Source organism: Mammaliicoccus lentus (assembly GCF_002902755.1).
GTDB lineage: Bacteria > Bacillota > Bacilli > Staphylococcales > Staphylococcaceae > Mammaliicoccus > Mammaliicoccus lentus.
Genome location: NZ_PPRS01000025.1, coordinates 1 through 44196 on the forward strand (window position 1 = coordinate 1; position 44196 = coordinate 44196).

36 protein-coding genes are annotated in these 44196 nt (G+C 32.5%); 27 read left to right on the forward strand and 9 right to left on the reverse strand.

Going from position 1 to position 44196, the window contains the following annotated elements; all coding sequences use genetic code 11:
- Positions 1–270: 270 nt before the first annotated feature.
- A complete protein-coding gene (gene fni, locus CD135_RS08055; protein ID WP_103269194.1) occupies positions 271–1326 on the reverse strand; it encodes a type 2 isopentenyl-diphosphate Delta-isomerase in 1056 nt (351 codons plus the stop codon).
- 229 nt (positions 1327–1555) lie between these two features.
- Here fni and CD135_RS08060 point away from each other — a divergent pair, with 229 nt between their 5' ends.
- A complete protein-coding gene (locus CD135_RS08060; RefSeq protein ID WP_103269195.1) occupies positions 1556–2440 on the forward strand; it encodes an osmoprotectant ABC transporter substrate-binding protein in 885 nt (294 codons plus the stop codon).
- Positions 2441–2711: 271 nt separating this feature from the next.
- Here CD135_RS08060 and CD135_RS08065 read toward each other — a convergent pair whose 3' ends face one another.
- The gene (locus CD135_RS08065) at positions 2712–3956 is read right to left on the reverse strand and encodes a Glu/Leu/Phe/Val family dehydrogenase (protein ID WP_016999719.1); all 1245 of its coding nucleotides are present in this window, start codon (positions 3954–3956) and stop codon (positions 2712–2714) included.
- Positions 3957–4403: 447 nt separating this feature from the next.
- Here CD135_RS08065 and CD135_RS08070 point away from each other — a divergent pair, with 447 nt between their 5' ends.
- From CD135_RS08070 to CD135_RS08080, 3 genes are all read left to right on the forward strand, one after another.
- Positions 4404–5138 carry a CPBP family glutamic-type intramembrane protease gene (locus tag CD135_RS08070; protein ID WP_103269196.1) on the forward strand — a complete coding sequence of 245 codons (735 nt, stop codon included), beginning with the start codon at positions 4404–4406 and terminating at the stop codon, positions 5136–5138.
- Between the two features lie 94 nt (positions 5139–5232).
- Entirely contained in the window at positions 5233–6156 is a 924-nt protein-coding gene (locus tag CD135_RS08075; protein WP_016999717.1) for an AEC family transporter, read from the forward strand.
- A gap of 156 nt (positions 6157–6312) precedes the next feature.
- Complete coding sequence (locus tag CD135_RS08080; RefSeq protein ID WP_103269197.1) at positions 6313–6975, forward strand: FAD/NAD(P)-binding protein; 663 nt, start codon at positions 6313–6315, stop codon at positions 6973–6975.
- 183 nt (positions 6976–7158) lie between these two features.
- Here CD135_RS08080 and CD135_RS08085 read toward each other — a convergent pair whose 3' ends face one another.
- Positions 7159–9108, reverse strand: a complete 1950-nt coding sequence (locus tag CD135_RS08085; protein WP_103269198.1) for a PTS fructose transporter subunit IIABC — start codon at positions 9106–9108, stop codon at positions 7159–7161.
- Between the two features lie 278 nt (positions 9109–9386).
- On the opposite strand from CD135_RS08085, the gene CD135_RS08090 reads away from it, so the two are divergent.
- The 3 genes from CD135_RS08090 (at position 9387) to CD135_RS08100 (ending at position 11436) form a co-directional block, all read left to right on the forward strand.
- Positions 9387–9683 (forward strand): DUF3219 family protein, encoded by a 297-nt coding sequence (locus CD135_RS08090; RefSeq protein ID WP_064204418.1) that lies wholly within the window; start codon positions 9387–9389, stop codon positions 9681–9683.
- A gap of 4 nt (positions 9684–9687) precedes the next feature.
- Positions 9688–10683, forward strand: a complete 996-nt coding sequence (locus CD135_RS08095; RefSeq protein WP_103269199.1) for an LLM class flavin-dependent oxidoreductase — start codon at positions 9688–9690, stop codon at positions 10681–10683.
- 231 nt (positions 10684–10914) lie between these two features.
- The gene (locus CD135_RS08100) at positions 10915–11436 is read left to right on the forward strand and encodes a VOC family protein (protein ID WP_103269200.1); all 522 of its coding nucleotides are present in this window, start codon (positions 10915–10917) and stop codon (positions 11434–11436) included.
- Between the two features lie 190 nt (positions 11437–11626).
- Here CD135_RS08100 and CD135_RS08105 read toward each other — a convergent pair whose 3' ends face one another.
- Positions 11627–13447, reverse strand: a complete 1821-nt coding sequence (locus CD135_RS08105; RefSeq protein WP_103269201.1) for an acyltransferase family protein — start codon at positions 13445–13447, stop codon at positions 11627–11629.
- Positions 13448–13599: 152 nt separating this feature from the next.
- Positions 13600–13902, reverse strand: a complete 303-nt coding sequence (locus tag CD135_RS08110; RefSeq protein ID WP_017000990.1) for a hypothetical protein — start codon at positions 13900–13902, stop codon at positions 13600–13602.
- Between the two features lie 435 nt (positions 13903–14337).
- Here CD135_RS08110 and mqo point away from each other — a divergent pair, with 435 nt between their 5' ends.
- The 6 genes from mqo to CD135_RS08140 all read left to right on the forward strand — a co-directional run bounded on the left by mqo (position 14338) and on the right by CD135_RS08140 (position 24305).
- A complete protein-coding gene (mqo, locus tag CD135_RS08115) occupies positions 14338–15822 on the forward strand; it encodes a malate dehydrogenase (quinone) (protein ID WP_070045041.1) in 1485 nt (494 codons plus the stop codon).
- A 578-nt stretch (positions 15823–16400) separates the two neighbouring features.
- Complete coding sequence (gene fadX / locus CD135_RS08120; RefSeq protein WP_103269202.1) at positions 16401–17978, forward strand: fatty acid degradation protein FadX; 1578 nt, start codon at positions 16401–16403, stop codon at positions 17976–17978.
- A gap of 14 nt (positions 17979–17992) precedes the next feature.
- Positions 17993–19516 carry a long-chain-fatty-acid--CoA ligase FadD gene (gene fadD, locus CD135_RS08125; RefSeq protein WP_103269203.1) on the forward strand — a complete coding sequence of 508 codons (1524 nt, stop codon included), beginning with the start codon at positions 17993–17995 and terminating at the stop codon, positions 19514–19516.
- A 60-nt stretch (positions 19517–19576) separates the two neighbouring features.
- The gene (fadE, locus tag CD135_RS08130; protein WP_017000995.1) at positions 19577–20782 is read left to right on the forward strand and encodes an acyl-CoA dehydrogenase FadE; all 1206 of its coding nucleotides are present in this window, start codon (positions 19577–19579) and stop codon (positions 20780–20782) included.
- A gap of 45 nt (positions 20783–20827) precedes the next feature.
- On the forward strand, positions 20828–23086 hold the full coding sequence (gene fadB / locus CD135_RS08135; RefSeq protein WP_103269204.1) for a 3-hydroxyacyl-CoA dehydrogenase/crotonase FadB: 2259 nt from the start codon (positions 20828–20830) through the stop codon (positions 23084–23086).
- Positions 23087–23117: 31 nt separating this feature from the next.
- Positions 23118–24305, forward strand: a complete 1188-nt coding sequence (locus CD135_RS08140; protein WP_103269205.1) for a thiolase family protein — start codon at positions 23118–23120, stop codon at positions 24303–24305.
- A 98-nt stretch (positions 24306–24403) separates the two neighbouring features.
- Here the strand turns inward: CD135_RS08140 and mbcS are convergent, their stop codons facing one another.
- Complete coding sequence (mbcS, locus tag CD135_RS08145) at positions 24404–25984, reverse strand: acyl-CoA synthetase MbcS (RefSeq protein WP_103269206.1); 1581 nt, start codon at positions 25982–25984, stop codon at positions 24404–24406.
- A gap of 408 nt (positions 25985–26392) precedes the next feature.
- Here mbcS and CD135_RS08150 point away from each other — a divergent pair, with 408 nt between their 5' ends.
- The 9 genes from CD135_RS08150 to CD135_RS08190 all read left to right on the forward strand — a co-directional run bounded on the left by CD135_RS08150 (position 26393) and on the right by CD135_RS08190 (position 37384).
- Complete coding sequence (locus CD135_RS08150) at positions 26393–27913, forward strand: NADH dehydrogenase subunit 5 (RefSeq protein WP_103269207.1); 1521 nt, start codon at positions 26393–26395, stop codon at positions 27911–27913.
- A complete protein-coding gene (locus tag CD135_RS08155) occupies positions 27906–30482 on the forward strand; it encodes a DUF2309 domain-containing protein (protein WP_103269208.1) in 2577 nt (858 codons plus the stop codon). The genes CD135_RS08150 and CD135_RS08155 overlap by 8 nt, the downstream gene beginning before the upstream one ends.
- A gap of 37 nt (positions 30483–30519) precedes the next feature.
- The gene (locus CD135_RS08160; RefSeq protein ID WP_103269209.1) at positions 30520–31011 is read left to right on the forward strand and encodes a carbonic anhydrase; all 492 of its coding nucleotides are present in this window, start codon (positions 30520–30522) and stop codon (positions 31009–31011) included.
- Between the two features lie 34 nt (positions 31012–31045).
- The gene (locus CD135_RS08165) at positions 31046–31414 is read left to right on the forward strand and encodes a Na-translocating system protein MpsC family protein (protein WP_017001006.1); all 369 of its coding nucleotides are present in this window, start codon (positions 31046–31048) and stop codon (positions 31412–31414) included.
- 158 nt (positions 31415–31572) lie between these two features.
- The gene (locus CD135_RS08170) at positions 31573–33225 is read left to right on the forward strand and encodes a Na/Pi cotransporter family protein (protein ID WP_103269210.1); all 1653 of its coding nucleotides are present in this window, start codon (positions 31573–31575) and stop codon (positions 33223–33225) included.
- Positions 33226–33524: 299 nt separating this feature from the next.
- On the forward strand, positions 33525–34601 hold the full coding sequence (locus CD135_RS08175; protein ID WP_017001008.1) for a Gfo/Idh/MocA family protein: 1077 nt from the start codon (positions 33525–33527) through the stop codon (positions 34599–34601).
- Between the two features lie 20 nt (positions 34602–34621).
- Entirely contained in the window at positions 34622–35338 is a 717-nt protein-coding gene (locus tag CD135_RS08180; protein WP_017001009.1) for a ThuA domain-containing protein, read from the forward strand.
- Positions 35339–35349: 11 nt separating this feature from the next.
- Positions 35350–36390, forward strand: coding sequence for a Gfo/Idh/MocA family protein (locus tag CD135_RS08185; protein ID WP_103269211.1), 1041 nt, complete (start codon positions 35350–35352; stop codon positions 36388–36390).
- A gap of 25 nt (positions 36391–36415) precedes the next feature.
- Positions 36416–37384 carry a sugar phosphate isomerase/epimerase family protein gene (locus CD135_RS08190; RefSeq protein ID WP_103269212.1) on the forward strand — a complete coding sequence of 323 codons (969 nt, stop codon included), beginning with the start codon at positions 36416–36418 and terminating at the stop codon, positions 37382–37384.
- A gap of 164 nt (positions 37385–37548) precedes the next feature.
- Here CD135_RS08190 and CD135_RS08195 read toward each other — a convergent pair whose 3' ends face one another.
- A complete protein-coding gene (locus tag CD135_RS08195; protein WP_338133590.1) occupies positions 37549–38337 on the reverse strand; it encodes a nuclease-related domain-containing protein in 789 nt (262 codons plus the stop codon).
- Positions 38338–38471: 134 nt separating this feature from the next.
- Positions 38472–38738: a type II toxin-antitoxin system Phd/YefM family antitoxin gene (locus CD135_RS08200; RefSeq protein ID WP_103269213.1), complete on the reverse strand. Its 267-nt coding sequence runs from the start codon at positions 38736–38738 to the stop codon at positions 38472–38474.
- A 224-nt stretch (positions 38739–38962) separates the two neighbouring features.
- On the opposite strand from CD135_RS08200, the gene CD135_RS08205 reads away from it, so the two are divergent.
- Both CD135_RS08205 and cidR read left to right on the forward strand, forming a co-directional pair.
- Positions 38963–40297, forward strand: coding sequence for a sodium-dependent transporter (locus tag CD135_RS08205; protein WP_103269214.1), 1335 nt, complete (start codon positions 38963–38965; stop codon positions 40295–40297).
- Positions 40298–40332: 35 nt separating this feature from the next.
- On the forward strand, positions 40333–41208 hold the full coding sequence (gene cidR, locus CD135_RS08210; protein WP_017000885.1) for a cidABC operon transcriptional activator CidR: 876 nt from the start codon (positions 40333–40335) through the stop codon (positions 41206–41208).
- A 349-nt stretch (positions 41209–41557) separates the two neighbouring features.
- Here the strand turns inward: cidR and CD135_RS08215 are convergent, their stop codons facing one another.
- Positions 41558–41962, reverse strand: coding sequence for a DDE-type integrase/transposase/recombinase (locus tag CD135_RS08215; RefSeq protein WP_420920313.1), 405 nt, complete (start codon positions 41960–41962; stop codon positions 41558–41560).
- A gap of 333 nt (positions 41963–42295) precedes the next feature.
- Between CD135_RS08215 and CD135_RS08220 the strand changes: the two genes are divergently transcribed.
- From CD135_RS08220 to budA, 3 genes are read left to right on the forward strand one after another with little or no spacing between them, the layout of a single operon-like run.
- A complete protein-coding gene (locus CD135_RS08220; protein WP_017000076.1) occupies positions 42296–42676 on the forward strand; it encodes a CidA/LrgA family protein in 381 nt (126 codons plus the stop codon).
- Positions 42676–43365 (forward strand): LrgB family protein, encoded by a 690-nt coding sequence (locus CD135_RS08225; protein WP_064205068.1) that lies wholly within the window; start codon positions 42676–42678, stop codon positions 43363–43365. The genes CD135_RS08220 and CD135_RS08225 overlap by 1 nt, the downstream gene beginning before the upstream one ends.
- A gap of 28 nt (positions 43366–43393) precedes the next feature.
- Positions 43394–44095 carry an acetolactate decarboxylase gene (gene budA / locus CD135_RS08230; protein ID WP_103269215.1) on the forward strand — a complete coding sequence of 234 codons (702 nt, stop codon included), beginning with the start codon at positions 43394–43396 and terminating at the stop codon, positions 44093–44095.
- Positions 44096–44196 lie beyond the last annotated feature (101 nt).

The window sequence follows — 44196 nt, forward strand, 5'->3', positions numbered from 1 at the left end:
AGATGTGTATAAGAGACAGCTTCTATATATGCCTTTTATATTATCACTTAATATCATATATTAAAAATTAAAAAATATGTTGAAATATTACTTATAAACAATATGTATACATAGGTAATATATAAAGGTTTAGAAAACAAAATTTAAAGATAAATGTTTATATATATAAGAAAAAACTCCTAAAGTTATTTGATGTCGAACTTTAGGAGTGTACTTCATAGTTTGGTTTATATAACAAAGGAACAACTCATAATTATGTCCCTGATATGTTTATTTTAACTTATCATTAATGGACTTTGTACGTTGATCAACGTAACTTTGTAAATCTGGAGAAAATACGTAGTCTATTGCTTTTAATTCAGATATTTTCGAGGCATTTAGTAAATTCGCAATGATATACATTTGTTCTATAAATTGCTTCATGTTATCAATTGTATGTTCTAATCCAAATTCATCTAGTTGTTTAAGGACGTAGCCTGATAATCCGACCGCTTCTGCTCCTAATACTAAACACTTTATAGCATCGAGAGGATTTTTAACGCCACCGCTAGCTAATACATGAATGTCTGTCGCCAATAATTTTGCTTCTATTAGACTTTGTACGGTACTTTGCCCCCACATATTTAAAAATGCCATGTCTTTTAAAGGACGTCTTTGATTCTCGATATCTGCAAAGTTTGTTCCACCTCTACCACTCACATCAACATATTGGATACCGATATTTTTAACTTTTTGAATAGTTTCAGCGCTCATACCAAAACCAACCTCTTTAATGATAACGGGTACGCTTATATGTTCTTTAATCTCTTTTATATTTGTTAACCAGTGTTCAAATTCAGTATCACCTTCAGGCATAATAAGCTCTTGAGGTGCATTAACATGAATTTGTAATGCATCAGCTTGTAAGAGGTCGATAGACTTTTGCGCATTTTTATAGCCAATATCGGCACCAACGTTACTAAAAATAATACCGTCTGGATTTTCTTCTCTTACAACTGTAAAGCTATATTCGGCATTTGGGTCTTTCAACGCTGAATGAGTAGAACCAACAGCCATAGGAATTTGACAAGCCTTCGCAATTTGAGCGAGTTGTTTGTTGATGAGTGCAGCACGCTCGCTACCGCCAGTCATCGCATTTATATAAACAGGATGTTTAAAAGTAAAATGAGAGAGCTTAACAGATAAATCTATTTGATTTTTGTTAATTGAAGGAATGGATTGATGAATTAGCTGAACCTTATCAAAATCAGTTCCCGTTGCTTGATAAGTATCTAAAGCTAATTGTATATGTTCATTCTTTCTAATGCTTCTTAATGAGTCGTCCATTCATTTATCCTCCATGCATCTATATGTTAAATGTTTTATTTTTATCTCATTCATATTATATCAGTTGTCATATTGAATATAAACTAAACAATATAATAATGGGCAGTCTTTAACCGGTCCACTATGTAGGCTATAAAACAAAATTAATTATTTGTGATAATATAATATTATATAAATATAAAACTTATGGAGGAGAAAAGTTATTAAACTAAGAAAATTTACTTTAATTATGATTTGTACACTATTATTAAGCGGTTGTACATTGCCTGGTATAGGTGGTGCTTCACCTCAAACTGTGAAAATTACAGCACTTGCGACAAGTGAGTCTCAAATTATGGCACATATGATTCGACTGCAAATTGAGCATGATACTGATGGGGAAGTTAAACCTGTTATTGTAAATAACCTCGGGTCTGCTGTTATTGAGCATAATGCAATCATGAATGATGACGCTCAAATTTCTGCTACAAGATATACGGGTACAGATTTAGTCGGTGCATTAGATTCTGATCCTATTACAGATACTAAAAAAGCAGAAAAAGCGGTTAAAGCTGGTTTTCAAAATAAATTTAATCAAACATTTTTCGACTCTTACGGATTTGAAAATACTTTTGCTTTTACTGTGACGAAAGAAACAGCAGAAAAATACAACTTGAAAAAAGTATCAGATTTAGAGAAACATAAAGATGAATTGAGAGTAGCAAGTGATGCTACATGGATTAAACGTGAAGGTGATGGTTATCCAGCATTCGCAAAAGCTTACGGATTTGAATTTAAAAATATACGCACAATGCAGATTGGACTCGTATATGATGCATTGAAGAATAAAAGCATCGATGCAGCACTTGGTTATACGACAGATGGAAGAATTGCAGCATATGATTTAGTGACATTAGAAGATGATCGTCATTTTTTCCCACCATATGATGCAAGTCCTTTAGCAACAAATGAGTATTTGAAGAAGAATCCAAAAGCTAAAAAGTCTATAGAAAAATTAATTGGCAAAGTATCTACTGAAAAAATGCAAAAACTGAATTACCGAGCAGATGGTAAAAAAGAAGAACCAGCTGTTATAGCGGAAAAGTTCTTAAAGAAGCATAATTATTTTGAGTAGTAACAAAACGGTAGATGACGAAGCGAATAAGAAATTAAATTAATGATAATAAGCTGAGACATTTATTAGTGTTTCAGCTTTATTATTGAATTAGAGAGAAAGAAATAAGAGGGATGTGTTTGGATTAACGAGATAGAAAATCCAATAAGGGTGTGTGTACTTGGATTATTGTCTTAGAAGATCCAATAAAAACCCCTCACTATAAGCTATAGTGAGGGGTTTAATAGTTCATTTAAAAATATATTAAGCCTAGTTGTATCAACTGTTTATCTTACGCCCAACCTCTGAAACGTGTTGCTTCTGCTGTTCTTCTAACACCAACAACATAAGCTGATAAACGCATATCTAAGTTTCTATTTTGTGAAATTTCGTATACTTTATCAAACGCTTCTACTAGTTTCTCTCTTAATAGTCGATTGACTTCTTCTTCAGACCAATATAATCCATCATTGTTCTGTACCCACTCAAAGTAAGAAACAGTAACACCACCAGCACTTGCTAAAACGTCAGGGATTAATAAAACATCCTTTTCTGTTAAGATGCGAGTTGCTTCTTGTGTAGTAGGTCCATTAGCAGCTTCTGCTACAATTTTAGCTTTAATTTTTGGTGCGTTGTCTGCTGTGATTTGGTTTGCTAAAGCAGCTGGTACTAAAATATCACAATCAATTTCGAAAAGTTCTTCGTTTGTAATAAGGTCATCGAACAGTGGTGTAATACGACCGTGTTCTTTTCTAAGTTCTAGTAAATGATCAATATCTAAGCCATCTGGATTGTATAAAGCACCACGACTTTCAGATATACATACAATTTTAGCGCCTTTATCGTGAAGAATTTTAGCAATAAAGCTACCTGCGTTACCAAAACCTTGAATAACAACACGTGAATCTTCTATATTAATATTCTTACGTTTGGCCGCTTCTTCAATAGTGATGACTGCACCTAATGCAGTTGCTTGTTCACGTCCTAATGAACCACCTAAACTAAGTGGTTTACCTGTAATAAAGTTTGGCGCGTTTACTTTATTCATTAAACTATACTCATCCATCATCCAAGACATAGTTTGTGCATCTGTATACACATCAGGTGCAGGGATGTCTTTTGTAGGTCCGACGATTTGAGAAATTGCTCTAACATAACCGCGTGATAAACGTTCCACCTCAGTCTTACTCATATCATGAGGGTCACATTGGATGGCACCTTTACCACCACCGTACGGTAAATTAACAATGCCACATTTTAATGTCATCCACATAGATAAAGCTTTAACTTCATTTTCATCGACATCTGGATGGAAACGAATACCGCCTTTTGTAGGTCCAACTGAATCATTATGTTGAGAACGATAGCCTGTAAAAGTTTTTACTGAACCGTCGTCCATTCTAACTGGTATACGAACTTTAAAGAATCTCATTGGCTCTTTGATTAATTCATAAAGGCCATCATCGTAACCTAATTTATGTAATGCCTCTTTTACAATACTCTGTGTAGAAGTTACTAAATTACTATTTTCATTCATAGTTGACTCTCCTATTCTCTGTCTAGAAAAAACATGCTAAAGTAAATAATAATACGAATAAAAAAATAATTCAATATAATTAACTGAATTTACAAAAAACTCTAAAAAGTTATTTAATAAATAGTATATTGGAAATTTAATAAAAAAGCGAATTAGATTATGAAAAAAGACTCATTTTACAAATGAAATATAAGTAACTTTATTATAATATTTCTTCATTATTAGTATCGGAAAAGTATGGATATGTTTTAATTGGTATTTAATGGAAAGTGGTGTTATAATATGAATTAGCTGTTATTAATATAATGAGTATAATAACTATCTAGTGTATAAGAGGCGCCTGTATAAGCAGGCGTCTCTTTTTTATTTGTGATTTAAAAAAACTATTGCTTATGACGTAACGTCATAAATTATACTTGTCTTAAATTTCGACAAGGAGTGTTATAAATGAAAATCAATCTAAAACCATTGCTAGTCTATGTTTCAATTATTATTTTAAGTTTGTTAGTTAGTTGGCCTTTTTTTAATAAGTTAGTGAATATGCAAATTCAAATGATGCATATTGATCCAGATTTGTCAGAGATAACATTAACTAATTTAAGCATGATTAATCCACTTATTTTAAGTTTAATAGCTTTATTAATAGGCCATTTCTTGCATGAAAAGACAGAGCTAAAATCTATTATTTATGAAAAGGGGAACTTTAAAGATACGATACTAGTAAGTGTGATAAGCGGAGCGTTAGTTGGCTTTTGTTTAGGTATGGGGAATTTGGTTTTTAATAGTGGTGCAGAAGATATGATTGTAGAAAAAGCTTCTTTTATTAATTTACTTGGCGGGATATCTCACGGAGGTATAATAAAAGAACTTATCACGAGATTCGGGTTAATGACTTTTATAACATTTATGTTAGTTAAGATTTTTAAAAGAAAAACAACTTTCATTTATATAATAAGTATCATATTATCAGCTGTGATATTTTCTTTAGGTCATCTTCCTTCAGCATTAGTAGGAATAGATGAACATTATTTTATAATCATTGTTAAAGTTATTACGCTTAATACATTTGCAGGAACAGTTTATGGTTTTCTTTATTATAAATACTATTTAGAAAGTGCCATGCTCGCACACGTTTTTATACATATGACAATGCAAACTTTATATTTATTTTCATTTAAGTAAATATACTTTTAAAATGAAATTTCTTTTAATAAGTTTACATTATACTAATTAAGAATGATATTATGGATTTAATGTGTTTTAAAGGGGTGTTCGGATGGCTGAAATGATTTTTATTTTAAAGAGTGTCTTATTGCCTATTTTTATTATGATTTCATTGGGGTATGTTTTACAGAAACGATTTAAATTGGATTTAAGTACATTAGCTAAATTAAATATAAATGTATTTGTTCCAGGATTTATTTTTGTTAAATTTTATAAAACAAGTTTGGCACTAGACATGCTTTTTTACGTTATGGTTTTCTTCATTATATATGTAGCCTTATTATATGTGGCTGCGTATTCAATTTCTAAAGTTCAAAATCTCGATAAAGCTAAAGCGACAACGCTTAATAATAGTGTTCTCTTTTTCAACTCTGGGAATTATGGGGCACCTGTTAATGATTTAGTCTTTAAAAGTGATCCGGTCGCGATGTCTGCACAAGTTATTGTCTTAACGATGCAAAATATTTTTACATTTACATATGGTGTGTTTGCGATTCAATCTGTTCAAATTGGTAAACTAAAAGCATTGTTAAATTATTTTAAAATGCCTATCATTTACGCGTTAGTTTTAGCAGTTATTTTAAATTATAACGATGTTGCTGTTCCGGATTTTATTTGGACTACTGTGAGTTATCTTTCAGATGCAATGATTGCAATTGCACTTATATTATTAGGTGCTCAAATTGCTAATATTAAATTTAGTTTTAAGTGGACATCTTCTTATATTTATATCTTTATTAGACTTATTATAGGACCTTTAATTGCTTTAGCCATTATTAAAGTTATGGGAATTGATGGTGTTGTAGGTCAAACGCTATTTATTGCCTCTGCAATGCCGACTTCAGTTAACAGTTCAGTTATCGCACAAGAATATGATAATTATCCTGAACTCGCTGCAGAATTAGTCTTCTTATCAACGTTATTCAGTGCTATCACTGTTGTAATCGTTATATATTTATCACATATGATTTTTTAAAATAGAATATTGAAGATGAGTCCGAGACATAAAGAATAGTCTCGGACTTTTTCGTTATTCTGAAAATCATTTGCAAATTGCTTATATAATAATGTATTATATAAATCATAATCATTACGATTTAAAGGTAATTATAAAAGGAATAAAGGTGATAATATGAAATGGACCATTGTTGGCGGAGGTATACATGCGATAACAATTGCACTTAAATTGAAGACTTTAGGTTTAAATAACAAAGATTTAAAAATTATAGATCCTCACGATGTCTTTTGTCATCAATTTGATAAACGTACAAATGATATCAGTATGCCGTTCTTAAGATCTCCGATTGTACATCATGTTCATCCAAATCCTTTTCATTTAAAACAATATTATAAGAAGCATGATTATGCAGGAGGCGTATACGGTCAATATAAAAGGCCACAACGTGAAATGTTCATGCATCATATTTATGAGCTAATAGAACATTACAATTTAACTGAATGTCATATTAAAGATTCAGCAGTCGATATAAAGAAAACTGAAGAAACTTGGTTAATTAGACTAGAGAGCGGTGAAGCAATAAATTCAGATGTAGTTGTTATAGCATCAGGATGTAATCATCAGCCTAAAATACCTAGTATGTATAAAGGACAAGAAGATATACAACACATATTTGAAGAAACAGATATTCAATACAAATCAACGTCTCATGTTATAGGTAGTGGTATTTCAGCTGCTCATTTAACCTTAAAATTGATTTATATGTCGATATTAAATGTACATACTTATAAAATCAAAAGTATATGTATTAAATTATCATTACCATTACAGCGCTAAAGTGCTTGTTTACGAACTATAGCCCGTTAAAACCGACTAATTTCCTTATATATATAATAAGAGCCTGGGACATAATCAATGTCTCAGGCTCTTTTATTATATTGGCAGTAGCTGGCATGATTGCCGGGGTAGGACTAAGATATCTGTATAGGAAAATTAATTTTCTGCCTTAATCCTTTATTTTTATATTTCTTGTAATATATTATAAATTTCTTGATTATCTTTTGCTTCTATTAAACTATTACGGATGTCATCATTCATTAAAGCACGTGATAAACGTTGTAATAATTTTAAGTGTGTATCATCACTATCGCTTGGAACAGCAATTAAGAAGACTAATTTTGGTAATGTGCCATCTAAACTTTCCCAATCTACACCATGCTTGTTATTTAATACAGCTACAACAGGTTGTTTTACTGCTGATGATTTACCATGTGGAATGGCTACGTTCATACCTATTGCTGTTGTAGATTGTGATTCTCTTTCTAATACTGCTGAAAGTAAACTTTGTTCATCATCAATGTAGTCGTGAGATTTTAATTGAGTTATTAAGTTTTCTATTACTTGATCTCTCGTCATTGATTCATCAGATAAAGAAATAATATTTTTATCAAACACGTTCATTTCATCATTACTATCTTCAGTCGATTCATTCGTATGAGTCGTGTTTTGTTCTTGACTAAATTCATTTGTACTGCCACTTGTGTCGGCAACACCAGCTGTTTCTGTAGCTAAATTATCAGGTTTTTTCAACATTAAAGCAGCGGTCATAGTTACAAGACTACCTACAATAACTGCTATAAAGAACCATAATATTTGTTCGATTCCACCAAGCACTGCAACGATTGGTCCACCATGAGCCACTTTATCACCAACGCCCCCAATTGCGGCGATAGCAGCAGCTACCATTGCACCAATCATATTTGAAGGGATAATACGTAACGGGTCTTGAGCAGCAAATGGTATTGCGCCTTCTGTAATACCGAATAATCCCATTGTAAATGAAGCTTTACCCATTTCGATTTCACTTTTGTTAAATTTACGTCTGTTTACAAATGTTGCTAAACCTAAACCAATAGGTGGAGTACATACCGCAACAGCAACCATACCCATAACAGCATAGTTACCTTCAGCAATCAGCGCTGAACCAAATAAGAATGCTACTTTGTTTACTGGACCACCCATATCAAATGCAATCATAGCACCTATAATGAGGGCTAGTAGAACAATATTTGCGCCTTGCATGCCTTTCAACCAAGAAGTTAATCCTTCAAATATACTCGCAATAGGTGCGCCTATTAAGAATATAAATATGAGCCCAACAATAAAGGATGAAATAATTGGAATAATAATGATAGGCATAATTGGTGCCATCGCTTTAGGAACTTTGATGTTTTTAATCCATTTTGCTATATAACCAGCGATGAAACCAGCAATAATACCACCTATAAAACCAGCACCAGCTTCACTTCCATAAAAACTACCGTCAGCTGCAATAGCCCCACCAATCATACCAGGGACTAAACCAGGTTTATCAGCAATACTATAGGCGATATAACCAGCAAGAATAGGGACCATGAAACTAAATGATAAAGTACCTATATCTTCAACTGATTTCCAAAATGAGCCGTCAGGGATTTTTAAACCACCTGGAGTCGTTTCACCACCGATAGTTAAAGATATAGCGATAAGCAGACCCCCAACAACAATAAATGGGACCATGAAGGAAACACCATTCATTAAATGTTGATAGACCATTTGAAGACCACTTTTATTGTTGTCGTCTTCGTCATATTTTTCATTTTCACCACGATTTACATGATGTACATGTGCATCTTTATCAATAATACGTTGAATGAGACCTTGTGGATTATGAATACCTTCTCTAACATTTTCGTTGATTAATAATTTACCATCAAACCTTGATAAATCAACCTGTCTATCAGCAGCAATAATAATACCGTCAGCTTCTTTAATCTCCTTCGCTGTAAGGACATTCTCAGCGCCGACACCACCTTGCGTCTCGACTTTAATGTCTACACCCATGTCCTTAGCAGCTTGCTCTAATTTCTCTTGAGCCATATAAGTATGCGCTATCCCGTTAGGACAAGATGTTATAGCCAATATCTTCATATTTACATCTCCCTTTGTTTCCTTTTAAATTAAATATGTTTAAATATTTCATATTCAATATAATTTTAATCATTAATTTTCTATTTAACAAGCTAAGTTAATAAATATATAAATTTATATTTGTGAAATTTGAAAATATAAAAAGTAGTGTCACTCATTCACCATAAACAAAATATAAGTAATAAGGGTATATAAATATTATACTGAGTATATAGAAGTAATGTGCAAACTAATTAATAAACTGCACATAGCCAAGTGGCTACAAAAGGAGAGGTAATGTGGTTAAAGAAATATATATAGATGATACTTTAATTTCAGTAACGCATTTTGACGATTCGAAAGATAACGGTGCTTATACGGTTTCAATTGAATTTGACGTAACGAGTGAGGAATATCATGATATAGCCGTTTTATTATATAAAGAAGTGTTTGATATTCGTATTCCTGAAAAGGATATTTCGTTTAGAGGTAAGATTTATAACTATTCAACTTCACTTACAAACTTGTATAAAGAAGGAGAAGTTGCGCAATATAGATTAGTGTTAACTGAAGTACCAGAAGAAGTAAAGGACTGAGTTTATGAGGTTAAGCATATTGGATCAATCGCCAGTTTCATCAAATCAAACGTCACGTGAAGCTTTAAATCATTCTTTGAAGTTAGCTCAGATAGGTGAGTCACTTGGTTATACGAGATATTGGTTAACGGAACATCACGATTTACAACATCTTGCAAGTTCAACTCCAGAAGTGTTGTTAGGTTATATTGGTGGACATACTGAAACGATTCGAATTGGAGCGGGTGCTATTTTACTGCCACACTACAGACCTTATAAAGTGGCAGAAATATTCAATACTTTAGCTACTTTATTTCCTAATCGCATAGATTTAGGTATCGGTAGAGCACCAGGTGGTTCAGCAGAAGCGACTAATGCTTTGTCTACAAATTATTTGCAGAAAGTCTTTGCTTTACCTGAATTGTTAGAAGAACTGTTGAATTTTTTAGATGGTAGTTTTCCAGATGGACATGAGTTTAAATCTTTATCAGCGTTACCTAAGCCAGAAAAGTCTGCAACACCATGGTTATTAGGCACAAGTGAAAAGAGTGCGAAACTTGCTGCTAAAAATGGATTGCCATATACTTTTGGTTATTTTATGAGTGACAATAAAGGCACTGAAATTATTCAAACGTATAAGGACAATTTCGTGAAAAGATATGAGAACCAAGAACCAGAAGTCATTCTTACAGTATCAGTTGTTTGTGCTGAAACGAATAAAAAGGCGGAGGAAATAGCATTAAGCAGTTTAATTTGGTCTATTCAAAAAGAAAAGTTAGAAGATGAAAATGGAGTACCTTCAATTGAAGCGGCTAAGCAATATAAACTCACTGATAAAGAGAAAGAAAAAATCGAAAATATGAAACGACAAATGATTATCGGTGACCAAAAAACAGTGAAGACTCAATTAAAAGCACTTGAAAAAGAATATGAGTGTGATGAAATTATGATAAACACGGTAACATATTCTCCAGATGATAAATTTAATTCTTATTGTTTAATAGCAGAGGTATTATTATAAAGGTATTCATTATTTTGGTATATGAATATCAAAATAGGATGGTGATGAGCATGTTACTTTTAATAGGTAAAATAATCATCTCAGTAGGGCTTGTTGTTGGCTCAATCATAGAAGAAACAATACGGTCTAAAAAGAAAAAAGAACGCAACAAAGATTTATAATACTTTATTTTAATTAAATAATATTTATTGTTATGATAAATAGGAATGAATTCATAAGGAGTGATACATTTTGGATATATCGAGAGGTATAAATCATATAGGTTTAACGGTCCCGAATATTGATGATGCTACAAAATTCTTTAAAGAAGGACTAGACGGTAAAATTGCTTATGATAGTCAGAAGAAAGATGAAAGCCCCCGTGATGGAGAACATGTAGAACATATTCTTGGGTTAGAAGAAGGGGCAAAAATTATAAAAAAAAGAATGATGGTATTTGGCAATGGTCCGAATATAGAAATGTTTGAATTTCAAGATGCTAAACAAGCAAAACCAGATTCGTTGCAAGATATTGGTTTTACGCATATTTCATTTTATGTAGATGATTTTGAAAAAGCTTTTGAACAAATTCAAAAAGCAGGTGGAGAACCCATTTCACAACCACATGACAATACAAAATACGAAGACACTGCAGGTAATAAAACGGTTTATGTTAAAGCGCCATGGGGCAGTTTGATAGAGTTACAAACAGTACCAGAAGGGTTTTATTATCCTTCTGACAGTGAAGCGGAAGTATTTATCCCAAAGAAATAATTAAAAAATGGGAGTGGGACAGAAATCTCATTTTATTAAAAAGATTTCGTAGTCCCACCCCTGGCAAGGATGACTAGGTATGAAAAAAGCTTGTTATAAGCGCATTTTCATACCAGTCAGCTACTGCCAATACAAAAAGAGAGTCTGGGACAATTATTTATGTCCCAGACTCATTTTTTTATAATTATATCTATTTATCATTGAGGTGATTATCTATTTCTTCTACGAGAGCCCTCACGCCTTTATATTCAAGATGAACACCATCGTATGCAAAGTAGTCAGAATGTCCTTTAGCTTTGCTGTGCCAATCTATTAGATGAACATTATTTTTTTGACTTGCAAGCTTGTATAATTTTTTGTTTACATCGTCTTCCCAATCTCTTGGTACATGTGTGTTTACTAAATAGACTTGTGATTTTCCGAATTTATTAACCAATTCTTTTAATTTTTCATATGTAAAATCTCCATTTGTACCAAGTTCAATTACGACTTTATGTTTTGATGTCGTGTATTTACTGTATTTGTCTTTAACCAATGGGATGGCGTCATTTAAATTTCTACCAACTTTGCCATCTATTATGGAAGAAGGATAATTTTGATGAAGTTGTTTACCGATATCGACCATTACAGAGTCTCCTATAAATAATGGTGCTGGCTCGTCTTTATTAGATTCCGTATTTTTGTGATCAGCTAGTTCTTTGTTTACTGAAATTGGTGGAACAGGTTTGATGATACTTTTATCATTGGTTTCTTTACCTGAAGTTTGAAAAGAAGTTAAATTTTCTTTCTTTTTATTTTGATGTAAGTAATCAAAATGTCCAAATAATGTTAAAGATGTTACGCCGATTAATAAAATGATTATAGTAATACGCATAAATATAAACTTGAGGTGCCCTTTAGGTATTACTAAATATTTAAACCCATATTTTCTAAATGGAATCTCCACATAACGATATGAAAATTCAGCAAATAAAATCGTTAAACAAATTTCTATTATTATGATGTATATAGGAATTTGCCCTTGCACAAAGTGACGATTTATAAAAACTATAACTGGATAATGCCATAAGTATAATCTGTAAGATTTTTGTCCAATCCATAAGAATAATGGATTACCTAATGCTTTAGATAACAACGTGCTTGGGTGAACACTGCTTGCTATAGCTGGTAAAGTTAATAAAGATATTATATAAATACCGCCAAAATAAAACCAATTATCACTTGAAGATACTGTGAACATGAAGAAAAGTAAAATAAATAAAGATACTAAACCAATGAATTCTATACTTAACTTTAATGGAATAGCGACATGACGCTTTAATCTAAATGGCGGCCAAATATAAGCTAACAACACTCCAAGTAATAATGTTTGTAATCTAGTATCAGTACCGAAGTATACACGAGAGTTATCTGCATTAGGCTGTGCTAAAAATATCATGATTAATACTGATATAATAGAAACAATAAAAGTCCATAAGACTGCCTTCTTATTAAACACGCCCTTTTTAAAAAACAACGAAAGGAAAATTGGCCATATGATATAAAATTGTTCTTCTATAGCTAAACTCCATAAATGTTTTAAAGGCATTAATTTGAAACTATCAAAGTAACTTACATGATGAAAAATATACCACCAATTCGAAACATAAAATATTGCTGCTATAGCATCGTGTCTCACATCTTTTATAATAGATGGTTCAAATAATAATGTATAAATACAGACACTAGCAATGAGAAACAATACTGCAGGTAATAATCTTTTAATTCTCTTTTCCCAAAAATGTAATAAATTAATATGTCCATTTTGCTGAAATTCATTTAACAATAAACTTGTAATTAAATAACCAGAAATGACGAAGAAAGTATCAACGCCGATAAAACCACCAGACAACCATTTAGGGTTTAAATGATAAATAATTATAGCGATAACAGCAATGGCTCGTAACCCGTCCAAACCAGGCAAATACCTAGTGTTTAATGACATAGCTGTCTTTGGATTCTTAGAAAACATTTCCGAATCTCCTTAATATATAAAATAACCTTAATAGACAAAATTATATCTTTTTTACCATATTTATACATTGAAAGGAAATAAAAGGCTACGTATTTATAATAAAAAACCACCTAGCAATTGCTAGGTGGTTTGAACTTAATTAGAATAATTTAGTCCATACGTTTAAGAAGTTCAGATTTAATAATGTTTAATGCTTCCTTATAATTTTCCGCGTTGTGTTCTTGAGCATTTAAAATAAGCAAATCAATAAGTGCTGTATTACTTTTATTACTTACTTCATCTTCAAATTGAAAAATGTTTTCTTCTGATTCCTCATGACCAGGGTTAGATTTAATAATTTGGTAGTAATTATCAGCACCTAAGCCACCTTCTTCAATCATGACTGAAATTCCGGATGATCTTTGTTCATTTTGGCGATTCACTTTAATTAAATTTTTACCTTTAATAACCATAATAAAACCTCCTTGAAATGATCGAAATCCGTACAAAATTCATATCGTTAAAACAAGAGGAAGAAAAATAATCATAATGTGCTTTAGAAATAATCACCTGCTCAATACTATTAGTAATTCTAGTGTATTATTACACAGGAGAAAACACAATACCTTTGCTCAAAATAATAAAAAACGTTATTTTTTCGATATACAGGGAACATATAATGTATAGATTTCTTCAAAACCATAATATCCCAAAAATGTTAGAGAAATATTACTATCATTAAAAATGATGTAATTTACTTTTCCTTACTATTGTTTTAATATTAGCTTATAAAGCGCTTTATTTATACATTTCTTATGTAAATCAATAATTTATTTAAGCTTTTTATCGTTATATTCAAATAAAAATTTTAGAATATAATTGATTATAATTTAGAAAGGTGATTATGAATGGATAATACACAACCAAAAGACGTCATATTAATTGGCGCTGGTATTCTAAGTACAACTTTTGCTTCTTTCTTAAAAGACATAGAACCGGATTGGAACCTTAAAATCTTTGAACGTTTAGACCAACCGGCTATTGAAAGTTCAAATGAAAAGAATAATGCTGGTACAGGTCACGCAGCGTTATGTGAATTGAACTATACAGTAGAACAAGAAGATGGCTCTATCGATGTAGAGAAAGCTAAAGAAATTAACGAACAATTCGAGATTTCTAAACAATTTTGGTCTCATTTAGTTAAAAGCAAAGCGATAGAGAATCCTAAAGAATTCATCCGTCCATTACCTCATATCAGTTTTGTTATGGGTATGCGCAATGTTGATTTCTTAAAACGTCGTTATGAAGCTTTAAAATCATTACCGATGTTTGAAGGGTTAGATTACTCAGAAGATCATGAAAAATTAGCTGAATGGATGCCATTAATCATGGAAGGTCGTAATTCTAACGAACCTCTAGCTGCTAGTAAAATTGATGAAGGTACAGACGTAAACTTCGGTGAATTAACACGTAAATTAGTTAAAAACATCGAAAAGCATGACAATGCAGAAGTACAATTCCGTCAAGAAGTTGTGAATTTCAAACAACGTGAAGACAGCAAATGGGAAGTTGAAGTACGTAATTTAGAAACAGGTGAAGTTGTAACACATGTTGCTGATTATATCTTCATCGGTGCAGGTGGTAATGCAATTCCATTACTACAAAAAACTAAAATACCTGAAAGTAAACATCTTGGAGGCTTCCCAATTAGTGGTGCATTCTTAGTTTGTAATAATCCGAAAATTGTTAATGAACATGATGCGAAAGTGTATGGTAAAGAACCACCAGGCACACCACCTATGACAGTTCCACACTTAGATAGACGTTACATTCAAGGTAAAGAAAGTCTTTTATTTGGACCATTCGCAGCAATTGGACCAAAATTCTTGAAAAATGGTTCTAACTTAGATTTATTCAAATCTATTAATCCAAGTAACGTGGTAACGATGTTATCATCTGGTGTTAAAAACATGTCATTAGTTAAATACTCAATTCAGCAAGTACTTATGAACAAAGAAGATCGTATGAAAGAATTACGCCGCTATGTTCCTAATGCTAAAGATGAGGATTGGGATTTACACATTGCTGGTAAACGTGTTCAAGTTATTAAAGATACAGAAGAACATGGTAGAGGCTTTATCCAATTCGGTACTGAAGTTGTAAACTCTAAAGATAACACTGTCATTGCTTTATTAGGTGAATCACCAGGAGCTTCAACATCAGTATCAGTAGCTTTAGAAGTATTTGAAAAGAACTTCCCACAATATATCAAAAAATGGGAACCAAAAATCAAAGAAATTATCCCTTCATACGGTGAATCTTTAATTGAAGATACTGATTTATTGAAGAAAACAAGAAAAGCTACAAGCAAAGATCTTGAATTAGAATCATAAAGCGTAAAAGTAACATAAGAAAATAAAAACAGCAATTCGTCTTATAAACGAATTGCTGTTTTTTTATTGAAGTTTTAACGTCCCCGCATGTTGCAAGAGAGGTACCACGTGCAACATATCAATTTAACTTTATTTTTTAAAATCTATTAATAGGATAATATACGAAAAAATTACTTCATATATCAAACAAAAATACTGAATATTATTAAATATTTATAAAAATGATGCTTATAATATCAATCGTTCTGATATAAAACTTAATAAGTTCATTTTTTTATAAATCAATTTATTACTATATTCATATATAAAAGTGATTTTTGATAATTTAATTTTTGTATTTTAGTTACGTTTTTCTGCGGAATAAAATTGTTTCTAAAAGCATTATCACTACAGTATGTGATGTGGTACTAAGTTCTAGTTATAAGCAATTATTTAATGATTGAAAAGATATTGTCGTATACCTTTTTACTTTTGTTTTATATTTACAATGTGTTATATTTATAAATGTAAGGGCTTACATTTATTTGAGGGGGTCTTTTATGAAATGTTTGCATCATAGATAGTTGGGGGTTAGTCTAATGAAAATTATTTCGTTCAATGATTTAAAAGATATTGTAAAGTCTGGTGATGTAATATCTATTGCTGCATTATCAGTTGCTAATTTACCGGTTAATGTTTTAAAACATATTGCTTTGGCTCATGAGAAAACTGGGCAAATTGATGATTTAACTATTATGTTGGCAAATGATATTAGTGATTACCGTGGGGATGGTTATGATTTAGATTCATTTGTTAGTCGTGGGATGGTTAAACGACTGATTGCAAGTATTATTATTGGTTCACCTAAAACGATTGAAGCGATAAAAAACAATGAAATTGAAGCTTACATGTTGCCTCAAGGTTTAATGGCGACGCATTATAGACGAGATTCAAAATTGTTTCCTGGCACGATTTCTAAGATAGGACTTAATACGAACATAGATCCAAGATATTCAGGTGGAAAAGTGAATGAAGTGACTAAAAAAGATATCGTTAGTTTACTAGAAGTGAATCATGAAGAATACTTACATTATGATTTTCCTAAAACCGATATTGCACTTCTTCGTGGTACATATGCAGATAGTGAAGGTAATATTTTTATGAATCATGAAGCACACTTAGGTGAAGGTTATGGCGTTGCAGCAGCAGCTCATAGTAACGGTGGGAAAGTCATCGTACAAGTTAAAGAAATTGTGGAAAGTGGTAGTTTCAAGCCGACTGAAGTATTTATACCAGGTGAACTTGTAGACTATGTAGTTGTGAACGATAATCCGAAATATCATCGACAACTTCCACAAGCATATTATGACCCTGCTTTATCAGGTGAATACAGAATCAATAAAATGCTTGAACCATTTATTGAGTTTAATATACGTAAAGTTATTCTCCGTCGAGCTGCACAATTTCTACAAAGAGATGATGTAGTCAGTATTGGTTTTGGAATCAACAATGAACTATCAAATATGCTAGTAGAAGAAGAAGCACATGACTTAGTGCAGTTAAACGTTGATACTGGTAACTTTGGTGGAATGGTAGGAAGTAGGGAATACTTCGGTATGAACTATAACTTAGATGCAAGAATGAGACATGAAATGACTTGGGACTTTATATATAGCGGTGGACTGGATGTAGCATATTTAAGCTTTGCTGAAATCGACCAACATGGAAATGTTAATGTCTCGATGTATGGCGATAGAATGAATGGCTGTGGGGGATTCGTTGATATTAGCCAAACAGTTAAGAGAATTGTATTTTCAGGGACGATGGTAGTAGGAAGTCAGTCTACTTGTAGCAATAATGAGTTGGTCATTGAACAAGAAGGTCATACAAAGAAATTTGTAGAACAAGTTAAAAATTTAGACTTCAATGCTGCATATTCTAGAAAATTAGGACAAGAAGTTTATTATGTTACTGAACGTGCTGTATTCCAATTAACTGATGATGGTCTGAAATTGATTGAAATTGCGCCAGGTTTAGATTTAGAAAAAGATGTACTCGCTAACTTGGCATTTCAACCGATTATCGCTGATGATCTTAAAATGATAAATCGAGACATTTATCAAGAAAATTGGGGAGGCTTGCAAAGAAGTATTCAAGATAATAGTTCAAACTATTAAGGGGGCCGTTTAATATGAATTACGATTGGATAAAAACGAGAGCGCAATTTGATGAGGAGAAACCAGCAGTCATCGATCCGTTAAAAGGCACGGAATGGACTTACCAAGAATTGAATATAAGGGCAGAAAACTTAGCGAATCACCTACAAGAACAAGGGGTTAAACGTGGTGATGTCGTTGGTATTTTTGCGCCAAACGATGTGTCAATTTTAGATTTATTGTTTGCTTCATTTAAAATAGGCGCAGTATACTTTCCGATGAATTGGCGTCTAAAACCAAATGAAATCGAAAGTGTGATAGAAGATTCAAATATTAAAATGATATTTTATTCCACTAGGCATCTGAGTAGTTTACAAGGTATAGCAGATGAGTATTTACATTTAGATATAGATTCTAAAGAATATGATGAAATAGTGGATCCGAAAAATCATCGACCATTTGAATCAGTAGATGTGGGGCAAGATGATTTAGCATCATTAATGTATACGAGTGGAACAACAGGATTACCTAAAGGTGTTATGTTTACGTATGAATCATTCACAACAAATGCTGTAAATACGATTTTAACTTATAAAGTAAACGCTGATTTCTCTACTATCGTATCATTACCAATGTTCCATGTATTTGGTTTTAATGATTTAACAATTCCATTATTGATGGCAGGTGGCACAATTGTACTGCATCGCTACTTTGAAGGTGAACAGTTAAATGATTTAATGAAGAAGTATCAACCTAATTATTTAACACTTATTCCGACGATGTATTATGCGATGTTAGTAGCACCAAACTTTGATATGAAAAGCTTTGAAAATATAGACTTTCTTGTTCAAGGTGGGTCTGCTCCGCTTCCAGGCGTGCAGAAAAAATTCCAAAGCATGGGTTTAAATTTAATTAATGGTTATGGATTAACGGAAGCACCATTAGCATTAGTTAATACACCTACAAATGCAGTGAAGAAACCAATGAGTATCGGCAAACCTGTCATGTACGTTAAGGTACGTATATACAATGATGATTATGAAGAAGTTGGAGTAGGAGAAATCGGAGAGCTTGCAATTAAGGGTAAACAAGTAACGCCAGGTTATTGGAATAAACCTGAAGCGACCGAGAAAAACTTTAAAGATGGTTATTTCTTAACAGGAGATTTGGCGAGAGTTGATGAAGATGGAGATATTTATATTGTAGACCGCAAAAAAGAAATGATTATTACAGGCGGGGAAAACGTGTTACCTTCTGAAGTTGAAGCAGTCCTTGCATCTCATCCTCTAGTAGCTCAAGGTGTAGTCGTAGGGTTTGAGAGTGAGAAATTTGGCGAATCCGTATCTGCAGCTGTGTTACTATCAGAAGATGATCCTGATTATGAAGAAAAATTAGATAAACATATGAAGGAGCATTTAGCAGGCTATAAAGTTCCGAAAATGTATTTGAAAGTTACGAAAATGCCATTAACATCTACTTCAAAACCCGATAAATTAGAAATTCAAAAAATGATGAATAAGAAAGCGAAACAAAATAATAAAGAAAATGACTTAGAATAAAGCATTATATTTTTTTAAATCTTATTGTAAGCGTTATCATTTTAAATGGAGGTTACTATTATGACAAACAGAGAAGAAACATTAAAAGAATTATTTCCAGAAGATATACTCAATATTTCTAAAGACTTAACAGACGGTGAATTGAAATTTCTTAAACAATTAAATGATTTGTTAGAAGAAAAATATAGATCAACTATTAATGAACATTGGATAAATGCGACAGTTCCAGAAGATTTCTTTGATGATATGGGTAAGTTAGATTATTTTAATAATCCATTATTATTTGAAGGCCGTGAAGGTGCTAAAACACCGAGTCAATTATTCCAATTTTTCATGTCATATGTTGTAGCACGATTTGATGTTTCACTAGTTACGCTATTAGGTGTACATCAAGGTTTAGGACACAATTCATTCTTGTTTGGCGGAAGCAAAGAACAAATCGCTTATTATATTCCTAAATTACAATCTCACGAATTGAGAACATGTTTCGCTTTAACTGAGCCTGAACATGGATCAGACGTTGCTGGTGGATTAGAAACAACAGCAAAGAGAGAAGGAGATAAATGGATTATCAATGGTGAGAAGAAATGGATAGGCGGTGCAAACTTATCTGATGTTATACCAGTTTATGCAGTAGATGTTGAAACAGGTAAGCCTAAAGGTTTCATTATTAAGCCTGAACAAGAAGGTGTAGATATTGAAATTATTGAAAATAAAATAGCGTTAAGAATTATACCAAATACAATAATTCGTTTAAAAAATGTAGAAGTTAAAGAAGAAGATAGATTACAAAATATTAATGGCTTCAAAGATATTGCAAAAGTACTTTATTCAACACGTGCTGGTGTAGCGTACATGGCTACTGGAGCATTAGCAGGTGCATTACGCGCTACATTGGATTATGTGACTGAGCGTAAGCAATTTGGTAAAGAAATTAGTAAATATCAATTAATTCAAGAGAAGTTAGCTATGATGCAAGGTAACTTAGCTCAAGCGATGGCAACTTGTGCACAACTTGCGCGAATGCAAGCCCATGGTGAGTATGATGAAGTTGCAACTTCAACAGCAAAAATGATGAATTCATTGAGACTTAGAGAATCAGTTGCAATGGGTAGAGGTATTACAGGTGGTAACGGTATTCTCGCTGAATATGATATTGCAAGATTCTTCTCGGATGCTGAAGCAGTATACACATATGAAGGTACACATGAAATAAACGCTTTAGTTATAGGGCGCGCATTAACAGGTGATTCAGCCTTTCTTTAATTCAATAACAAGTAAAGAAATACAGAATATATTGGAGGACTTTTTATGACTATAAAAAAAGCAACCGTTCTAGGTGCAGGCACAATGGGAAGTCAAATAGCTGCTCTATTAGTAAACGCAGGATTGAAAGTAAAACTATTAGATATAGTAATTGATGAGCAAGATCCTAATAAAATTTCTAAAAAAGCATATGAAACGATAACAGACAAAAAAAGACCGTTATTGTTTAATTTAGAATTTGCTTCTAACTTATCATACGGTAATTTTCAAGATGATTTAAATGGTGAAGATGATGCTGATATCTATATTGAAGCGGTGAAAGAAGAACTAGAGATTAAGCATCAAGTATGGAAACAAGTAACATCAGTAGCTAAAGATGATGCAATATTTGCGACAAATACTTCTGGTATTCCTATTGAAGCAATATCAAAAGTGTTTGAACCAAAAGATAAAGAACGATTCTTAGGTATGCACTTCTTCAATCCGCCTCGTATTATGAAGTTAGTAGAGGTTATACCGAATAAAGATACTTCAAAAGATGTTATAGACAGAACACAAACATTTGCTGAAGAAATATTAGGTAAAGGTGTTGTTGTCGCTAACGATGTTCCGGGATTTGTAGCAAACAGAGTCGGAACACAAACGATGAATGACATTATGTATCGAGGGGAAGAACAAGGATTTTCAATTGTTGAAGTCGATGCTTTAACAGGACGTGCTATCGGTAGACCGAGTACAGGAACTTACGGATTATCAGATTTAGTCGGATTAGATATTGCGGTCACTGTTATTAAAGGGCTACAACAAATTCCAGAAGAAGAGCCTTATTTCAAAGATACAAAAATTGCAGAAACGCTCGTTAAAAACGGTTCGTTAGGTCGTAAAACAAAACAAGGCTTTTATAAAAAAGATAAAAAGACACGTTTAGTTTATGATATAGATTCGGATGAATACGTACAGCCTGAACCACCACAATTAGAAATTTTATCTAAATTCAGTAAAGATTTAAAATCAAATTTAGATGTAATATTTAATGCAGAAGATAAAGCAGGATTATATTTATGGGAAACATTAAGAAATAATTTCTATTATTCAGCAATTAATGTACCAAAAGCTGCTTCTGACTTTAAAGATATTGATCGAGCTTTAGTTTGGGGATTTAACTGGAAAGCAGGTTCATTTAAACTTTGGGATTTAATGGGCTTCGAAAGAGTTAAAAAACGTATGAAAGATGAGCTTGGTGAGTTACCAGAGTGGATTGAAAATCAAACTGAAAGTTTCTATAAAGATGGAGAAACAATAGAACGTGTAACGCCTACATCGGAATTTATTGACCGTGAAATTTGGAATAAAGAAGACTCTAATTTATCTGTGGCAAACAAAGATCAATTGTTATTTAAATTACAAAGTAAAAATAATATCGTATCAGATGGTTTTGCTGAAGATTTAATAGAAGCTATAGATTTATTAGAAGAAGAAGATTATACAAGTATGGTTATATACGCTGATGGTAATAATTTCAGTGTTGGTGCAAATTTATATTTAATGAAGCAAGCGCACGAATCTAAAGATGTGGAAAATTTAGTTGGTCCAGCCATTGATAACTTGCATAAGAGTTTCAACAGAATGAAGTATTCACTTAAACCAATCGTAACTGCCGTGCATGGTAGAGCTTTAGGTGGTGGTTGTGAAGTTGTACTTCACTCGCCATTCGTGGTAGCAGCAAGTGAAACGTATATAGGATTAGTTGAAACAGGTGTAGGCTTATTACCAAGTGGTGGTGGATTAGCTGAGCTTTCTGATAGAGTGCTAAGAACAAATCATAAAGAAAATGATAAGCAAGAGTCTATTTCAAAAGTATTAATGAACGTAGGTCTAGCTAAAGTTTCAACAAATGCATATGAAGCTAAACGCTATGGTTATTTAAGAGATACAGACTCTATCATATTCAATAAAGAAAAACGTGTTGAAGTAGCGTTAAATAAAGCGAAATATGAATCAGAAACAAATTATATTCCAAAACCAAAAGCGCAATATACTGCATTAGGTAGAGACTTTAAAGCGCTAGCTCAAGGTCAATTGGACGCACAACGTTTAGGCCACTTTATTAGTGATTATGATTACGAAATTACAATGAAAGTTGCACATATATTATCTGGCGGAGACTTGCCACGCAACACATTTATAAACCAAAGATACCTTCAAAAATTAGAAAGAGAAGGATTCTTACAACTCTTACAAAACGAAAAAACATATGACCGTATTTCACATATGTTAGAAAAAGGAAAACCTTTACGCAATTAATGATGAGCTGAAAAAGAGAGGATGGATATCAATGCAAGATGCATATATAGTAGCATACGGACGTTCAGCAGCGGGTAAAGCAAAGCCAGGCGGCGCGTTATTCCATGAAAGACCTGATGAAGTTGGTGCACAAGTCTTAAAAGGTGTATTAGATAAAATAGAAGGATCATTCGACTACAGTATGGTAGACGATGTAATACTCGGCAATGCTTTCCCAGAGGGTTTACAAGGACAAAATATGGCGCGTTCAATCGCGTTGTTAGCTGGTCTTCCTAAAGAAGTGCCAGGACAAACTGTGAATCGTTACTGTTCTTCAGGACTACAAACAATCGCAATAGCAGCTAATGAAATTATGTCAGAACAAGCAGATGTGTTAGTTGCTGGCGGTGTAGAATTAATGAGTGCCGTGCCAATGGGCGGTAATGAACCAACGAACAATCCAGAGTTGCAAGAACAAGATACAGGTGTTTCTTATCCGATGGGATTAACGGCTGAAATGGTAGCAGATGAATTTAATGTTTCTAGAGAAGAACAGGATAAATATGCAGTAGAAAGTCATAAGCGTGCTAATGAAGCACGTGAAGCGGGGAAATTTGATGATGAAATTATACCGCTAGACATTCATAAAGTAAGTTATGACCAAAACGGCCCTGTCGTATCAAAAGAAATATTCAAAGAAGACGAGTTAATCAGACCAGAAACAAATCTTGAAACATTAGCCAAATTAAGAACCGTATTCAAGGCAGATGGAACGGTAACTGCTGGAACATCAGCACCTTTAACAGACGGAGCAGGATTTGTAGTGCTGATGTCTGGTGATAAAGTGAAAGAACTAGGTGTTAAACCAATTGCTAAGTTTGTAGGGTTTAAAGCAGTAGGTGTTGATCCTAAAATAATGGGTATTGGCCCAGCATACGCAATTCCAGAAGTACTTGAACTTACAAATCTTAATGTAGAAGATATTGACTTAGTTGAATTAAACGAAGCTTTTGCTTCACAAACAGTTGCTTCAATTAATAAAGTAGGGCTAGATGTTAACAAGACAAACGTTAATGGTGGTGCAATAGCATTAGGTCACCCACTAGGGGCAACAGGTGCAATGCTAACTGCTAAGCTCTTATCTGAAATGAAGAGAAGACCAGATTCTAAATATGGAATGGTCACAATGTGTATTGGAGTAGGTATGGGTGCAGCAGGTATCTTTGAATATGTAAGATAAATTAAATTTGAGAACTAAATAATATGTTACAAAATAAAGCTCCTAATCCTTTGTGTTTAATTAATGGATTAGGAGCTTTTTGTTTATATAAGATTTAGTTATTTATTATATTTTTCTTGTTCTGCTTCTCTTAATTCTACGCGTCTTATTTTTCCTGAATTAGTTTTAGGTAATGTATTTACAAATTCAATCGCTCTTGGATATTTATAAGGTGCCGCGTCTTGTTTTACGTATGTTTGTAGTTCTTTTACAAGTGCATCATCACCATCAACACCTTCTTGTAAAATAACAAAAGCTTTCACAATGTTACCGCGGATTTCATCTGGACTAGCTACGACTGCACACTCTTGTACTTTAGGGTGTTTCGTTAATGAGTCTTCAACTTCAAATGGCCCGATTGTATATCCTGAGCTAATGATAATGTCATCTTCTCTTCCTTTGAACCAGAAGTATCCATCTTCATCTAATCTTGCGCGGTCGCCTGTTACATAGTAGTTGCCTCTTTTTGAAGCTTCAGTACGTTCTTCATCTTTATAATAACCTTGGAATAAAGAAGGTGAATCTAATGAAACAGCGATATCACCTGTTGAACCGTCTGTAATTGGTTCGCCATCTTCATCAATGATTGCGACATTACTGCCAGGAATTGCTTTACCCATTGCACCGATTCTGCTTTCAGTGTCTTTTAAGAATGCGATTAGCAATGTATTTTCAGTTTGACCGTAGCCGTCTCTAACTTTAATGTTAAAGTTTTCTTGGAATTTTTCTATTACCTCTTTGTTTAATGGTTCGCCTGCTGAAACAGCACTATGTAGATTTTTTAAAGTGTAATCAGCTAAGTTAGGAAGTTTAGCCATTAAACGGTATTCAGTTGGTGTACAGCAAAGCGCGTTAACCTCGTGTTTTTCTAGTAAATCTAAATATTTTTTAGCGTCAAATTTACCGTTGTATACAAGAGCTGTAGCACCTGAACCTAAAATTGATAAGAATGGGCTCCATACCCATTTTTGCCAGCCTGGAGCAGCAGTTGCCCAAACAGTATCGCCTTCACTAATGCTTAACCAATGTTTAGGTGCTGTTTGAATGTGAGCATATCCCCAACCATGTGTATGCACGACTGCTTTAGGAAGCCCAGTTGTACCTGACGTGTATGAAAGTAGCGCAATATCATCGCGTTTTGTTTTGTCTACTTCTAATGTTTCACTCGCGTCAGCTTTTTCTTTGTCTAAAGGAATCCAATTTTCTTCTTCATCACCGACGATGAATTTCGTTAATTGCTCATATTCCTTAATATTATAAAATTCATTTGTAGAATTAGAGATTGAAACGACTGCATCTATTTCACCGTGTGTAATTCTATGTTGTAAATCTTTAGTTCTTAACATTTCTGAACTTGGAATGATGATTAGCCCTGATTTTAATGCGGCAGTATAAATTTCGTAAGTCACAATAGATCTAGGCATCAGTATTAATATTTTGTCACCTTTTTTAAGCCCGTTGTTTTTAAAAACATTCCCGACTTTATTTGCGTTTTTCATTAAATCTGAATATGTAATATGTTGTACATCACCTGATATATCTTCAAAAACAATGGCTTCTTTTGTTTGGTCCACTGCATATTTTTCTATTTCATTAACGATATTATAAGTTTCAGGTGCGATTAAATTTGAATTGTCCATAACTATCTCCTTATATCTTTAGATTATTTATACATTTTAACAATGATTACTATTTAATACGAATAAATAAAACTTATAACATATAATTTAGGACTTTTTATTGACAATTTTACAAAATAAATATATGTTATAAAAGTATATAAAAAATAGCTTGGGTATAGATTCTTTAGCAATTGGCTGATATATATTGGTTAATTGAAAAAGAAGTTTACTAAAACTATTAATAAAAAATGAACTATTTCTCAGGAAATAATAAATATTATTCTATATTTTAATAATAAAGGAAGCAATACAAACAACGTTAAGTATGTTTGGTTGAAGCCGACAATTATAGCAAATCATTATGAATGATTTGTTTTAAATTGTCGGCTTTTTTATTTTTAAGTCATATATAAAGGAGTAGTCAATATGATGAGTTTATTAGTATTATTTTTCATCACATTAGTTATAGCGATTTTAAGCGGATTGTTATTTCTTATACATAAAGTACCATTACGTTACACTAAATATCATTTAATCATTTTTTCGGTTCCTACATTTATTGCTTTAATTGGGACGATTTTTATTCGAGAAAATCTAGAAATTGGTCCATGGCATTTAGATGTATTATCTTGGCTACTTGCATTCTTTATATTGATGATTGGATTAATTATCCAAAGGTTTTCATTGAGATATTTATACGGAGATGCGCATTATCGAAAGTATTTTACATTGTTTACGATAATGACAACTTTCGCCTCTGTAGCATGGTTGAGTGATGACTTGAGAATTATGACAGGACTGTGGGGCATCACGCTACTTTGTTTAACAATGTTAATAAAATTGAACAAACAATGGAAAGTGACAAAAGAAGCATCTAAAATAACAGGTATTTTGTTCTTAGTGAGTTGGCTTTCTTTATTATGTGCGATATTATTCGTGAATTATTTATCTGGAGAATGGGCAATTTCAGCAATATTTACTGTAGAAAATTTAAAATCATTTGATTCGTGGCAAGGTGTTATCATACAGCTTCTATTAATATTATCAGTGATTATTCCTGCCGCTCAATGGCCTTTCCATAGATGGCTTATAGAATCTGTTGCAGCGCCAACACCTGTTTCAGCAATTATGCATGCCGGAATTGTAAATGTGGGTGGCGTTATTTTAACAAGATTTTCACCGATTTTTATGAACGAGTGGACGTTATCAATTTTACTTATTATTGCAAGTGTTTCTGTATTAATAGGTTCAGGCATCAGCTTAGTCCATGTAGATTATAAAAGGCAGTTAGTTGGATCTACGATGGGGCAAATGGGCTTTATGCTTATTCAATGTGCTTTAGGAGCTTATTCAGCTGCAATTATTCATCTCATATTACATGGATTGTTTAAAGCAACTTTATTCTTACGTTCAGGATCGGCTGTGAGACACTTTGAAGTGCCTACAAGAATGAATGAAAGCATATCTTATATTTGGGTGTTAGTCGGTCGTTTCTTAGCTGTATTTATAGGTATCACTTTTTGGTTGATTACCCCTTATAGTAGTTATCAATTCATAAGTGCACTTATATTAGCTTGGTCCTTATCTGTATCATGGACACAGCTTGTTGCATTTGGAGAAGGAAAATTAGGACGAATAATAGGTTTAGCAGCATTAGTCTCTATCGGTGTTGTATACTTCGCTATTCATAACTTCTTTCATCATTGGTTACAACAATTTGAATTTCAACTTGCAGAACCACCTTTCTTTGTTGTCACTGTCATGATTGCAATGTTGGTGTTAGGTAGTTTAATGAGCATGTGGATAGGAAGAAATAAATCTTCTCGCATATTCTTAATGACATATTTATGGCTTGTACATTTCGGAGAAGCAAAATATCACTCTGTTGAAAGTCATCCAAGATATTTGAAAGATCATTTTGTAAAAGGTGGTTATAAACATGGTTAATGTAATCTTAAATACGCAAAATATAAAAAATATCATACAATCAGCAAGTCGAGTTATCGTGCCGTTATCGCCGATTTCAATTTTTGCTGCTAGACACCCGTGGGCTAATATGGAAGAACAAACTTTTGAAGAAGTCGCAAGATGGATAAAAGAAACACAAGAAATTAACATGTATGCCAATAAAAATATTATTAAATCTGCTATTAAAAAAGAAGAAATCAATGAATATTTTATTTCAAATAAATTAGAAGATTGGTTAGAAAAAGCAGACTATAAAATTGATAAAGAAGAATTACTCCAATTTGCACAGAAAGCTTTAAAAGGCATAACTTTAAAAGATGAAGTAGTTAAGCAATACGAAAAAGAATTAAAACAACATTATACTGTAGATGAATTTAATCTATCTAAAAATAAGAAAGTTAAAATGTTGAGTGCTTATCAACAAAGTAAATCAGGTGAACCATACAATGATATATTGAACTATCATATTATAAAATGGTGCAAATTATATTTAGATAATGCTCAATCTGGTTGGTCGATGCCAACACATAATGAAAGTTTTTATAATGCTTGGAAAAAGATGGTCGTATTGGATCCTGCATTAAATAAAAATATACGTCAACAATTTAAAAATTTACCTGGAGATTCAATTGAAGCAATGGAATGTTGCTTAGATAATTTGAATATTGAACAACAACATATTCAATCTTATTTAGAATCGCATTTAATCTCATTACCAGGATGGGCTGGTATGATGCTTTGGTATGATGAAAAATCTAATCAAACAAAAAATCTGTTACAAGAATATTTAACGATTAGACTAGCTCTAGAATGGTCACTAATCGGAAATCTCGTACCTGAAGATTTATTAGAACAAGAAGTTGATTACACTTCAATAGTTGCATGGTTAGAGTGGGGAGATTTCACTTTAGAAAAATGGCTAGCATTACCAAAAGATAAACAAAAGGAATATATACGATTTTCTCTTGATTTTGATGAGATTACACGTAAGAAAATATTGTTAGAAGCATGGGAAGATACTTATGAATTAAGTTTAAGACAAGAAATTAACTCTCAACTTGTTAATAACATGCCAATACAAGAAACGAAAGCGCAATTGGCATTCTGTATAGATACAAGATCAGAACCTTTCAGAAGACAGTTAGAAATGGAAGGACCATTTGAAACGATTGGTATCGCGGGTTTTTTCGGTTTACCAATAGAAAAATGTGAATTAGGGCATCAACATACGCATAATTCATTACCGGTTATGAACCAACCGCTACATAAAATTCAAGAATTTGAAGCGAACAGTAATGAAAATGATTATGTGGATAAGAAGAAAACAGTATCTTCCTTAATTTATACTTTTAAAAAGATGAAACAAAATGTATTACCTAGTTTATTATTACCGGAACTAACTGGACCATGGCTTAGTATTCAAACTATTACAAGAAGCTTTATGCCGAAAAGTTCAGGTAGTATCATTAATAAATTTAACGATACATTTTTGAAAAAACCTGAAACAACATTAACAATTAACGAGCATGAACATAATCATGGACAACAAGATAGTTTGCCAATTGGTTTTACAGAAAAAGAAAAAATCAATTATACGGCAGAAGCTTTAAAATTAATGAGTTTAACTGAAGGTTTTGCTCCGCTAGTTGTGATATGCGGTCATGGTAGTCACACAGCTAACAACCCTTATTCAGCTTCTCTAGATTGTGGTGCTTGTGGCGGTTCAGCAAGTGGTTTCAATGCTAAAGTACTAGCGACGTTATGTAATTTACCTGAAGTTAGAACAGGACTACTTAAACATCATATTTTTATACCTGAAGAGACAGTGTTTATCGCAGCAGAACATTGTACAACAATTGATGAGCTTGAATGGATATATGTTCCGGAATTATCGAAAGAAGCTGAAGAATCATATATATTATTAAAAAATACAATTCCAGAAGTGAGTCGCAAAGCTAACGAGTTGAGATTAACACAATTACCAGGCATTCATTACGATAAGAAAAATGCTACTAAAGAAGCTAAGAAAATATCTAGTGACTGGAGTGAAGTGCGTCCTGAATGGGGATTAGCACGAAATGCATCATTTATAATTGGTCAAAGACAATTAACTAAGAAGCGACAATTAAATGGAAGGTCGTTCTTGCACAATTATGATTGGAGGAAGGATCAAGATGGCGTTTTATTGAATACTATTTTGACAGGACCAGCGACTGTTTCCCAATGGATAAACCTACAATATTACGCTTCGACAGTTGCTCCACACTTTTATGGAAGTGGCAGTAAAGCGACTCAAACAGTTACTTCGGGCATTGGTGTAATGCAAGGTAATGCTAGTGATTTATTAACAGGGTTACCGTGGCAATCTGTTATGAAATCAGATGAAGATTTTTATCATTCACCGATTCGATTATTAATCGTTATACAAGCGCCTAATCATTACATTGAACGTTTATTAAATGAAAATGAAGTGTTAAACACCAAATTGAAAAATGGTTGGTTATTAATTTCAAGTATTAATGAACATGGAGAATGGATTAAATGGTAAACAGATAGGGAGCAATTTTTTGCTGAGAGGATGTATAATGATGAACGAAGAAAATAATATATTGATATTAGGTGAATTAAATACACATTCAGAAGACGAATTTGTTAGACAAGTGTTTGATAAGACAGCTCATGTGTTTACTATAAATAGTTATCAATCAGAAATAGCGCAAGCATATGGAGAAGTTATGAGATCAATCATTATATCGATTTATCAGAAAGACATTCTAGAAATATACATCATTGGTAAAGACGAGGCTTATAATTTACCTAATATTGACTTACCTGAAATGATTAGAAGCATGGAAAGTCGTTTAAAAACGATAGACTATTTATTTGAGAATTGTAAGCCAGAAATGAATGGTGAAAGTATTATAGATTGGTTAAATGGTGAACGTGATGTTCATAAACGAATTGAAGAAAGTGTTAACCAGATTTATAACCATCCATTAGTACCGGAAAATATTAAAATTTCCGGGATAATATTCAAAGAAAATGATGCAGAAACAATTATTCAAGAAACAACTTAAAGAGTATTTATCAATTTGTGAGGAGATGAAAGATATGGACATGACGAAAGGGTACTGTGAATCTACAATAAGTAAAGCTATCACACAATGGGAAAAAGAATATTTAGGCAGAGGTTCCTTGTCAGTGAAGACAGATATATTAAGAGATATGATTATTGTAGATTTACAAGGTATTTTAACACCTGCTGAATACAAAGTCTCTGAAACAAAGGAAGGTTTACTTTCCATTAAACGCACGAGATCTACTTTAGTGGAATCAGACGTTTCACATCTTTATGAAATAATATTTAATATAACTAATGAAAAAGTTGACAGTTTTCATACTGATTTAAGTTCTCGTACTGGCGAACGTATGATGATTTTTAAAATGTACAATAATATTGAAGATTTATTTAATAAATAGGGTTGATTTGTAAATGTTTATTTGCGATAATTTCATAGTTCTTTTGTATTTAAAAGAAAATAGTTGAATTAAACGAAACTTAATATAAAATTTACATTAGATTAACAATTATCGTTTAATATTCACAATGGTTACAAAAAATTTAATTGAGGTGTCTTATGGAATTGTCGGCGCTAGAAATTATCTTCACTTTTATAGGTGGTCTAGGTATATTTCTTTATGGTATTAAGCAAATGGGAGACGGATTACAAGCTGCAGCAGGAGATAGACTGAGAAGTATTTTAAATAGATTTACTAGCAACCCAATAATGGGCGTATTAGCTGGTATGATTGTTACAATTTTGATTCAAAGTAGTTCAGGTACAACAGTTATTACGATAGGGTTAGTCAGCGCAGGCTTTATGACGCTAAGACAAGCAATTGGTGTCGTAATGGGTGCAAATATCGGTACAACTGTTACTGCATTTATTATTGGTATTGATATTGGGGAATATTCTTTACCTATATTAGCAATTGGTGCATTTTTAATATTCTTTGTTCAAAAACGTAAAGTTAAGAATGTTGGTATGATATTCTTTGGTTTCGGTTCTTTGTTCTATGGGTTAGAGCTAATGAGTGGCGCAGTAAAACCTTTAGCTAATTTAGATGGATTCCACGATATTATGCTAAATATGTCTCATACACCAATACTAGGTGTTGCTGCAGGAACATTTGTAACATTAATCGTTCAAAGTTCTAGTGCAACAATTGGTATATTACAAGGATTCTTTGCGAATGATTTAATATCATTACACGGAGCTTTGCCTATTTTATTAGGTGATAACATTGGTACAACAATTACAGCTGTATTAGCAAGTTTAGCAGGTTCATTAGCAGCTAAACGTGTTGCAGTTACACATGTATTGTTTAACTTAATCGGTGCGGCAATTTTCTTATTAATTTTACCGATTTATGAAGCGGCTGTTACATGGATGCAAGGTGCATTTAGATTAAATCCAGAAATGGTAATCGCATTTGCACATGGTACATTTAACATTACAAACACATTGATTCAATTACCATTTATTTTTGTATTAGCGTGGTTAGTTACAAAAATTATTCCTGGTGAAGATTTAAATGAAAAATATAAACCTAAATATTTAGATAATAACTTAATCAATAGAGCGCCGAGTATTGCATTGCAAGAAGCGCAAGATGAAATTAGAAACATTGGAAAGTTATCAATGTCTATGCTTGAAAAAGTAGATCACACAGATGATAAAGCTGTTAAAAAACATAAACAAAAACACGCTGCCATCGAGAATATGTATGATAATGTTAGACAATATTTAAATAAATTGTCAGAGAAAAAATTATCAGCAAAAGACGGAGAACGTCTATCTGTATTATATGATGTGAATAGAACAATTTTGAAAGTATCAGCACTAACAGAATCTTATTTAGATGAACTGCAGAAAAAAGAATCATCTGATATTCGAATCTCAGAAAAAGCTGAGCAAAGTATAGATAGACTGTATGAACATGTTAAAATTTCATATGAAAAAACATTCGAAGCATTTGATGCATATGATTATGTTAAAAAAGATGAGGTTGTAAAACGAAGTGAAGATTCATATTTATTAGAACATGACTTAAGAAAGAAACATATTAAACGTTTAAGTTCTGGCGAATGTTCACCAGAAGGCAGTCTTGTATATATAGATATGATCTCAATATTAGAGCGTATAGGTTATCATTCAAGGAACATTTCAGAATCAATGATTAACCTTGGAGAAGATACGTATACTCAAACATCTGAAGTAAGATTATAAAAAATAAGCATATCACTTAACTGATTATTCCAGTTTAAAAGTGATATGCTTATTTATTTTGAGTTAGAATTTATGTCCGAGAATATTGAGGATAAGCTAAAAAATCGCGGAAATATTTTCATCTGATGAAAATATATTCTAATACGAACAATAAGTTTCTAAACAAGTGTTATTGATTGGTGTTTATCATTATTTAATTTACGATATGTATAAAGAGTAATATTTATAAATTTTTATAACATTAAATGTAAGCGTTTGCTAAAATAAAAATTAATTATAATTGAAAAGGGGAAATAGAGATGCAATTAAATGTAGGTATTATAGGTTGTGGTGGTATAGCGAATGGCAAGCATTTACCAAGCTTGCAGAAAATTGAAGAAGTAAATATTGTAGCTTTTTGTGATATAGATGTAGAGAAGGCTGAAGTAGCAGCAGACTATTACGGTACTGAACAAGCAAAGGCTTATGCAGATTATAAAGAGTTGTTGAAAGATGAAACGATTGATGTTATTCACGTTTGTACGCCAAATAGTTCGCATAAAGAATTAACAATTGCTTCATTGGAAGCAGGCAAGCATGTGATGTGTGAAAAACCAATGGCTAAGACAACTGAAGAAGCACAAGAAATGATTGAAGCAGCTAAAAGAACAGGTAAGAAATTAACGATTGGTTATCAAAATCGTTTTAGACCAGATAGCCAGTACTTACGTCAAGCAACACAACGTGGAGATTTAGGGGATATATATTATGGTAAAGCACATGCTATACGTAGAAGAGCAGTGCCTACGTGGGGTGTATTCTTAGATGAAGAACAACAAGGTGGAGGCCCGTTAATTGATATTGGAACACATGCACTTGATTTAACATTATGGATGATGGATAACTATGAACCTGAATCAGTAATGGGGTCAACTTTCCATAAATTAGGTAAAAAAGAAAATGCAGCAAATGCTTGGGGACCATGGGATCCTAAGGAATTTACTGTAGAAGATTCTGCATTTGGATTTATCAAGATGAAAGATGGTGCAACAATCGTTTTAGAATCAAGTTGGGCGCTTAATTCACTTAATGTAGATGAAGCTAAATGTGAACTTTCAGGAACTGAAGGTGGAGCAGACATGAAAGATGGCTTAAGAATACATGGTGAAGACTTTGGTTCACTATATACAACTCAAGTTGAACTTGAAAATAAAGGCGTGGACTTTTATGAAGGAGAACAAGTTGATGAAGCAGAAGTAGAAGCGCGTTCATGGATTGATAGTATTTTGAATGATACTGATCCTGTCGTAAAACCTGAAGAAGCTATTGTCATCACTCAAATATTAGAAGGTATATATAAATCTGCGAAAACAGGAAAAGCTGTTTATTTTGAATAATAACTAAAGGGGATGTCTAAATGAATATAACAGTATGGAATGAATTTCGTCACGAAGTAGAAAGCGAAGAAATTAAGAAAGTTTACCCAAAAGGCATTCATAATGTCATAGCTGAATTTTTAAGTGAAAAACACAATGTTAAAACAGCAACATTGGATGAACGAGAACACGGTTTAACTGATGATGTATTAAATCAGACAGATGTCTTAATTTGGTGGGGACATAAAGCTCACGATGAAGTAGAAGATTCAATTGTTGAAAAAGTAAAGCAGCGCGTACTAGATGGAATGGGATTAATTGTTTTACATTCAGCACATTTCTCTAAAATATTTAAAAGCTTGATGGGGACAACATGTGATTTAAAATGGCGTGAAGCAGATGATAGAGAAAGACTTTGGGTTGTAGATCCTACTCACCCAATAACAGAAGGTTTAGACTCATATATCGAATTAGAAAAAGAAGAAATGTACGGCGAGCACTTTGATATACCAGCACCAGATGAAACAGTATTTATAAGTTGGTTTGAAGGCGGAGAAGTATTCCGTAGTGGCGCAACTTTCAAACGTGGAAACGGAAAAATATTTTATTTTAGACCTGGACATGAAAGCTATCCTACATATTATAACTCACAAATACAGCACGTTATTAAAAATGCAGTGGAATGGGCTGAAAACCGTAACACTCCTAAACATCAATATGGTAATGCTCAACCGTTAGAGCATATCAGCGAGAAATAGGTGAGTGAATTATGGACAAATTAAAATTAGGTATGATAGGCGTTGGAGGTATTGCTCAAAACAGACATATACCTGCATTTAAACAATTAAAAGGTACTGCTCAAATTGTAGGTGTTCAAGACATTAACTATGATTTAGCACAACAAGTAGCTAAAGAACATATGATACCTCATGTGTTTAAAGATTATGAAGAAATGTTTAACGAAGTAGATGCAGTTGTAATATGCACACCGAATAAGTTTCATGCAGAGATAAGTATTGCGGCATTAAATGCAGATGTTCATGTATTTTGTGAAAAACCAATGGCCATGAATAAAGAAGAATGTGATGCGATGATTGAAGTGGCTAATAGAGCAAATAAATTGTTAGCTATTGGATACCATTATCGATTTACAGATGCTGCTATTACAGCTCATAAAGCAATTGAAGGTGGCACTGTAGGAAGTCCTCTTGTTACAAGAGTTCAAGCAATGCGTAGACGTAAAGTACCTGGATGGGGAGTTTTTACGAATAAAGAACTACAAGGTGGTGGAAGTCTAATAGATTACGGTTGTCATTTATTAGATTTATCACTTTGGTTACTTGAGGATGTCCAACCTGTTGAAGTATTAGGTAAAACTTATAACCGATTAAGTAAAACACCTAATCAAATTAATGACTGGGGAACATTTGATAGTAGTACTTTTGAAGTGGACGATCATGTTTCTAGTTTTATTACATTTGACGATCAGTCTACGATGCAATTTGAGTGTTCTTGGTCAGCGAACATTAAAGAAGATAACATACATTTAAGTATTTCAGGCGTTGATGGAGGATTGAATGTGTATCCATTTGAAATATATCAACCTAAATTTGGTAACTTTTTTAATGAAAAAGCTGTAGCAGAACATAATGAAGATTTAGCAGCACAGAGACAAGCCATGAATTTTGTGAACAGTTGTTTAGGACTAGAATCTTTAATTGTACAACCAGAACAAGCTCGAAAAGTCAGTCTCATTATAGATGCAATATATAGAAGCAGTGAAGAAGGACGTAGTGTTAGATTAATTTAATATCAAATATAAAGGAGCGATACATATGAAAATAGGTGTGTTTACAGTACTTTTTCAAGATAAATCATTTGAGGAAATGTTAGATTATGTCGCGAATTCAGGTTTGAAGATGGTAGAAATCGGAACAGGTGGTAACCCGGGAAATCATTTTTGTGATGTTGATGCATTATTAGAAAGTGAAGCTAAACGTGAATCTTTCATGGATGCGATTAAACAACGCGGATTAGAAATTAGTGCGTTTAGTTGTCACGATAATCCAGTTTCGCCGGATGAAGAACATGCTAAACAAGCACACGATACATTTATTAAAACAGTGAAGCTTGCATCGATTTTAGGAGTGCCTGTAGTCAATACATTTTCAGGTATACCAGGATCAGATGAAGATGCCAAACATCCAAATTGGCCAGTCACACCATGGCCAACAGCATACTCAGAAATTTATGAATGGCAATGGGAAGAGAAGCTGATACCTTATTGGAAAGAAGCGGCACAATTTGCTAAAGATCATAACGTTAAAATCGGAATAGAATTACATGCTGGATTTTCGGTGCACACACCACATACGTTATTAAAATTAAGAGAAGCAACTAACGATGCAATAGGTGCGAATCTAGATCCAAGTCATTTATGGTGGCAAGGTATTGATCCAGTAGCTGCTATAAAAATACTGGGCAAAGCAAACGCTATTCATCACTTCCATGCAAAAGACACATACATTGATCAGGAAAATGTAAATATGTACGGATTAACAGACATGCAACCATATGGCTCCGTACAATCTAGAGCATGGACATTTAGATCTGTCGGTTATGGACATAGCCCTCAAGTATGGGGTGATATAATAAGCGCATTAAGAATCAATGGATATGATTACGTCGTGAGTATTGAACATGAAGATCCTATAATGTCCGTAGAAGAAGGCTTCCAAAAAGCAGTACAAAATCTACAATCCGTAAATATAAACGAAATACTCGAAAATATTTGGTGGGCATGATGAAAACCATGACCTTAGCGAGTGTAAAACTCGCTAAGGTCATGGTTTTATTTTAGGTTGAACTTTTGGGTGCACTTCATAAAGACGTGTGTATTTGGATTATTGAGGTAGAAAATCCAATAAGAATGCTGCTCTTACAACAATGGTGGTTTTTATTGAAAACATCAAATATAATATTGAATTTTTCGTTGACCTTCTTTTTTGAAGTGTTGGTTACATAATTTTCTAATTGCCCATTCATTTCCATCACACCATATTTGAGCTTCTTTCAAAGTAAAAGGTTCGTTTTTCAATATATATAATTCTTTTAAGTTTTCTAAATATAGTAATTGTCTTGCAATTTTCTTCGAACAATACATACATTCACCAAACCTCTTATGACTATTTAATTGTATGTGTCCTATTTTTCTGCATTGTGGGCACCATAATCCAGGATTTATTTGGTCAAAAGGTAATAAATTCTTTGGATAGATTTTCGAAAAATCTTTCTTCAAGGTCTTTATTCTATTCAAAATAATTTTATTTTCTTCTATTTTATAATTTTTAATTAGTTTTGGGATTTTGTGTAATTCTGTAGGTAGTAGTACTTGATTGCGATGAGGGATTTCTGTATGAAGCGTAAATGTAGGGTTAGTAAAGACGAGATAGGATTCAACTGTACGTTTGATATCAAGTTTAGATTTTATAAGTTCCAGTTCATACTCAGCCCGCTTCATCTGCTGAAAAGGTGTTTGAAATATATTTCCATAGCTATTTTTAAGTTGGTTATCAATTATATAGTAGTCACCTTTGTAGTGTTTAATTTCTAAATTCATAATTTTTTCGTCGTCGACAATTAAAAAATCAATTTGAACTTTATTGTTTATATCCAATTCGATATCATGCACATAATTTAACTTAAGTTCTTGATCTAATATTTGTTTAATTAATTCTTCACCTTCTATTCCTTTTATTTGTCTATATAATTCTCGAGTTGTTTCATTTTATGCTAAGCGACCGTTTAGCGCTTTTAAATAAGTGGCATATTCCATATACCTACAACCTATTTTTTACAATTATTATATAATATTTATTCAGTGAATAACATCTATAAATTATTCCAATTTATATCATTAACATTAGTAAATAGACTATTATCTTGTTCGCGAGCTCTGACTTTATTCATAACTCCCATATCTTCTAAATAAAGTGTCTCTTGTATACTGTCCCATTCATCTTTACTAATTATTACTGCACTATTATGTGATTTTTTATCACTAATAATTATTGGTGTGTGATTTTCATTTACCTTTTTAAGCAAGTTGTAAAAATATTTTTTAGCATACTCTGGCGTTAATGTGTCACCTTGTATCATTGTTTCACTCCCTTTAGTTATAGATTAATTTTTCTTTGAATTAAGATTACCATACGCTATTTTTAAAATAAACTCCGATAAATTTCGGTTGAAAGTGGATTTTCTATAAAAACGTGAAATTTAAAGCTAGAAGGATAAATATTTATTGATTCATAAAAATTCTTACTGTGTAGTATACGATTATACGTTATACTTCTACTAAGAGATTTGAATGGAGTGATGACATGAATGAACAACGAGATCAATGGTCTTCTAAATTAGGTTTTGTTATGGCAGCAGCAGGCGCAGCGATTGGAATAGGTGCAATATGGAAGTTTCCATACGTTGCTGGTCAGTATGGCGGAGGCGCATTTTTACTTATATTTATCATTTTCACATTATTTATAGGTTTACCAATGTTGATTTCAGAATTCATCATTGGTCGTTCAACTAATAAAGAGGCTGTATCGGCATACGACACATTAGCACCTAAGTCACCATGGCGTATAACAGGAAGATTAGGGGTTATTGGTTGTTTCTTATTGTTATCGTTCTACAGTGTTGTAGGTGGATGGATAACGATTTATACAACGATGAGTATCACAGGTAACTTAATTTCAGATGATGCAAATTACGGGAAAATGTTCGAAGAAATTATTGGGAATCCCTTTATTGCATTATTAGGTGTACTTGTATTTATATTAATGAATGTACTCGTATTAAATTTTGGTATTAAAAATGGTATTGAAAGAGCGAATCAATATTTAATGCCATTGCTACTAATTTTTTTCCTTATTTTAGTTGTAAGAGCAGTAACATTAGAAGGTGCATCTGAGGGACTAGCGTTCTTCTTTAAATTTAATCTTTCTGATTTTAGTGCAAAAGGTATACTATTTGCGCTTGGTCAATCGTTCTTTGCGCTAGCAGTTGGATTTTCTTGTATGGTTACATATAGTTCTTATTTAAGTAAGAAAGAAAGCTTACCGACATCAGCAGCATTAGTATCAGGAATGAATATTTTAGTTTCTATTTTAGCTGGTATGGCTATTTTTCCAGTCGTATTTGCTTTTTCATTAGAACCTACTGAAGGGCCAGGATTGTTATTTATTGTGTTACCAAATGTTTTTGGGCAAATGGCATTTGGCACTTTATTCTTAACATTGTTCTTATTATTATTCTTATTCGCGACTTTAACTTCTTCATTCAGTCAGTTCGAAATCATTATTTCAGCATTTGAAAAAGATGGTAAACGTTCTAGAAAGAAGATTGTTTGGATATTAGGATTACTGACGTTTATAGCATGTATTCCTTCTACATTGTCTTATAGTGTTTTAAGTGACATATCAATATTTGGGAAATCTATATTTGATGCGACAGATTATTTAGTGAGTAATATATTATTACCAATAGGTTGTTTATTAATCGCAATATTTATATCTTTCAGAATGAATCCAGAACTTGTGGAAAAAGAATTCCGTATGGGAAATCATTTATCTGTAAAATGGTTTAAATTATGGAGAGTTTTAATGAGATATATTATACCGATTATTATTATAATTGTATTTATTTTCTCATTATAAAGTCGTGATGTTATGCCAAAAATGAGGTGTAAAATTTGGAATTTAAACAGTTAAAATATTTTGTAGAAATAGTGAGAAATGGTGGTATGACACAAGCGTCTGAACATTTATTTGTAGCTCAATCTACAATAAGTAAAGCCGTTAAAAATTTAGAAAATGAATTTGATATTACATTATTTGATCGTTCACAACGCCATATCAAATTAACAGATACAGGTGAAGTTTTTTACGAAAAAGCAGTTGAATTCCTTACATTATTTGATAAATTAACAATGGAATTGAATGATATATTTGAAATTAAAAAAGGCCATATCAGGTTAGGATTATCTCCTATGATAAAAGTGAATTTGATTACAGATAATCTCGAAAAATTTCATAAAAAATATTCTGATGTAACATACGAAGTGCTTGAAGGAGGGGGTAAAGCAGTCGAAAATTACTTGAGCCAAGATGAAATAGACATCGGTGTGACTGCTTTACCAGTGGACTCTTCAAAATTTAATAGTATGCCGCTTTATAAAGAAGAACTCTTTTTAGTGCTTAATCAATCTCATAAACTTTCTCATAAGAAAAAAGTTGCTATACATGAACTTGTAGATGAAGAGTTCGTTTTATTACACGACGATTATTATTTAAGAGATATGATAATTGAAAACTGTCGTAAAGCAGGATTTTATCCTAAAACGGTAGCTAAAATCTCACAGTTAACTTTTATAGATAATATGATTAAAAGAGGTCTAGGAATTTCGATTGTACCAAAGAGTATCGCAGATCAAATGGGAGACGAAGTTAGAGCCATTGAACTCGCAGGCGAGAAAATATATTGGCACCTCGGCCTAATATGGAAAAAAGGTTCATATATGAATCAAGTAACAGAAGAGTGGATGGCATTCTTAAAGCAAGACCTTTAAAAATAAGAGGCTGAGAAATGTATTTATGTCTCAGCCTCTTATTTTTAAATTTGTATCAGAATAAAAGTGAATTCGTTAGTTTACGAAATGGTTAATTGGATTTACTACGACAATAATCCAAGTACACATACTTTTATTGGATTTTCTATAACAATAATCCAAATAGACAACTTTTATTGGATTTTCTACCTTTATAATCCAATAAGAAGTGCTCTATGTGAGTTTGTGCAATATTTAATCCAATAAAGCAGTGTCAGCTCTTAATTTTATAAGTTCCATCTCCAAAAAAAGAGCAAGGGGTTTATGGCACTGCACCCTTACTAAGGGAGTTCAATAAAAACACTATTTTCTAGGCTGCTAATTCCCTATATTCTATAGGGGATAAGTAGCCTAGTTTTTGTTTAATTCTAACTTTATTATAGTTTTCAATGTAATTTTCGACAATATCTATTACAATGGTATTAGAGCTTCTAAGCTCACTGTTTAAGTAGAATGTTTCACTCTTTAGAGAGCCATGAAAACATTCTATTGGGGCATTATCAGCTGGCGTTCCCTTACGGGACATGCTTCTGGTAATGCCTTTTTCTGTACATAAGGCATAGTATTCATAAGAGGTATACACACTACCTTGATCACTATGTAATATAGTCCCTGGTTCCAATTGAAGTTGTTTTAATGTCTCATTTACTAGTTCTTGATTTTGGTTTTTACCAATTTTATATGCCACTCTTTTCATAGAAAAACACCTCCGTATAAATTCATTTTAATATGAATTCAACGAAAGTGTTTTTATTTTACTCCCACATCCTGGGGTTAGTGCATTATTTCCTAAGTTCTTTTTTATTTTTTCTAACATAAAAAATATTATTATATGATAATTTAAATGTACTTTATAACTCTGAGTTAAACCTTTATACATCAATAGGTTTAACGCTTACATTAGTCCTGTTTATTATCCTTATATATTTCTTTAAAACTTAAGTATTCCATAACGGAATACTAGAAATCGATATTATGTATTTTATTAATACATAGTAATCTCATATAATATAGATTAAGAGTTTAAAGTAAAAGGGATTGATTAAATATGATGAGACGACTTATAAAGATAATATTACAAGTCACGTTAATATATGGCATCACGTTATTAGGCATGTGGTTAAGAGAATTACTTCATATACCTATAGCAGGTAGTATTGTCGGATTGGCATTATTATTTTGTTTGTTACTATTTAAAGTGATACCTGAACATTGGATAGAAGTTGGTGCTAATAAACTGATCAATGTGATGGTGCTCTTTTTTGTACCTTCAATTGTTGGCATAATGGATATCGCAAATCAAATTGATCCCACATATATTTTTCTAGCGATATTAATCATTATTAGTACAAGTTTAGTGGCATTATCTTCAGGTTATGTTAGTGAAAAATTATTAAAAATTAAACCATCAAGTAAGGAGGACATGTGATGATTATTCAAGCGATAGGCATGATTGTACTAACATTAATAACTTATATTGCAGCTAAGAAACTGCAAGTTAAATATAAGCATCCGCTATTGAACCCTGCTTTAATTGCTTCAATCATAATCATTTTTGTTTTACTTATATTCGGTTTGAACTACACTGATTATATGGTAGGCGGAACATGGATTCATAATTTCTTGGATTGTTCTGTTGTAAGTTTAGCCTATCCCTTATATAAATTTAGAAAACTCATTTTAGCAAATTTCAAAGTTATTATTACAAGTGTAATGACGGGCATTATGATGAATTTTATAGTCATTTACGGTGCGCTATATATAATGGGTTACCCTAGTCAAACGATTGTGACAGTACTACCAAGATCTATGACAGCGGCAGTCGGTATAGAAGTTTCAGAACAAATGGGTGGAACAGATACAATAACTGTTATGTTTATTATAGCTACTGGTCTTATTGGTAGTATATTAGGGAATTTCTTTATTACAAAAGGACGTTTTCAAAGTGATTTAGCAAAAGGTATGACATACGGCAATGCCTCTCATGCATTTGGTACTGCAAAAGCTTTAGAAGCTAATTTTGAGGCAGGAGCTTTCAGTACGATTGGTATGATATTAACTGCTGTAATCAGTTCTGTCATACTGCCATTAATGTATTTAATCACAACTTATATATAAATAGTACGAAAGAGGAGGTGTTTTATTTATGCAAACTTTATATCAGCATGGCACGTTAGCTACTTTGATGGCTGGTCACTTAGAAGGAACAGCAACAATTGATGAGATATTACAACATGGTGATTCAGGTATAGGGACATTAACTGGATCAGATGGAGAAGTTATATATTTAGAGGGAAGAGCATTTCATGCAAATGAATTTGGAGAGTTTAAAGCATTAGAAGGTAATGAAATGACACCATTTTCTACAATTACAAGATTCAGCGCAGATAAGACTTATTATGCTGCACACGAAAAATCTGACCAAGTATTTGATGAAATATTGAACAACATGAAAAGTAAAAATTTGTTCTCTGCTATAAAAATAACAGGAACATTTAAGAATATGCATGTAAGATGGATGCCTAAGCAAGAACATCCATATCAACGTTTAATAGAATCCGCAAGACGCCAACCTGAAAAAGTAGTTCCTGAAGTTAGAGGAACAATTATAGGTTTCTATACACCAGAACTATTTCATGGAATTGGAGCTAGTGGTTTTCACGTTCATTTTATTGATGAATTTGAAAGTTTTGGTGGACATGTTTTAGATTTTGAATTAGAAGTAGGTAGTATCGAAATACAAAACTTTGATACATTTGAACAACATTTACCTTCAGATAATCAATCATTTTTAGAAGCAGATATTGATTATAATAATATAGGTTCAGAAATTTCAGAAGCAGAATAAAAGAGGTTCTGTTGCAAAGTAAAAAAATATAGCTAACCACTAATTTATCATGTCAGTGTTCGCTTAACTTGCTAGCATGATGCTAATTTCGTGGCATGGCG

What these genes read in the sequence shown, in the direction of transcription:
- fni (WP_103269194.1), bottom strand. Translation starts at nt 1,326, where the DNA reads ATGGACGACTCATTAAGAAGCATTAGAAAGAATGAACATATACAATTA.
- CD135_RS08060 (WP_103269195.1), top strand. Translation starts at nt 1,556, where the DNA reads ATGATTTGTACACTATTATTAAGCGGTTGTACATTGCCTGGTATAGGT.
- CD135_RS08065 (WP_016999719.1), bottom strand. Translation starts at nt 3,956, where the DNA reads ATGAATGAAAATAGTAATTTAGTAACTTCTACACAGAGTATTGTAAAA.
- CD135_RS08070 (WP_103269196.1), top strand. Translation starts at nt 4,404, where the DNA reads ATGAAAATCAATCTAAAACCATTGCTAGTCTATGTTTCAATTATTATT.
- CD135_RS08075 (WP_016999717.1), top strand. Translation starts at nt 5,233, where the DNA reads ATGGCTGAAATGATTTTTATTTTAAAGAGTGTCTTATTGCCTATTTTT.
- CD135_RS08080 (WP_103269197.1), top strand. Translation starts at nt 6,313, where the DNA reads ATGAAATGGACCATTGTTGGCGGAGGTATACATGCGATAACAATTGCA.
- CD135_RS08085 (WP_103269198.1), bottom strand. Translation starts at nt 9,108, where the DNA reads ATGAAGATATTGGCTATAACATCTTGTCCTAACGGGATAGCGCATACT.
- CD135_RS08095 (WP_103269199.1), top strand. Translation starts at nt 9,688, where the DNA reads ATGAGGTTAAGCATATTGGATCAATCGCCAGTTTCATCAAATCAAACG.
- CD135_RS08105 (WP_103269201.1), bottom strand. Translation starts at nt 13,447, where the DNA reads ATGTTTTCTAAGAATCCAAAGACAGCTATGTCATTAAACACTAGGTAT.
- CD135_RS08110 (WP_017000990.1), bottom strand. Translation starts at nt 13,902, where the DNA reads ATGGTTATTAAAGGTAAAAATTTAATTAAAGTGAATCGCCAAAATGAA.
- mqo (WP_070045041.1), top strand. Translation starts at nt 14,338, where the DNA reads ATGGATAATACACAACCAAAAGACGTCATATTAATTGGCGCTGGTATT.
- fadX (WP_103269202.1), top strand. Translation starts at nt 16,401, where the DNA reads ATGAAAATTATTTCGTTCAATGATTTAAAAGATATTGTAAAGTCTGGT.
- fadD (WP_103269203.1), top strand. Translation starts at nt 17,993, where the DNA reads ATGAATTACGATTGGATAAAAACGAGAGCGCAATTTGATGAGGAGAAA.
- fadE (WP_017000995.1), top strand. Translation starts at nt 19,577, where the DNA reads ATGACAAACAGAGAAGAAACATTAAAAGAATTATTTCCAGAAGATATA.
- fadB (WP_103269204.1), top strand. Translation starts at nt 20,828, where the DNA reads ATGACTATAAAAAAAGCAACCGTTCTAGGTGCAGGCACAATGGGAAGT.
- CD135_RS08140 (WP_103269205.1), top strand. Translation starts at nt 23,118, where the DNA reads ATGCAAGATGCATATATAGTAGCATACGGACGTTCAGCAGCGGGTAAA.
- mbcS (WP_103269206.1), bottom strand. Translation starts at nt 25,984, where the DNA reads ATGGACAATTCAAATTTAATCGCACCTGAAACTTATAATATCGTTAAT.
- CD135_RS08150 (WP_103269207.1), top strand. Translation starts at nt 26,393, where the DNA reads ATGATGAGTTTATTAGTATTATTTTTCATCACATTAGTTATAGCGATT.
- CD135_RS08155 (WP_103269208.1), top strand. Translation starts at nt 27,906, where the DNA reads ATGGTTAATGTAATCTTAAATACGCAAAATATAAAAAATATCATACAA.
- CD135_RS08160 (WP_103269209.1), top strand. Translation starts at nt 30,520, where the DNA reads ATGATGAACGAAGAAAATAATATATTGATATTAGGTGAATTAAATACA.
- CD135_RS08165 (WP_017001006.1), top strand. Translation starts at nt 31,046, where the DNA reads ATGGACATGACGAAAGGGTACTGTGAATCTACAATAAGTAAAGCTATC.
- CD135_RS08170 (WP_103269210.1), top strand. Translation starts at nt 31,573, where the DNA reads ATGGAATTGTCGGCGCTAGAAATTATCTTCACTTTTATAGGTGGTCTA.
- CD135_RS08175 (WP_017001008.1), top strand. Translation starts at nt 33,525, where the DNA reads ATGCAATTAAATGTAGGTATTATAGGTTGTGGTGGTATAGCGAATGGC.
- CD135_RS08180 (WP_017001009.1), top strand. Translation starts at nt 34,622, where the DNA reads ATGAATATAACAGTATGGAATGAATTTCGTCACGAAGTAGAAAGCGAA.
- CD135_RS08185 (WP_103269211.1), top strand. Translation starts at nt 35,350, where the DNA reads ATGGACAAATTAAAATTAGGTATGATAGGCGTTGGAGGTATTGCTCAA.
- CD135_RS08190 (WP_103269212.1), top strand. Translation starts at nt 36,416, where the DNA reads ATGAAAATAGGTGTGTTTACAGTACTTTTTCAAGATAAATCATTTGAG.
- CD135_RS08200 (WP_103269213.1), bottom strand. Translation starts at nt 38,738, where the DNA reads ATGATACAAGGTGACACATTAACGCCAGAGTATGCTAAAAAATATTTT.
- CD135_RS08205 (WP_103269214.1), top strand. Translation starts at nt 38,963, where the DNA reads ATGAATGAACAACGAGATCAATGGTCTTCTAAATTAGGTTTTGTTATG.
- CD135_RS08220 (WP_017000076.1), top strand. Translation starts at nt 42,296, where the DNA reads ATGATGAGACGACTTATAAAGATAATATTACAAGTCACGTTAATATAT.
- CD135_RS08225 (WP_064205068.1), top strand. Translation starts at nt 42,676, where the DNA reads ATGATTATTCAAGCGATAGGCATGATTGTACTAACATTAATAACTTAT.
- budA (WP_103269215.1), top strand. Translation starts at nt 43,394, where the DNA reads ATGCAAACTTTATATCAGCATGGCACGTTAGCTACTTTGATGGCTGGT.